We start from the raw sequence: 54093 nt of genomic DNA on the forward strand, positions 1-54093 counted from the left end.
ATATCTTGTCCGCGGAACTTGCCGTTGAGCATCGGTCCGCCGGAAACGGTGATGGTCGGCAGATTGCATGATGCAGCACCCATCAGCAGCGCAGGCGTGGTCTTGTCGCAGCCGACCAGCAGGATGACGCCGTCGATAGGATTGCCGCGGATGGATTCCTCGACATCCATGCTGACCAGATTGCGAAACAGCATGGCGGTGGGGCGCATGTTGCTCTCGCCCAATGACATGACCGGAAATTCCAGCGGCAGGCCGCCGGCTTCATAGACGCCACGTTTGACGTGGTCGGCCAGGGCGCGCAGATGCGCGTTGCATGGTGTCAGTTCCGACCAGGTGTTGCAGATGCCGATCACCGGGCGGCCGTCGAACGCGTCGGCGGGAATGCCCTGGTTCTTCATCCAGCTGCGGTGCATGAAGGCGTTCTTGCCTTCGCCGCCGAACCAGGCCTCGGACCGCAGCTTGCGTTTGGTCTCGGTCACGATGCCTGCTCCCGATTGGCGCGGCGCCTGTTGCGGTTCTCGACACTGCGGCGCACGTCTTCCTCGGCATCGTCGATGAGCACCAGCAGCGCCTTCTGCGCGCCGGCGGCATCGCGCGCGGCGATCTTCTCGGCCACTTCCCGGTGCAGCGGCAAAGAGTGGCGTTGGCCTTCGGGATTGTCGTTGGAGAGGCGGAAGCTCATCACCAGCGCGGTTTCGACCAGTGCAGCGAGCGAGCCGATCAGCTCGTTGCCCGTCATGCGCAGAATGGTCTGGTGGAAAAGCAGGTCAGGCTTGGCGAAGCGGTCGCCGTCGTCGACAACGGCTTCCATTTCGGCGAGCGCGGCGTTGATCTCGGCGATCTGCGCCGGCGTGGCGCGCTGCGCGGCGAGTGCGGCCGACATAGGCTCGATGGCCCGGCGCAGTTCGAACAGCGCCCGCACATCGTCGGCGCTGACACCTCTGGCGTAACGCCACGACAGGACGTCCGGGTCGAGGAAATTCCAGTCGGAGCGGGGACGCACCCTTGTGCCGGTCTTCGGCCGCGATTCGACAAGCCCCTTGCCGGCCAGCACCTTGATCGCCTCGCGCAGCACCGTGCGGCTGACCCCCAGCATCTCGCTGGAATCGTCCGCATTGGGCAGCGCTTCGCCGGGCAGGAAATCGCCCTGCACGATGCGCAGCCCGATCTGCTCGACAACCGTTGCATGCAGTGCCGTGGAGCCGCTGGAAACCGCGACGGCGACGCGCGAAGTCCGCGCCGTGCTAAAAGATTTCTTATTCTTCATACTATTCATATGATATGTCTTATAGCCGTGGCGATTGGAGTCAAGGGATGGGGACATGCCGGTGACAAAGAATTCAGCAGCCGTTGTGGAGCAGCACACAGAGCTGCTTTCGATCAGCGACGGCATTGCGACGGCCGAGATTGCTCCGGCCGCCGGGGGTGCGCTAGCGTCGTATCGCTGGCGGCAAGACGGCTCTGTCGTGGACTTGCTACGCCCCGCCGATCAGGCGGCGATCAGCCGCCGCGATGCCGGCGCCATGGCCTGTTTCCCACTGGTTCCCTATTCCAACCGCATAAGGGGTGGTCGCTTCGCCTTCGCTGGTCGTACTGTCACACTGCCGACAAGCCCCGATGACCCGCATCATGAGCACGGCCATGGCTGGCGTCGGCCTTGGACAGTCGAGCGGCACGAACCCAGCGCTGTCGTCTTGCGCTATCGCCACGCCGCCGATTCCTGGCCATGGAGCTACGAGGCCGAGCAAGTCATCTCGCTGGCCGATGGCAGTCTGGGCATCACCATCTCGCTGCGCAATCTCTCGGACACGCCGATGCCGGCCGGCTTCGGCCTGCATCCCTATTTCCCGTCGACGCCGTGGACGCATGTCCAGGCGCCGGTGTCCGGCATGTGGGAGACCGATGCGGACATCTTGCCAACCCGCCACGTCCTGCCGCCGGCCGGTGCCAACCCGACCACGGGCTTCGATGTGTCCGAGACGGACTTCGATACCGTTTTCACCGGATGGACGCGCCGGGCCCGGATTTGTTGGCCGGAGCATGGACGGCAACTGGAGATCGAGGCCGAGGTGCCGCTCGATTTCCTCGTTCTCTACACGCCGCCCGGCGAGCCGTTCTTTTGCGCCGAGCCGGTCACCAACATCACCGATGCCTTCAACCGCGACGCGGGCATCGACACCGGCCGCATCGTGCTGGCGCCCGGCCGGATGCGATCCGCCAGTGTTCGCTTCACGCCCTCACAGGCGGCCTGACCGATGTCGAACCGTCCAAAGGGGTCGGTTCAGAACGGATAATGCTGGCCCGGATCCTCGATCGTCACCCAGCGCAAATCGGTGAACTCGGCGATCGAGGCCTTGCCGCCGAAACGGCCATAGCCCGAGCCCTTGACGCCGCCGAACGGCATTTGTGCCTCGTCGCCGACGGTCGGGCCATTGATATGGCAGATGCCGGCTTCGATGCGCGCGGCAACCGCCATGGCACGCTTGATGTCGCGGCTGAACACGGCTGACGACAGGCCGTATTCGGTGTCGTTGGCGACACGCACGGCCTCGTCCTCGCCCTTGACCCGGATCACCGGCTTGACCGGCCCGAAGGATTCTTCGGCATAGACGCGCATGGCCGGCGTGACATGGTCGAGCAAGGTCGCTTCCACCACGGTTCCACTGCGCTTGCCGCCGGCCACCAGCCTGGCGCCCTTGGCGACGGCATCGGTGACGAGTTCCTCCATCTTGTCGGCCGCCTGGCTGCTGATCAGCGAGCCCAGCACGACATGGCCGCGTGGATCGCCCGCCGGCAGTTGCGACGCGCGCGCCGCGAGCTTGGAAACGAATTCATCGGCGACCTTTTCGTCGACGATCAGACGCTCGGTCGACATGCAGATCTGGCCCTGATGCATGAACGCGCCGAAGGTGGCGGCGTTGACGGCCGCGTCGATGTCGGCATCGTCCAGGACCAGCAACGGCGCCTTGCCGCCGAGTTCGAGCAGCGCCGGCTTCAGGTGCCGTCCAGCGAGTTCGGCGATGATCCTGCCGACCTTGGTCGAGCCAGTGAAGTTGACGCGCTTGACTGCAGGGTGCGCGACCAGCGCCTCGACAATGCCGGCGGCGTCCTTCGGGTCGTTGGTGACGACATTGATGACGCCCTTCGGCAGGCCGGCCTCGACCAGCACCTGGCCGATCAGCCGGTGCGTGCCGGGGCACATTTCGGAAGCTTTCAGCACCACCGTGTTGCCGCAGGCGATCGGCATGGCGATGGCGCGGGTGCCGAGAATGACCGGCGCATTCCACGGCGCGATGCCGAGGCACACACCGGCCGGCTGGCGGATCGCCATGGCCAGCGTGCCCGGCTTGTCGGATGGGATGATCTCGCCCGAAATCTGCGTCGTCATCGCCGCCGCCTCGCGCAGCATGTTGGCCGCCAGCATGACGTTGAAGCCGGCCCAAGGGGCGGTGGCGCCGGTCTCTTCCATCATCAGCTTGGTGAACTCGCCGACCTTCGAGGCCATGACGTCGGCCGCCTTGCCCAGCAAGGCGCGGCGCTCGCCAGGCCCGGTCTTCGACCAGGCCGGAAAGGCCGCCTGGGCAGCCTCCACCGCGGCATTGGCGTCGGCAATGCTGGCTGCGGCGGCGCGCGTCGCCAGCCTGCCGGTGAACGGGTCCATGCGCTCGTAGGACGCGGCACCCGAGGCAGCCCGTTCGTCGCCGTCGATCAGTAGTCCGATGTCCATGACTGTCTCCATCCCTCTATTCCTGCTTGACCATGATCTCTCCCGAAAACCGGTTCCCGCTTTTCGGGATCATGGTCTAGAATCCGAACATTTCGGCATTGATCGATGCTTCGAGGCCACCGTCGACCGGCACGTTGGCGCCGTTGATCCAGCGCGCGCCATCTGAGCACAGGAACAGCACCACCGGTGCGATATCGCACGCTGTCCCGGCGCGCCCGACCCTGGCAATGTCGCTGTCGACGCGGGCGTCGCCGAGCACGGTGCGGAACTGTTTGAGGATCGGTGTCTCGACCGGGCCAGGGCTTACCGCATTGACGCGGATGCCGCGGCGTTTGAACAGATCCTGGTGCGCCGCACGGAAGGTCCATAGCAGCAGCAGTTCCTTGGAGACGGGATAGCCTTCCTCGTTCCTGACCGCATGTTCGCAGACCACCTCGGCGACATCGGGAAAACCTTCGATGCCGACCATCGAGGCGGCGCGGTTGAGATGGGCGCGCCAGCCATAGCCGGCGATCGAGGCGACGTTGACGATGGCGCCGCCTTCGCGAAGTTTTGGCACAAGACCTTCCGAAAGCGCCCGCAGCCCGAAGAAATTGACGGCCAGCGTCGCCGCCGCACCGGTGTTGCCGGAGAGGCCGGCGACATTGCAGAGGGCGTCGATAGGATGCGGCAGACGCGCGATGAGATCGTCGACACCGGCCTTCGACGAGATGTCGGCCTTGACGAAACTGCCAACCGCTGCAGCCGGCTCACGCACATCGACGCCAATCACATCGGCGCCGAGCTGGCCAGCGAGTTCCGCGGTGCGCGCGCCGATGCCGGAAGCGACACCGGTGACAAGGATGGTCTTGCCGAAGAGCATGGTCATGCCTTTTCCTGATGCTTCGTGGTTTGTTGTGGCGTCGCGTCGTCATCTGCGGAGGCCGCCGCGAGCCTGACGCGATAACCGACCGGCAGCAGGCGAAGCCCAAAGCGCTCCTCGATCGTCCCCCACAGGCCGCGCGGCAGGAAAAGTGAGAACACCACAGCCGTTGCGCCAAGCCCGACCAGGTACCAAACGCCGGTACCGCCGAACCATGTCTCGATGAGGAAGAACACCAGCGCGCCGAGAATGGCGCCCTCGAAAGTGCCGATGCCGCCAACCAGCACCATGAAGATCATGTAGGCGGTCCACTGCACGTTGAAGTAGGTTTTCGGCTGGAAGGTGATGGAGGTCGCCAGCCACAGCGCGCCGGCAATGCCGATGCCGAAGGCAGCGAGCACGAACAGCAGCCGCTTGGTGCCGGTGACGCGCACGCCGACCGAGGCGGCGGCGTCCTCATTGTCCCGGATCGCCCGGATCGCGGCACCGGTGCTGCCGCGCAGCAGACCAAACAGGATGGCAAGCAGCGCGGTCATCGAGGCCAGCGCCAGCCAGTAGATCGTCGCTCGCCTAGTGCCCGCGTCGTAGACATTCAGCGAGATCAGCGAGGTGCCGGTTTCGCCCTGCACCAGCCGGTCGAGATTGACCAGCAGATGGGTCAATGCCGCGATCACCCACATTCCGATGGCGAACTCGCCATTTCTCAGCCGCAGCATGAACAGCGAGAGCGGGATAGACACCACGCCAACAACAAATCCCGAGGCGAACAGCGCCAGGAAGGGGTTGAGGCCCGCATCGGCCAGCCGGATGGCGAAATAGGCGCCGAGCCCGAAGAACACCTGCTGGCCGACCGAGACCAGGCCGCCGAAGCCGGCCAGCGCATTCCACATCGCCGCCAGGATCACATAGATGAACAGTGCGGTCATGCGGTCGACCGCACCGGCCGACAGGAACTGCGGCGCGATCGCCAGCAACGCGATGATGACGGCGACGGCCATCGCGGCGGTCCGCGACGTCGCCGTGCCGCGCTCGATGACAGGCATGGTGGCGGGAGCACTCATGACGTCTTCCCGAGGCGCAGCAGGCCGCGCGGGCCGAGACCGGACGCGGACAGCCGCACGAAAAGCACGACGAGAAAGACAGCGTGGCCGCCGATCAGAAACCCCTGCGGATGCACTTGCGCGCCGAGCGTCTGGGCAAGCGCCAGCACGATACCGCCGATCAGCGTTCCCCACAGCGAACCGGCGCCGCCGATCACCGCCGCCTCGAAGGCGAACAGCAATTGCGGCGCCCCGGCATAGGGATCGAAGGTTGCGCGCATGCCCAGGAACGCGCCGGCAAGACCGACCGTGACCATGGCGATGGCCGCGGCAATGGCGTTGGCGCGGCGGGCGTCGACACCGACCAGGCCGGCCGTATCGGGGTCTTCCGAGGTGGCGCGGATCGAGCGGCCAAGCCTGGTGTGCGTGAGGAACAATTGCAGCCCGCCGAGCAGGACAATTGCGGTGGCGAACATCACCACCGCGAGCTTGCCGACATAGATGCTGCCTGGCCATTCCCAGGAATCATAGGACAGGCTGCCGATATAGGGCGCCAGCGAACGCGTGTCGGCGCCGAACTGCTCGAACAGCAGATTGTCGATGACGATGGCCAGGCCGAACGTCGTCAGGATCGGCAGCAGGGCTCCACCGCGCGCGCTGCGTTCGAGCAGGAAGCGCTGCAGCGCCCAGCCGATCGCCGCCATCAATGGCAGGACAATGAGCAGGCCGACAAAGGGCGAGACATGGAACCGTGAAGCGAGCAACCACAGCGCATAGGCAGCGAGCACGGCAAGGCTGCCATGGGCGAGGTTAATGATGCGCATCACCGAAAACATAAACGACAGGCCACAGGCGATCAGCGCATAGTAGCCGCCGAGAAGGATGCCCTGGATGATCTGGTTGCTCATGCCGGAACGCTCCCGGTGCTTTTCCGGTGCAGACCGAAATAGGCCTTCGTCACCTCGTCGCGCGAAACCTCCTTGCTTGCTCCTTCGAGCGCGACACGCCCTTCGAGCATGCAGATGACCCTGCCGGATACAGCGAGCGCCCGGTTGAGATCCTGTTCGACCAGGATGATCGTCGTGCCCGAAGCGATCAGCCCTTGCAGCGCGGCATAGACACGGTCGACGATCAGCGGCGACAGGCCGAGCGAAACCTCGTCGAGCAGCAGCAGTTCCGGGTTGCTCATCAAGGCCCGGCCAATCGCCGTCGCCTGCTGCTCGCCGCCCGAGAGGTGGCCCGTCTTGGCATGGCGGCGCGGTTTCAGGTTTGGGAACATGTCCAGCACCTTGTCGACGCTCCAGTCGCCCGGCCGGCCGGCGGTCCTGCCGAGCAGAAGGTTCTCCTCGACCGTCATCTGCACGAACAGTCTGCGTCCCTCCGGCACCAGCGCCACACCCATGCCGACGCGCCTGTGGGACGGCACGCTCGTGAGGTCGGCGCCGTCGAGCAGCACGCGGCCGGCGGCCGGCTGATGCGCCCCTGCGATGGCCCGCAGCAGCGTCGTCTTGCCGGCGCCATTGGCACCGACCAGCGCCAGCGTCTCGCCGCGTTCGATCGTGAAGCTCACGCCGCGCACCGCCTGCAGCAGGCCGTGCCGGACAACCAGGTTCTCGACCGACAGCAGGCTCATTTCGGGCCTCCGCCGAGATAGGCGCGCACGACCTCCGGGTCGGCCATCACCGCTTGTGGCGCGCCGTCGGCGATGATCTTGCCGGCATCCATGCAGATCAGGCGCTCGGCCACCTGCAGCAGGATATGCACGATGTGCTCGATCCAGACGATGCCGATCTTGCGCCGGCGCAATTCCTTGATCGTGTCGACAAGTTCGCTGGCTTCGCCATCGGTCAGGCCGCCGCCGATCTCATCGAGCAGCAGCAGCGTCGGTCTTGCGGCAAGCGCCCTTGCCAGTTCCAGCCGCTTGCGGTCGAGCAGCCCGAGCGTTTCGGCGCGCCGGTTGGCAACGCCCAGCATGCCGCACAGTTTCAGCGAGCCGAGCGCCTCTTCATAGGCCTCGTCGCGGCCGAGACCGGCGCCGTGCGAGGCGGCGACGAAGACATTCTCGAAGGTGGTCATACCGCTGAACGGCTTTGGCACCTGGTGCGTGCGCACTAGGCCGAGCCGGCAGCGCTGCGTCGCCGGCAGTGCGGTCACATCGCCGCCCTTGAAGCTGACCGTGCCCGAGCTTGGTGGAAAAGCCCCGGCCAGCACGCTGAGCAGTGTCGTCTTGCCTGCACCATTCGGGCCGACGATGCCGACCGCCTCGTCGGCAGCCATGGTGAAGTCGACGGCATCCAGCACCACAAGTGCGCCGAAGCGCTTGTGGATAGCGGCGGCGGCGAGGATCGCCTGTTGTTGCGGATGGGTCACCAGGCGATCCTCGTCAGCGGTCCATCAGCCGTTGTAAGGCACAAGCTTGGCTTCGACGGGCACTTTCGGGTCCGTGGCATTCTCGGTCACGACATAGTCGAGCGGGAACTTGGCTCCTTCCTTGGCGGCCACCCATTGCGTGCCGATGATCGGGCCGGGCGAGACATTGGCCACCGGGCCGCTGGTGAAGTCGACCTTGCCGATCATCGTCTCGGTCTTGAGCTGGCTCAGCGCCTTGGCCACCGCGGCCTTGTCCTTGGCGTCGCTGCTTGCCTTCAGCGCTTCGAAGCCGGCGTCGAGCAGCGACATCGAGGCGCCAAGCTGCTGCGTCCACTGCTTGCCGCTCGCCGCCTCGTAGCCGTCGGCCAGCTCGGTTCCCGAAACGCCGGTCAGCGGCGACTTGTAGGGGAATGCCTTGTGCCAGTAGGCGGCACTCGAAATCTTCATGCCGAGATCGCCTAGCGCTTCGATATCCGAGGGGAACAACCCGGTCTTGGCGACCTGGCAGATCTTGATCTGCTTGATCAGCCCTTGCTGTGCCGCCTGTCGCCAGAACGCCGCGAAGTCCGGCGGGATCGGGAAGGAATTGAAGATCTCGACGCCTTCCTGTTTGAACAGCGCGATCTGCGAGGAATAGTCGGTGGTGCCTGTTTCATAGGCGCCGGGATCGACGATGGTGAACCCTTGCTTAGCCAGCAGCGGCGCCAGATTGGCACGGATGGCGTTGCCGTCGGCGTCGTTCGGATACATGACGCCGACCTTTTTGTTGGTCTCGATCAGGTTCCATTGCGAGATGTAGGTCTTGAAGAACTCGCCGACGCCGAAGCCGAAATGATAGGTCCATTTGAACGGCGAGGGTGCACCGGGCTTGGCGCCGCGGCCGAAATACCAGGCCTCCCAAGGCATGACTGTCGACAGGCACGGCACCCCTGCGGCTTCGCAGGCGTCGGCCACCGGGTTGATCACCTCGGGCGTCGACACGGCCAGCATCAGGTCGATGGCCTGGTTGTTGATCAGGTCCTTGGCCAACTGGCCGGCGCGCGATGGGTCGGACTGCGTGTCGTGGTCGAGGATCTCGACGTTGTACTTCTTGCCGCCCAGGTCGAGGCCGCCGGCCAGCGCCTTGCGGGCCAGATCGAGCACGTAGCCGTCTGTCTGGCCGAAACCGGCGAGCGGTCCGGTGCGCGGACTGACGAAGCCGACCTTGAGCGTGTCTCCAGCTTGAGCAAAAGCTTTGCCGCCAAGCGCGAGCGCCGTGCCGCCGGCAATCGATGTGGCGATGAACTGGCGTCGCGATAGGCCCGTAGTGGTGGATCTGCTGCCAATGCCGTGGGTCATATTTTCCTCCCTCTGTGGCTCCTCCATCGTCACATTGCACCACCGGTTTGGTTCGGTAAAATGATATTTTGCGGTGTTTCATTAACCCCTGGGTTAGGAAACTGCCCTGCCGAGACGACGTCCGGTTGGAATGTTCCGAGGCTTCAGCTGCCTTGCCTGGCCGCTTCGCGGATGGTCTGCAGTAGGATCGAGAAGGCCGGCGAGGGCGCCGTGTCGGTCCGCATCGTCAGGCCGACCGGGCCCTTGGTTTCCTCAGTGTTGACCGGCAAGGCGACGAAGGCACCGCTGCCCAGTTCATTGGCAACGACGCCGGCCGAAATGATCCAGACGGCATTGCTCTGCCGCAGGAAGGCACGACCGAACGAGTCCGAGACGGTTTCGATCTCGGTTGCCGGCGCGGTCATGCCGTTGGTGATGAACAGCCGGTCGACGAAGGGACGGATGACGGATTCCCGCGTCGGCATCAGCATCGGGAATTCGTCGAGGCGCGCGAACACGTCCTGCTCGGGATCAAGCAGCGGATGTCCCGCTCGCACCACGAACAGCACCTGTTCGGAGTAGAGGTGCTCGAAGAAGAAGCCGGTCATGTTCTCCGGCGCTGCCAGCCGCCCGACAACGAGATCGAGCGCGCCGGTGCGCAATTGTTCGAGCAGCACCGCGTTCTCGCCGGTGACGATCTTGATCGCCGCCCCGGTGCCCTCCTTGAGGAACAGGGTCATGGCAAGCGGCATCACCCGCGCCGACACCGTCGGCAGCGCGCCGATGCGGATCGGGTGCCGGTTGACCGCCCCATCCTGCCGAACGGAATCGACGCCTTGCCTGAGCGCCGTGATCGCCGTGCCGGCATGGCGAAGGAAGATCTCGCCGATGCGCGTCAGCCTGATGCCGCGGCCATCGCGTTCGACCACCGCGACGCCGAGCGCCTCTTCCAGTTCGCGCAACGTCTTGGTCACCGCCGGTGGGCTGACATGCAGCAAATCGGCCGCTCGCGCCACGCTTCCTTGCCGTGCAACTTCCAGGAATGCCTGGAGGTGACGGAACCGGATGCGGCTCTCGGACATGGATTTGATAACCCCTAAGTTAATGAAACGGCGCAAAATATCATTTTACCGAACCAAATGCCTTGTGCAATGTGGAGATGGAGGATCGAAATCGTGCCATTCGTCACCATCGGCGGCATCACGCTGCATCACCGTCACGTCAGGGCGAACGGCAGTGCGCGCCCGATCGTGTTCATCAATTCGCTCGGCACCGACTTCCGGATCTGGGACGAAATTGTATCGGCTCTTGATGGGGAAATGCCCTTGCTGGTCTATGACAAGCGCGGCCACGGCCTGTCCGACATCGGCGACATCAGGTCGATCGACGATCATGTCGACGATCTCTCGGCGCTCCTCGATCATTTCGGGTTGGAGAAGGTCGTACTGTGCGGCCTGTCGGTGGGCGGCATGGTCGCGCAAGGCCTCTATGCCCGGCGACCCGAGATCGTCCAGGCCATGATCCTATGCGACACGGCCCACAAGATCGGCACGACGGACAGCTGGAACACGCGCATCGCAACGGTCGAAAGCAAAGGGATCCAGGAGATTGCCGATGGTGTGCTCAAAGTGTGGTTCACCCCCAGCTTCCACGCAACGCGTTCAGCCGAGGTCGACGGCTACTGGAACATGCTGACCAGGCAGGCGCTCGCCGGCTATCTCGGGACATGCGCGGCCGTTCGCGACGCCGATTTCACCGAGGCCGCGCGCCGTATCTCCGTACCGACGCTTTGCATCGCCGGTGATCAGGACGGCTCGACGCCTCCCGATCTTGTCCGCTCGCTGGCCGCTCTCATTCCTGGCGCGCGCTTCGAGATCATCCGCGACGCCGGACATATTCCCTGTGTCGAACAGCCCGAAGCACTTGTCGCCCTGATCCGCCATTTTATCGCATCGCTTGCCCTTGGAGCCGAAACCCATGGATGAAGTCCCCGGCAACACCGCCAGATATCGCACGGGCCTTGGCGTACGGCGGTCCGTGCTCGGCGATCCGCATGTCGACCGGGCCGAGGTCGCCGCCACCGGTTTCGACCAGCCTTTCCAGGAGCTGATCACCGAGGCCGCCTGGGGGACGGTGTGGGCACGGCCGGGCTTCACCAAGCGCGAGCGCTCGATCGTCACGCTGGCGCTGCTGGCAGCACTCGGCCATGATGAGGAGGTCGCCATGCATGTGCGCGCCACCGCCAACACCGGTGCCTCGCGCGACGACATCTGCGAAGCGTTCCTGCATGTCGCCATCTATGCCGGCGTGCCGGCCGCCAACCGTGCCTTCAAGATCGCCAAGGACGTGTTTTCGGAAATGGACGGAGCCAAGAATGCCCGCTGAGTCCGGATCGAACCGGAAGCCCGAGACCGGCGCCTTTTTCCAGCGCGACCGGACCTGGCATCCGCCGGCGCTGACGCCGAACTACAAGACTTCCGTGTTGCGTTCGCCGCAGAAGGCACTGCTCGCCTTAGACAACACGCTGTCGGAGATTGCCGGCCCGGTCTTCGGTCACGCTATGCTCGGCGAACTCGATGGCGACCTGATCCACAATTTCGCCAGACCCGGCGAGAGCGCCATCGGCGAGCGCATCATCATCCATGGGCGGGTGCTCGATGAACGTGGCGTTGGCGTGCCCGGCGCACTGCTCGAATTCTGGCAGGCCAATGCCGGCGGCCGCTACCGCCACAAGAAGGACGGCTACCTGGCGCCGCTCGACCCGAACTTCGGCGGCTGCGGCCGCGCCATCACCAGTGAGGATGGCGGCTATGCCTTTCGCACCGTCAAGCCCGGTCCCTATCCCTGGCCGAACGGGCCGAACGACTGGCGGCCATCGCACATCCATTTTTCGGTCTTCGGCCATGGCTTCGCGCAACGGCTGATCACGCAGATGTATTTCGAGGGCGACCCGCTGATCTGGCACTGCCCCATCGCGCGCGGCATTCCCGACAAGGCAGCGATCGAAACGCTGATCGCTGCGCTCGACATGCAATCGACCATCCCCTTCGACGCGCGCGCCTACAAGTTCGACATCGTGCTGCGCGGGCGCCGCTCCTCGCTGTTCGAAAACAGGCTGGAGGGCAATTGATGGCCCAGTCGCTCGACCGGCTCAGGGAAAGCCCCTCGCAAACCGCGGGACCCTACGTCCATATCGGGCTGACGCCGAATTTCTGCGGCATCGGCGGTGTCTACCCAAGCGATCTTGGCGCCGCCATGGTCAACGACAAGACCAGGGGCGACCGCATCGGCCTGCGCATCCGCGTGCTCGACGGCACCGGCACGCCGCTCAAGGACGCGCTGATCGAAATATGGCAGGCGGATGCCGACGGGCTCTACAATTCGCCGGCGGAACTGCGCGGCACGGCCGATCCGAATTTCATCGGTTGGGGCCGTTGCCCGACAGACATGGACACCGGCCTGTGCACGTTCGACACCATCAAGCCGGGTCGCGTGCCTTTCGCCGATGGCCGCCTGATGGCGCCGCATATCACGCTCTGGATCGTCGCCCGTGGCATCAATCTCGGCCTGCACACACGGCTCTATTTTTCCGACGAGGAGAAGGCCAATGCGCAGGATCCGATCCTGGCGCGCATCGAGCACCGCATCCGCGTGCCGACGCTGATCGCCGAGCGCACCGGCGATATTTATGTCTTCGACGTCCATCTCCAGGGGGAGAAGGAAACGGTCTTCTTCGACAGCTAGGAGGCCCGCGCCATGACCGTTTCGCCCTTCGACCATCCATTGCTCTCCGCTCTTCTCGGCGACGAGGAAGCGAGCCGGCATTTTTCCGTCGAGGCGGAAATCGAGGCGATGCTGGCCTTCGAGCGCGCGCTGGCGGAAGTGGAGGCGGAAAACGGACTGATCACGGGAGAGGCGGCAGCAGCCATCGTGGCGGGGCTCGGCACATTCCGGCCCGACACCGCCTTGCTGCGCGCCGGTGTCGCCAGGGACGGCGTCATGGTGCCGGAACTGGTGCGCCAGATCAGGGCGGCGGTCGGCGAACCGCATGGTGCCTCCGTTCATTTCGGCGCGACCAGCCAGGATGTCGTCGACACAGGCCTGATGCTTCGGTTCAAATCCGTCGTCGAACATCTCAGCCTCCTGTTAACCGAAACCGGCATGCGCCTCGCCTCGCTCGAAGAGCGTTTTGGGGGCAGGGCGCTGACCGGGATCACCCGCATGCAGAACGCTATTCCCATCCGGGTATCGAATCGCGTGGCAGCATGGCGGGCGCCGCTACAACGACACCAGGAGAGGCTGGTGGAACAGTCGAGGCGCCTGTTGGTGGTGCAGTTCGGCGGCGCGGCCGGCACGCTGGAAAAGTTGGATGACAAGGGGCCGGCGGTGCGGGCGGCCCTCGCGGCAAAGCTTGGCCTTGCCGATGCGCCGCAATGGCATAGCCAGCGCGATTCGCTCGCCGATTTCGCCGGCTGGTTGTCGCTGGTGACGGGCAGCCTCGGCAAGTTTGGCCAGGACATTGCCTTGATGGCGCAAGGCGGCGCCGACATCGAACTCTCTGGCGGTGGCGGCTCGTCGGCCATGCCGCACAAGCAGAATCCGGTAAAGGCCGAGGCGCTGGTGGCGCTGGCCCGTTTCAACGCCACGCAGCTTTCCGGCATGCATCAGGCGCTGGTGCATGAGCAGGAGCGCTCCGGTGCTGCCTGGACGCTGGAATGGCTGCTGCTGCCGCAGATGGTGGTGGCGACAGCCGCGTCGCTGCGCCTTACCGCCGAACTGGCCGGGCAGGTCGAAAACCTGGGACGCTGATGCGCACACAGATCCTCATTATCGGGTCCGGACCGTCCGGCTTGCTCCTTGGCCAGCTTCTCGGCACGATCGGCATCGAGACGGTCATTCTGGAGCGCGCCAGCCGCGAGCATGTGCTCGGCCGCGTGCGCGCCGGTGTGCTCGAACAGGGTACCGTCGAACTGCTGGAGGAAGCGGGTGCCGCGGCACGGCTGCGCGCCGAAGGGCTGCCGCATTCCGGCATCTCGCTCGCCTTCGACGGACGTCTGCACCGCATCGACATCGAGGCGCTGACCAGCGGCAGGCATGTCACCGTCTACGGCCAGACCGAAGTGACGCATGATCTGATGGACAAGCGCGATGCGGCAGGATTGACCACGATCTACAAGGCGGCAAACGTCACGCTGCACGATTTCGACGGCAAGGCACCTTTTGCCACCTACGACAAGGACGGCGTCACCCATCGCATCGACTGCGATTTTATTGCAGGCTGTGACGGCTATCACGGCGTCAGCCGCAAATCGGTGCCTGATCGCGCGCTGAAAACCTTCGAGCGCCACTATCCGTTCGGTTGGCTCGGCGTGCTGGCCGAAGTGCCGCCGGCCGATCACGAACTGGTCTACGCAAATCACGAGCGGGGTTTTGCGCTGTGCTCGATGCGCTCGACGCATCGCAGCCGCTACTATGTCCAGTGCCCCGAGGGCGACCGCGTCGAGGCGTGGTCGGACGACCGCTTCTGGGACGAGTTGCGCCGCCGCCTGCCGGAGCAGACGGCGGCAAGCGTCGTCACCGGGCCATCCTTCGAGAAGTCGATCGCACCGCTGCGCTCCTTCGTTGCCGAGCCGATGCGTTTCGGCCGGCTGTTCTTGGTTGGGGACGCCGCCCACATTGTGCCGCCGACCGGCGCCAAGGGCCTCAACCTCGCCGCCAGCGATGTACGCTACTTGTTTGCCGGTTTGCGCGACTTCTACCGTGACAAATCGATGGCCGGCATCGATGCCTATTCAGGCAAGGCGCTGGCACGGGTCTGGAAGGCGGTACGCTTCTCCTGGTGGATGACGACGATGCTGCACCGCTTTCCCGACACCGGCGATTTCGGCCAGCGCATCCAGGAGGCCGAGCTCGACTACCTCGTACACTCGCGTGCCGCATCGACTGCGCTCGCAGAGAACTATGTCGGCCTGCCTTACTAGTTTTTCGTATAGTCAGGCCCAAACCGTGTCGGCAGGCCGTCGGCGAGTTTCAACCAAGGGAGCTTCTCCTCAAAAGCGACATGCAGCGTGGGTGCAAATTTTTCCGGCTCCTCCATCGCTGCGGCAAAAAAATGCATGACACCGGACATGTTCTTTGAGCGGAAGGACAACGGCGAGCCACATTCATCGCAGAATGTTCTTTCCACACCGGGAGAAGAGTTGAATACCTTCGGTGGCTTGCCCAGCCATCGCCATTGGCTGTCCAAGACGCCAATGTAGGTGGTCATCGGCGCAGAACATTGCCGCCGACAACTTTCGCAATGACAGCTCACGCATGCTTGTGCCGGGCCATCGACTTCAAAAGCAATAGCGCCACATAAGCAATGACCGCGCATGCAAATTCTCCTTGAGTCAACTGACCTGACCAATAATTTGTACCGGGAGCAGTAAGAGAGTCGCCATGAGATACGCCGAGCTGGCGCTCAATTGCGACATTCGGCGCTAGTGATTGTTCGCGAACGGGGAGTTGTTTTGGCCTTGGCGGCCATCAGATTGGCGCTTCGCCTTTATGAGTCCGCGGCCTGATGCAGGTCGGCCCAAAAGTGGTCCCGGTCTTGGGACAACGACATGCATAAAACATAGCCTCAAAGCGCGGCGCGCTAAAAGGGCCGCACCGCCGGCGATCATCGTTCAGCGTCTTTTTGCCTTGCAAAATCCGACAGCATCGGCCGCTGCCCCTTGAGGATCTTGACCTCGGCCTCGGGCAAGGTGAACCAGCCGGCCCTGTCGACTTCCGGGAATTCCTTCATTGATCCCGACCTTGGCGGCCATTCCATGGTGAAGGTGTTGCTCCTGATGGCTGCCACATCGATGTCGATACGCGCCTCGACGGACCACGCCATGACGATCTTTCCACCCGGCTGCCTGTAGTCGCCGAGCCGCGTGAAGGGACCATCGATCTTGATGCCGAGCTCTTCCTCGGTCTCGCGTCGCGCCGCCGACAACTCGTCCTCGTTTTCGTCAACGAGGCCCTTCGGTATCGACCACGCACCATCGTCCTTCTTCGCCCAGAACGGTCCGCCCGGATGAACCAGCAGCACCCTGAGATCGCCCTTGTTTCGACTGTGGATCAGCAACCCCGCACTACGTTTTGCCATTTTTTAATGTCCGTTTGTAAAGCTGATTACGAAGGCGGCGGTCCACCGATTCCCCTGGATCATGGGCGCCGACCTTGCGCCGAATGATTGCGACGCTATGTCAGGTGCGACTGCATTGCTCCTCACCCGCGAGTCCGGCAATCTGACCATCGCTTATTTGGCGGCTCGAAGGCTAGATGAGGCGTGACGATGCAACTCGGTCTTATTGGCTACTACAGCGACTTCGTGGTGTATCCGCTGGTGATCGCCGTGCTGGCAGTGGCCGGGTTGATCGAGGCCGGCGAAGACAATGCGCCGGGCTGGATAGTCACTGTCGTCGCCTGCCTCTTGCTCTGGACGCTGACCGAATACGTCCTGCACAGGTTCGTCCTGCACCACATCCCCTACATCAAGGACCTGCATGATCGTCATCATGTCGAGGAGCGCAGTTCGGTGGGCACGCCGACCTGGCTAAGTCTGGGAGTGCATGCGCTGGTCGCGTTTTTCCCGGTCTGGATGATTTCAGGTTTCGCCGCCGCAAGCGCTGTAAGTTGCGGACTGATGCTGGGCTACCTCTGGTACATCAGCGTCCATCACATGATCCATCATTGGCACCCCTCCCATCCGAGTTATCTCTACACACTCAAGCGCCGTCACGCCGTGCATCATCATGTCGACGAAACGGTCAATTTCGGTGTCACGTCCATATTCTGGGATCGTGTTTTCGGCACGGCGCGGCCCTGAAGCCAGGGGCACGTGCTTCGGTCGTTCAACGCCTTTTTCCGCGAGCGCCGGGGGATTTGGCTCCGCGAGGTCCGCTCTGAACCGGCGTGTTGCTCTGGTTTTCGTCGGACAGTTTCCGCCAGCGGGCAAGACGCTCCGGATCGAGCGTGCCTGCCTTCAAGGCGGCCTGCACCGCGCAGCCCGGTTCATGCACGTGGGTGCAGTCGCGGAACTTGCAGAGCGGCGCGAGCTCGGTGATTTCTGCAAACAGCGTGTCGATCCCATAGGCGACGTCGCTGACCTGCAGCGTCCGCATTCCCGGCGTATCGATCACCCAGCCGCCACCGGCAATGGCGTGCAGCGACCGCGACGTGGTGGTGTGGCGCCCCTTGGCGTCGTGTTCACGGATGTCTCCGGTCTGTTGCGGCAAGCGCTGGGCCGATCCGGCCAGCGTGTTGACCAGCGTCGATTTGCCGACGCCGGAGGAACCGACCAGCGCGACCGTCTCGCCGGCACCGCACCAGGCGACGAGCGCGGTCGCCGCATCCGATGTGCGCGGGTTCAGCGTCACCACCGCCAGGCCGCGCTGCAGCGCGGCAGCCTGCCGCTGATACGCCTCGGCATCGGCGGCGGTATCGGCCTTGGTCAACAGGATCACCGGCGTCGTTCCGGCTTCGTTGGCCAGCGCCAGATAGCGCTCGAGCCGGGCTGGATTGAAGTCGGCATTGCATGAGGTGACGATGAACAGCGTGTCGACATTGGCCGCTGCCAGCTGCGGCACCCTGCCGCCCTGGGTGCGGCGTTCCAGCACCGTCTTGCGGGTCAGGCGGCGCTGCACAAGCCACTCATGCGCGTCGACGAGCACCCAGTCGCCGACGGCGTAGTCACCGGTGTTCGCCTGCGCCGGCAGCGTCATCTCGATTGGCCCTGCCTGGGACAGGCCGGTCAGGCGGTCGCGATGGACCGTGGCAATCCGCGCAGGGACGAGATTGGCTTCGTCGGGCTCGAGCTGGTCGCCGAAAAAATCCGTCCAGCCCAGGCTGGCGAGAGATAGCGTGGAGGGATCCGTCACGGCTTTGCCCGGGGGTACGGCGTCGCAGACATCGGGCAGGATCCCTGGCAGGTGGGGCGTGAACGGGGCGGGGGCGATTGCCCAGCCGTGTATGGGCGGCATGGCGGCATTTGGCAAGCCGGACCCTCGCCGAGGGCCCGCGCGGCAAGCAAGGCATCGTCAAGGTCGAGGCGCCGACCCGCCACGACCTTGACGACGCTGCCGATGCGCACCGCGATCTGGACTCCCGAGCACGACGGGAGCCTTCGTTCCGCAGCCGAAGTTCTGATCGAGGAATGTCATTTTTCGTATCGTAAACAAATAAATTGACGCTCGTAATGTTTTCGCGCTGTACTGGAAACTGTGAAAATTGACTGAATAAGTTCGGCCAGGCATTGCCGCCCTCGGACAACGGCCGCATGACTGGTGACGGGCGGATCGTTCCGATCGGCGGGTGTGGGCAAGAGGGACCTGACGTTCGATGGCGGAGAAGACGCACCGCACGATGGATGATTTTGCCCGGGCATGTGGCGTGTCCCGGCCGACGCTGTCGAAATATTTTGACGATCCGGCGAGCGTGAAGCCGGCCACGCGGGCACGCATCGAAGCCGCGTTGCGTTCCTCGGACTATCAGCCGAACCTTTTCGCCCGCAATCTCAACCGCAAGCGCACCCGCAACATCGGCATCGTCGTACCGACGATCACCGATCCGTTCTATGCCGAGATGGTCAGCCGCATCGAATTTCGCTGCCGCGACGAGGGCTATTGGCCGATCGTCATTTCTTCGCATGGCTCGCAGAAGCTGGAGGCGGAATCGGTCAGGACGCTGCTGTCACTGAAGGTCGCCGGCGCGATCATCGCGCCGCTGGGCCTGGCCTCTGACCGTAACGTTTTCGACAAGCTCGGGCAGGACATTCCGATCGTCTATTTCGACACCTATATCGAGGGTGACACGCCCTTCGTCGGCAACGACAACCACCAGAGCACGTCGACCATGGTTGACTATCTCAACCGGTCCGGAGAACCGCCTGTCTATGTCGACATTCCGCATGTCAACCACAATTCCGGGGAGCGGCTGCAAAGCTACATCGCGACGATGAAAGTCGCCGGTTTGGAACCGGTCGTCATCGACGCGGCGCGCGACTATACCTGGGACTTCGAGCGCATCGGCCATGAATGGATGGAAAGGACACTCGATGTTGGCGGTCTGCCAGGCCGCACCATCCTGTGCGCCAATGATCGTCTGGCCTTCGGCGTGATGGCGGCCGCGTTCTCGCGCGGACTGAAGATCGGCCGCAGACCTGACTGCGATCTGCGCGTTGCCGCGCATGACGATCATCCGCTGAGCCGCTACACCTGTCCGGCACTGACCACCATGGCACAGGATTTCGCCGCCATGGCAGGCCGCAGCGTCGAGATCCTGCTGGCTCTGCTGGACGAGGCCGAACCGCCAAGGCAGGGCATGGCGCAAAGGGTCAAGCTCGGCGCGACGCTGGTGATGCGTCAGTCGGCCTGAGCGTCCAGCTTCAGCGATCCTTCTCGAACTGGCGCCAGGCCGCCACCGCTTCGGCCACCGCTTGCCGCGCGGCGGGGATATGGCGCCCCATCGAGACGAAGCCGTGGATCTTGCCCGGCCATTGCCGCAGGACCAGCGGCACGCCCGCGGCTTGCAGGCGTTCGGCATAGGCTTCGCCTTCGTCGGCAAGGATGTCGCAGCCGGCAAGTGCGACGAAAGCCGGCGCAACGCCGCCGAGATCGGGTGCCAGCAAGGGCGAGACGCGCCAGTCCACGATGTCGTCAGGCGTTCGCACATAGTGGTCGCGGAACCATGCCATGGTGGTTGCCGTCAGCCCGAAACCGTCGCCGAAACGCCGGTAGCTGTCGGCCGTCTGCCGCGCATCGGTGTTGGGATAGATCAGGATCTGTGCGGCGAGGGATGGCGCCAGCCCATCGCGAGAAAGCAGCGCCAGCACGGCGGCGAGATTGCCGCCGGCGCTGTCGCCGGCAACGCCGATGCGGGATGGGTCGATCCCGAGAGCGGCGGCGTTCTGCGTCATGAAGCGCAGTGTCGCCAGACAATCCTCCAGCCCGGCGGGAAACTTGTGGTCCGGTGCCAGGCGATACTCGGGACAGACAATGACGGCGCCTCCGAGATTGGCCAGCCAGCGGCAGATCTCGTCATGCGAATTGAGGTTGCCGACGACCCAGCCGCCGCCATGCAGGTAGAGCAGCGCCGGCGCCCCGCTTCGCGGTGCGCCGATGCCCCGATGGATGCGGACCGCGATGGGGCCGTTCGGCCCATCGATCCGCTGTTCCAAGGTCGCAGCGACCGGTTCGCGCTCGCCCTGCAGTGTCGGGAACGAGGCGTTGTAGGCGGCCCGCGCCGCCGCTACGTCCCCATTCTCGAACGGCTCTCCGCCGGCCGCGCGGCCGATTTCGAGGACGTGCAGCGCATCCGGATCGAGTGTTATCGCCATATCCTCAGGGCAAGCAGGTCGGTTGCTTCTTCCTCGGTCAGCAGCGCAGGTTGGGTGACTTCGCCCGCGACCATCACCGAGCCCTGGCCCTCGCCGGAACGCAGAATCGCCTCCATGATCTCAAGCACATGCAGCGCGAGGTTGCCGGAGGCGCGTGGCGTGTTGCCGGTTTGAAGCGAACGGGCCAGATCGGCGACGCCGAGCATGCGGTAATTGGCGCGGTCGGGCGCCGCATAGGGCCAGTTGCGGGCGCCGTAGAGATCGCCCTCGCTGGCAAAGTCCTTCCAGTCGGCGCCGCGCTCCGACAGCGACACCGTGCCGCCGAACGTGTCGGGATCGGGCAGGCGCAGCGAGCCTTCCGTGCCATGCAACTCGATCGGGTGGTTGGAGTGGCGAAAGACGTCCCACGAGGCGCCGAAGGTGACCGTCGCACCGGAGCGGAATTCAAGCAGCGATAGCACGTTGGTCGGCGTGCCGACCTTGAATGTGGTGTTCTTGAACGGTCCGGCGGCGGTGATCAGCCTTTCCTCCTGGCCGCGCGTCGCCATCGCCATGACGCGTTCGACCGGGCCAAGCAGGTTGACCAGCATGGTCAGATAATAGGGGCCCATGTCAAACACCGGGCCGCCGCCAGGCTGGTAGTAGAATTGCGGGTTGGGGTGCCAGTGCTCCATGCCGCGGCCCATCATGAAGGCGGTGCCGGTGACCGGACGGCCAATGGCGCCGGCGTCCATCAGCCGACGCGCGCGGCGTCCGGCAGCGCCGAGGAAGGTGTCGGGCGCCGAGCCAAGCAGCAGGCCGCGCGACTTCGCCTCGCTGACCAGTCGTTGTCCGTCGGCGGCTGAGGTGGCAAGCGGCTTTTCGGTGAAGACGTGCTTGCCGGCCGAAAGCGCCGACATGGTGACGTCGAAATGCACGGCGGGAATGGTGAGGTTGAGGACCAGGCCGATTTCGGGATCGGCAAGCAGGGCATCGACGCCCATCGCCCTGATGCCGTATTCGCGGGCCCGCAGGGCGGCCGCGTCCGCCGAGATGTCGGCGCAGGACTTCAACTCCACGCCTGCAAAAAGAGCTGCGTTGCGCATGTAGGTCATGGCGATGTTGCCGCAACCTATGACCCCTACACCAAGCTTTTCCATCATTCCTCCAGTCGGCGTCCGTCCGTCAGGATCGGCGATTCTTCGTTCACGTGGCCATCCTTCGCCCACGTCATAAGCATATTGATGCACCATTATGCAGTTTAAATCTTGACGCGCGACAATTTTTTATGAATCATGTGCGAAGTTGGACGGGCGGGAGTGGCTGCCGTCAACTCTGGGAGGACTACAAATGGACGAGTCAAGGAAGGGGCCGCGCAGCGGTTCCAAGTCGATTGGGCATGTCACCATCGCCGATCGCCGGCAATTTCTCATCGGTTCCGCCGGCCTTCTCGGCGCGGCGGCTTTCGGGGCAGGGACGTCGCTCGGCATTGGCCGGGCCCGTGCCCAGAGCCGGGCCGAGATCAGCTTCGCCAGCGCCGCCTTCTTCGGCAAGGAGACCTTTGGCGACCTGATCAAGGCCTTCAACGAATCGCAGGACCGCATCCTGGTCAAGAACATCGAACTGCCGCCCCCGAGCTCCTCGACCGAGGTCTACCAGGGCCTGGTGCAGCAGCTCGCCCGCCGCACCGGCACGCCCGACGTCTTCAGCCAGGACGTGATCTGGATCGCCGGCTTTGCCGCCGCCGGATGGGCGCTGCCGCTGGACGAGTATTTCCCGGCCGACAAGCGCAGCGCCTACTTCACCGGGACCCTAGATGCCTGTACCTATGGCGGCAAGCTCACCGCCCTTCCCTGGTTCATGGATTCGGGCATGTTCTATTACCGCAAGGACGTGCTGGAAAAGCATGGCGGCAAGGTGCCGGAAAGCTGGGCCGACATGGCGACCATTGCCGCCGCCGCGCAGAAGGCCGGCGACATCGATTACGGCTATCTCTGGCAAGGCAAGCAGGCCGAGGTGCTGGTCTGCGACGCGGTCGAGATCATCACCTCCAACAACGGCGCCATCCTGGCGCCCGACGGCAAGTCGTCGCTGATCAACCAGAAGGGCGCGGTGGAGGCGATCCAGTTCCTGCACGACACCCTCGCCACCAACAAGATCAGCCCGAAGGACGTGCTGTCCTGGGACGAGGAGCCGTCGCGCCAGCCCTTCACCTCGGGCAAGGCGATGTTCATGCGCAACTGGTCCTATGTCTATCCGATCGCCCAGGACGCCAAGGCTTCCCAGGTGGTCGACAAGGTCGGCGTCGCGCCGCTGCCGTCGTTCCCCGGCGGCAAGAGCTCGGCCTGCCTCGGCGGCTACCAGCTCGGCGTCAATGCCAACTCGAAGCAACGCGAAGCCGCGATCGAGCTCTTGACCTGGCTGTCGTCGACCGAGGTCCAGCACCGCATCGCGCTGAACTTCGGCCTCGCACCGACGCGGCCGGCGCTGTTCCAGGACGCACAGATCAAGAAGGAACAGCCGTTCATGGCCAGCCTCGAGAAAGTCTTCACCGGCGCCACGGCGCGGCCGATCACGCCTGAATACGCGAAAGTGACGCTTGCCTTGCAGTCCGGCATCTCCAAGGCGCTGGTCTCCGGCAATGTCCAGGCCGAGATGGACGCGACGGCGGCGCAAATCGACAAGATCGTAGGCTGAACCAATGTCCGCGGCGGCCACCATTCCCAGTGTCGGCCGGCCGCGGCGTCTCGGCAAGGCGCTCCCGGGCGCCTTGTGGGCCTTGCTCCTGCTGACGCCGGCCTTCGTGTCGCTGGCGTCGGTTTCCTTCTACCCGATCGTCAACGGGCTCTACCTCTCGCTCACCAACACCTCGCTGATCACGCAGGAACAGGATTTCACCGGCTTCTCCAACTATGTCGAGCTGTGGGGCGACCCGCAGTTCTGGAATGCGTGGTGGCACACGATCTGGTTCACCACCGCTTCGACCGTGCTGGAGACGGTGATCGGGCTCGGTATGGCGCTCATCCTGTGCGAAGCCTTCAAGGGGCGGGGGCTCGTCCGCGCGGCCATGCTGGTGCCGTGGGCGATGCCCACCGTCGTCACCTCCAAGATGTTCGGCTGGCTGTTCGATGGCCAGCACGGCATCATCAACTACCTCCTCCTGCATGCCGGGCTGATCGACCAGAACATCAACTGGTACGGCTCCACTGACACGGCGATGATCACCATCATCATCGCCGATGTCTGGAAGACGACGCCGTTCATGGCGCTGCTGCTTCTGACCGGGTTGCAGACCGTGCCCAATTCGCTGATCGAGGCGGCGCGCATGGATGGCGCCAAGGGCTGGATCACATTCTGGTACATCCGCCTGCCGCTGTTGATGCCGACCCTGCTGATCGCCGGCCTGTTCCGCGCGCTCGACGCCTTCCGCGTCTTCGACCTCGTCTATGTGCTGACCGGTGGCGGCCCGGCCGATTCGACCGAAACGCTGTCGACGCTGTCCTACAAGGTGCTCTTTTCGACGCTGCAGTTCGGCTACGGCTCGGCCGTCTCGACGGCGATGTTCGTCACCGAGGGCGTCATCGCGCTGGTGTTCTGCCTGTACCTCGTCCGCCAGATCAGGAGAGCGCAGTGAACGACACGCGCTCGCCGCTGCAGACCTTCGCCATCTATCTCGGCGCCTTGCTGATCCTCGTCTGGTCGGGCGGTCCGTTCATCTGGCAGTTCTCGACCTCGTTCCAGCTCGACAAGGCGCTGACCTCGGGCTCGCCGTCGCTGATCCCGCATCCCTTCACGCTGGAGCACTACTACAACGCCTTCGTCGAGAAGCAGCTTCACCGCTATGTCTGGAACTCGCTGGTGGTCTCGCTGGCGACGACGTTCCTGTGCCTGTTCGTCGGCTCGCTGGCCGCCTTCGCGCTGTCGCGGCTCAACATCAAGGGCCGCTTCGGCATTTTGATGGTCATCCTTTCGGTATCGATGTTCCCGCAGATCGCGCTGGTCGGCCCGCTCTATCTGGTCGCCACCAATCTCGGCCTGCTCGACACCTACACGGCGCTGATCATCACCTACCTGGCGCTCGGCCTGCCGCTGGTGACCTGGGTGTTGTTCGGCTATTTCGAGACGCTGCCGCGCGAGATCGACGAGGCGGCGCGCATGGACGGCGTCAGCGCGCCCGGCCTGCTCTGGCGCATCATCCTGCCGATGTCGCTGCCGAGCCTGGTGACCACCGGCCTGCTCGCCTTCATCACCGCGTGGAACGAATTCCTGTTCGCGCTCGCCTTCACCTCGAACATCGACCGGCAGACGATACCGGTCGGCATCGCCAACTTCACCAACCTCTATTACGTCCCCTGGGGTGACATCGCCGCGGCTTCCGCCGTGGTGACCGTGCCCTTGATCCTCCTGGTGCTGTTCTTCCAGCGCCACATCATCGAAGGACTGACCCAGGGCGGCGTCAAGGAATGAACGACATGACGAAGACGAAGCTCAAGGTCGGCTGCCAGACCTTCACCTGGGAAATGCTGGGCAAGGGCTGGACCGGCGGCCCCGACGATCTGTTGAAGGCGATAGGCGATGGCGGCTATGCCGGCATCGAGATCACCGACACCATGATCGGCCGCTATGCCGACAGGCCGGCTGAATTCGCTGCCGCGCTGGATGCCCGAGGCCTCTCTCTCGTCTCCTTTGCTTTTGGCTCGAAGAGCGGGTTCACATTGAAAGAGGCGCTGGAAAGCGACCTCGAAGCCGCCCGGCGGTGGACAGGCTTTGCCGCGAACTTTCCCGGCGCATTGGTGTCGATCGGTTCGGCGACGGTCGTCTCCGACGGTCCGCGCGAAGATAAGTTCGCCATATCGGCCGAATTCTACAATCGCGCCGCCGAGATCGGCCGCAAGGCCGGTGTGGATGTCGCAGTGCATCCGAGTTCGCACCACAACACGCTGCTCTTCGACCGCGCCGACTACGACACGATCTTTGCCTTGCTCGACCCCGGTCTGGTCGGCTGGGTGCCGGATACCGGCCATATCCTGCGCGGCCATAAGGACATGCTGGATACGCTGCGCACCCACCGCGACCGCATCCGTTACATCCACCTCAAGGACGTCGACGCCAAGGGCACCTGGGCCATGCTCGGTCAAGGCGTCTGCGACACCCCGGCGGTCATCGAGATCGCCGGCACCGCGCCGCGTTTCACCGGCTGGCTGGTGCTCGAAGAGGAATCCGACACCGCCGCCGCCGACCCCGCCGGCGCGGTCAAGACCAACCGCCAAACAATGCGCAGCTACGGCGCCTGAAGAACGAGACGATGATCAAGAAACAGGACAGACGCCTCAGGGTCGGCGTGCTCGGTTGCGGCCCCATCGCGCAGTTTGCGCATCTGCAATCCTGCGCCAAGGCCGGCAATGCCGATCTCTATGCGATCTGCGACGCCGCGCCCGACCTGCTCGCCCGCATGGGTGCCACCTACGAACCGCGGAAAATGTATGCCGATTATGACGCGATGCTCGCCGATCCCGAACTGGAGGCGGTGATCGTCGCCACCTCCGACGCCTATCACGTACCGATGTCGATCAAGGCGCTCGACGCCGGCAAGCATGTGCTGTGCGAAAAGCCGATAGGCACGTCAGTGGAGGAGGGCGAGGCGCTGGCCGAGGCGGTCAGACGTTCCGGCAAGGTCCTGCAGGTCGGCCACATGAAGCGCTTCGATCCCGCGCTGGAAGCGGCGCGCGATTTCGTCCGGGACGAGATCGGCGAGGTGCTGGCGCTGAAGGCCTGGTACTGCGATTCCACCCATCGCTACACCAACACCGATGCCATCCAGCCGCTGCCCGTCACCAGCAAACTGGCGAGGAAACCGAGCGGCAATCCGAAGGCTGATCTCAGGCAGTATTTCATGCTGGCGCACGGCTCGCATCTCGTCGACACGGCGCGCTTCCTGTGCGGCGATATCGTCGCCGTGCGCGCCCGCCTCAACGAGCGTTTTGGCGCCTATTGCTGGTTCGTCGAGACCGAATTCGCCAGCGGCGCGCTCGGCCATCTCGATCTCACCGTCGCCGTGCGGATGGACTGGCACGAAGGTTTCCAGCTCTATGGCGAGAACGGCTCTGTCGTCGCCAAGACCTTCAACCCCTGGTATTTCCGCGCCAGCGAGGTCGAGATCTTTCACGAGAAGTCGGCCACGGCCCACAAGCCGCTCGGTGCTGACGGCCATTTCTTCCGCCGCCAGCTGGAAGCTCTTGCCGAAACGGTGCTGGAAGGCGCGCCGATGCGCGGCGCCAATGTCGAGGACGGCGTCGCGTCGATCCGCGCCATGGTCGCCATCGCGCGCTCGGTGGTATCAGGCGAGCGGGTGGAGCTCGCCTCGGTTTCGGGGGCGGTGTGATGCGTCTCGGCATTTTCGCCAAGACCTTTCCAGGCGCCGAGCCAGCCGCCGTGCTGGCGGCCGTGCGGCATGCTGGCTATGAGACCACGCAGTTCAACCTCACCTGCGCCAGCCTGCCGTCAATGCCGGATGCCGTGCCGTCGGAAACCGTCGCGGCGATCCGCGCCGCCACGCAGTCGAGCGGTGTTTCGCTCGCAGCCCTTTCGGGCACCTACAACATGGCGCATCCCGACAAGGCCGTCCGCGACGATGGCCTCAGGCGCCTTGCCGTCGTCATCGAGGCTGCTTCTGCCCTGGGCATTCCCCTGGTCACGCTCTGCACCGGCTCGCGCAACGCCGCCGACCAATGGGCGTACCATCCCGACAATGCCGATCCGGCGGCCTGGTCCGACATGGCCACCGAGATGGCGAAGGCGCTGGCGCTGGCAGAAGCCGCCGGCGTCGATCTCGGCATCGAGCCCGAGCAGGCCAACATCGTCACCTCGGCGAAGGATGCCACCACGCTGATCGCCGAGATGGGATCGAAGCGCCTGAAGATCGTGCTTGATCCGGCAAACCTGTTCGAACATGCGACGCCCGGCGAGGCGCGCACCATTGTCGCCGCCGCGATCGGCGAGGCGGCCGGCCACATCGCCATGGCGCACGCCAAGGACCGTTTTGGTGACGGCCGCTTTGCCACTGCTGGCCAAGGCATCGTCGACTTCCCGGATTTCATCGCGCGGCTGAAGGCGGTGGGCTTCGACGGGGCGCTCGTCACCCATGGGCTATCCGCCAGCGAAGCCCCCGGCGTCGCCGCCTTCCTACGGAGGCTCCTCTGATGGACACCGCGCCGACGGTCATGCTTCGCGACGATGCGGCGCTTTGTGTCTTCGATACCGGGCAGGGGTTTCCGGTCATCTTCCAGCATGGTCTCGGCGGTGATGCGGCGCAGGTGGCGCAGAATTTTCCCGACAGCCTGTCATACCGCCGGCTGACCGTCGAATGCCGCGCACACGGCGGCTCTGGCGCCGGCTCGACGCGGCCCTTTTCGATCGCCATGTTTGCCGACGACGTGCTGGCCGCCGCCGACGCGGCCGGGCTCGACCGTTTCGTCGCCGGCGGCGTCTCGATGGGCGCGGCGATCGCGCTCAGGCTTGCAAGCCATCACGCGGACCGTGTCCTGGGTTTGGTGCTGGTGCGCCCGGCCTGGCGCTTCGATGCGGCGCCGCAGAACATGCAGCCCTTTTCGGAGGTGGCGAAGCTCATCCGCGATCGCCCGCTGGAGGACGCGCGCAACGCCTTTGCAACCTCGGTCACCGCCGCCCGCTTTCGTGGGGAAGCGCCTGACAATCTTGCTTCCCTGCTTGGTTTCTTCGAGCGCGAAAATGCGGCTGTCTTCGCCGAGGTGATGCGGGCGATCGCAAACGATGGGCCCGGCGTCACGCCGGCCGCTGCCCGCAACCTCGCTATCCCCACGCTGGTCATCGGCAGCGGCGTCGATCTCGTCCATCCGCTGGCAACCGCCCAAGAGCTTGCCGAAACCATCCCCGACGCAGTCTTCACTGAGGTGACGCCGAAGGCCACCGACAAGGATCGCCATTTCGCCGAGGTCCGTGCTGCTATCGCGGGCTTCCTCGGTGATCGTTTCAACAACCAGGACCAGTCATGATCTCGAAACCTCTCTCAGGCCAGGCCGCCATCGCCGCATTGCCGCGCGATCGCATGATCGCTGAATTCTCGCTTTGGTCCGCCGACCTCGTCAATTTCGAGCGCGATCTGAAGCGCATCGAGCCCTATGTCGACCTTCACCACATCGACGTGGCGGACGGTCATTTCGCCCCGTCCTTCCTGTTCTTTCCCGATCTCGTCGCCCGCATCGCTGGGCTGACGGCCAAACCCATCCATGTCCATCTGATGGTCGATGCGGCTGTAGTCGAGTCGCAGACGCGCCAATTCATCGAGGCCGGCGCCGACATGATCAGCGTCCATGCCGAGAACGGCGAGGCGGGACTGCGCGCCGTCCGGCTGGCGCGGGAACTCGGCGCCGAAGCCGGCGTCGTGCTCAGGCTGGAGACGCCGGTCGAGACGGTGACGCCTTTCGTCTCCGAGGTCGCCTTCGTCACGCTTCTCGGAACGGCAATTGGCGTCAAGGGGCAGAGCCTGTCGGACGAGGCCTGCGGCAGGCTGGCCGCTGCCCGCGCCATCCTGAGAGAGACCGGCCGCGAGGCGGCCGTGGTTCTTGCCGCCGATGGCGGTATCCGCCACGAGACCGTGCCCTTGCTGCGTGCCGCCGGCGCCGAAACCGTGGTTCTCGGCTCGCTGGCCTTTGGCGACAAGGATCTGGCCGGCCGCATCGGCTGGCTGCATGGCCTGAAGGTTGCGGCATGAGCAACGAAGCCGCCCTTGCGATCGATCTTGGTGGCACCGAGCTTCGTGCCGCCCTGGTCGACCGTGACGGCAAGATCCTGGCATTCGCGGCGGTGCCGACGCAGGCGCAGGCTGGCCCCGACGTGGTGATCGGCCAGATCGAGGCGCTGGCCGCGACCATCTACGCCGAGGCCCCGGCGCTCGCCATCGTCGGCGTCGGCGTCGGCGCGCCGGGACCGCTCGATCCGCTGGCCGGCATCGCCGTCGGACCGCCGACACTCGCCGGCTGGCTGGACGTGCCGCTTGCCGATATCCTCGAACGGCGGCTCGGCCTGCCGGTGCGGCTGGAGAACGACGCCAATGCCGCGGCACTCGGCGAATGGCGCTTCGGCGCCGGTCACGGCGCCCGCTCGCTGGTCTTCGTCACGGTTTCCACCGGCATCGGCGGCGGCGTCGTCGTCGACGGGCGCATCCTGCATGGCCGCCGAGGCCTCGCCGCCGAGATCGGCCACATGACCATCACCAATGAGGGCGAGCGCTGCATGTGCGGCGTCGTCGGCTGCTTCGAGGCCATTGCCTCGGGCACCGCGCTCGGTCGCCGTGCCAACGCCGCGACAGCACCCTTTGATGGCTCGGCGCTGCGGCGCCTCTCGGGCAACGGTGAGGTGACCGGCCGTCACGTGGTCGAGGCGGCACGACTGCTGGACGAGCTTGCCTTGGCCCTGCTCGAGGAGGAAGCCCGCTGGCTTGGCATCGGCTTCACCAATCTTTTGCATCTCTATTCGCCCGATGTGCTGGTCGTCGGCGGCGGCATTGCCAATGGCCTCGACCTCATGGCGCCTGCCATCGAGGCGACCATCAGGCAGCGGGCCATGCGTGCCTATCGCGACGTGCCGGTCGTTCAGGCCCAGCTTGGCCGCCACGCCGGGCTGGTTGGTGCTGCCAGCCTTGTCCTGTTCGATGACAGAGGTACGCTGGCGGCACGCATGCCTGTCGGTCCAAGCACATATCCGGATGCGAGGAGGGACTTCAATGGCTGAGCTCAAGCTGCGCGGCGTGCGCAAATCCTATGGCAATGCCGAGGTGATCAAGGGCGTCGACCTCGATGTCGGCGACCGCGAGTTCGTCGTCTTCGTCGGCCCGTCGGGCTGCGGGAAGTCGACGCTGCTGCGCATGATCGCCGGTCTCGAGAAGATCACCTCCGGCGAGCTGATGCTTGATGGCGCGCGCATCAATGAGGTCGATCCCTCCGAGCGCGGCCTCGCCATGGTGTTTCAGTCCTATGCGCTTTATCCGCATATGACGGTCGCCGAAAATATGGGTTTTGCGCTGAAGATCGCCGGGCTGCCGGTCGTCGAGCGTGACGCCAAGGTCAAGGCGGCGGCCGAGGTGCTGCAATTGTCGCATCTGCTCGAGCGGCGGCCGAAGGAGTTGTCCGGCGGCCAGCGCCAACGCGTCGCCATCGGCCGCGCGATCGTGCGCCAGCCGAAGGTCTTCCTGTTCGACGAACCGCTGTCGAACCTCGATGCAGCACTGCGCGTCAACATGCGGCTGGAGCTGATGCAACTGCACGAGCGGCTCGCCGCCACCATCGTCTATGTCACGCACGACCAGACCGAGGCGATGACCATGGCCGACAAGATCGGCGTCCTCAATGGCGGCACGATCGAACAGGTTGGCACGCCGCTCGACCTCTATGCCAGGCCAGCCAATGTCTTCGTCGCCGGCTTCATCGGCTCGCCGAAGATGAACATGCTGCCGGTCAGGGTTCTGTCCGCCAACGCGGATGGCGTTGCCGTTGCCCTGCCGGGCGGATCCAGCCTGGTCGTTCCGGTCGAGGCGGGCGCACTTGCACAAGACAGCGAGCTGCTGCTCGGCATCCGGCCGGAACATATCCGCATCGCGGATGCGGGCCAGTTCAAGGGCGAGGCGGTGCTGGCCGAACGGCTCGGCGGCCTGACCATCCTGCATGCCGAGATCGGCGAGAAGACGAGGCTCGTCGTTCAGACCGAGGGCATCGACACGACACCGCTGCACAGCCCCATCGCCATGCAGGCCGACCCCTCCCGCTGCCATCTCTTCGCCGCCGACGGCAAGGCGCTGGCACCGCTGCGCAAAACCGCCTGACATCGTTGTCACCTGTACGGCAGCGGCCGGAAGCCATGGGCTTCCGGCCGCTGATTGGTGTTGAAGCGCTCGGATTATTCTGCGGGAACGAGATCAGCCGGCAGGCTGTCGTCGGCCGTGCCCGCCAATGCCCTGGCGAGCTTGGCTTCGTCGAGTTCGCCTTCCCAGCGGGCCACGACCAGCGTGGCGACGGCATTGCCGACGAAGTTGGTCAGCGCCCGGCACTCCGACATGAAGCGGTCGACGCCAAGGATCAGCGCCATGCCGGCGACCGGTACCGCCGGAACGACCGACAGCGTGGCGGCCAGGGTGATGAATCCGGCTCCGGTGATGCCGGCGGCGCCCTTGGAGGAAAGCATCGCAACCAGCAGCAGCAGGATCTGGTCGCCGATCGACAAATGGATGTTGGTTGCCTGCGCGATGAACAGCGCCGCCAGCGTCATGTAGATGTTGGTGCCGTCGAGGTTGAAGGAATAGCCGGTCGGGATGACCAGGCCGACCACCGAGCGCTTGGCGCCGGCCTTCTCCATCTTTTCCATCAGCGACGGCAGGGCGGCTTCCGATGAGGACGTTCCCAGCACCAGCAGCAGCTCTTCCTTGATGTAGCGGATCAAGGACAGGATCGAGAACCCGTTATAGCGGCAGACAGCACCCAGCACGACGAACACGAACAGCAGCGACGTCACGTAGAAGGTGCCGACCAGCATGGCGAGGTTGATGACCGCGCCGATGCCGTATTTGCCGATGGTGAACGCCATGGCGCCGAAGGCACCGATCGGTGCGGCCTTCATCAGCACGCTGACCAGCTTGAAGATCGGCGTCGTTAGCGCCTGCAGGAAGTTGAGGACGGGCGTGCCCTTGTCGCCGACCAGCGCCAGCGAAATGCCGAACAGCACCGAGAAGAACAGCACCTGCAGGATGTCGCCGTCGGCGAAGGCGCCGACGATCGTCGTCGGGATGATGTTCATCAGGAAGCCGGTGACCGACTGGTCATGCGCCTTGGCGGCATAGGTGTTGACGGTCGAGGCGTCGAGGGTCGCCGGGTCGATGTTGAAGCCGGCGCCCGGCTGGACGACATTGGCCACGACAAGGCCGATGATCAGCGCCAGCGTCGAGAAGGTGAGGAAGTAGAGCATCGCCTTGCCAGCCACACGTCCGACCTTCTGCAGGTCGCTCATGCCGGCGATGCCGGTCGCTACGGTCAGGAAGATGACCGGGGCGATGATCATCTTGACCAGCTTGATGAAGGCGTCGCCGAGCGGCTTCATGCTCTCGCCGATCGACGGATAGAAGTGACCGAGCAGGATGCCGACGGTGATCGCGACGAGCACCTGCACGTAGAGTTGGGCATAGAAAGGCTTGCGCTGCGCGGAAGGTGCGCCTGATTGGTCTGCGATGTGCATCGAACTCTCCCTTGCCGGATAGGCGGAAATGCACCGCCCTGCGTGACTTCTCCCATCGCGGCGCTCCGGTCGCGCGCCGCTGCAAGGACTTTTGCAAGCGCTGTGCCAGATCGGTGAAAGACCGGAATCCCTGGATTTCGGCGGTTGTCAGCCGCTTTGCCGCGAATGCTTGTGCGGATTTCCGCACAGGTAGCGTTTGCCTGGGCGGAATTTCGCATTACACTGGGCCGCAAGGCTGCGGGGAAAAACGGGCTGCGAGGAAAAGGGAGAGGGCAGACGTCGCAAGCAAGCATCGATAGGGGATACGCGGCCGGCCGTGAATTGCTGCGCGAAGGGGTGGCCCGGCTGCGCGATGGCCGCTGGCGTGTCATGGTCGTCGCTCTTGCGGTTCTGGCAGGCGCGATCGCCATCGCCGGGCGCATCGCCACCGGCCAGGCGGCCGACAATTTGCGCGACGGAGCGCTTGCCGCCCTGCCGCTGGCGGCGGGAACCCTGACCGGCGAAATCGAAAAGCAGCGCCTGGTTCCATTGGTGCTGTCACGCGACGATGCCTTGCGCGGGGCGCTGCGCCGGGCCGGAAAGATGCAAGAAGCGGCCCTCAACGACAAGCTCAGGGCGATTGCCGGCGATGCATCGGCGTCCGCCATCTATGTCATCGACACAGCAGGCATCGCAATCGCCGCCAGCAATGCAGGCGAGCCGACGAGCTTTGTCGGCATCGACTATAATTTTCGGCATTATTTCCAGGAGGCGATGGCCAAGGGTGCCGCCAGCCAATATGGCCTCGGCACGATCAGCGGCCGGCCGGGCCTCTATCTTGCCAGCCGCGTCGACGATGGCGGCAAGCCGCTTGGTGTTGCGGTGCTGAAGGTCGAGCTCGACCGCGTCGAAGCCAATTGGCGCTCCAGCGGCTTTCTTGTTTTCGTCACCGACGAACGCGGCGTGGTGCTGGCCACCAGCCAGCCCGAGTGGCGGTTTCATGCCCTCGCGCCACTCTCGGCGCAGGATGCCGCCGCTGCCCGCGAGCAACTTCAGCTGGCCGATGCCGGCTTCGAACCGCTGCCGTTGCGACGCGGTGCCGGTGACGGCCTGGCGACAATCGACAACGCTGGAGAATCGCGCCAGTTCGTCGAAGTGGTGCAGGACCTGCCCGGTGCGGTGCCCGGCTGGCGTCTGTGGCTGCTGACGCCCGCCGACGCGGCTTTGTCGTCCGCCGCCAACACGGCGCGCCTGACCACGTTGCTTGGGTTGCTGCTCATGGGCCTGCTCGCCTTCGTGCTCACCCGGCGCCGGCGCGCCCGCCGGCTGCGGCAGGAGGCGCTGGCGCGCATGAATGCCGAACTGGAGAGCCGGGTGAGCACCCGGACGGCCGAGCTGACCCGATCCAACACGGCGCTTGCCGGAGAAATCGCCGAGCGTGAGAACGCCGAAGCCAAGGTCCGCCGGTTGCGTGACGATCTCGCCCAGGCCAACCGGCTTTCCATCCTCGGCCAGATCGCCGCCGGTGTGGCGCACGAGATCAACCAGCCGGTCGCCGCCATCCGCACCTATGCCGAGAACGCCGGCCGCTTTCTCGACACGGGCAAGACCGAGCCGGTCAGCGGCAATCTGACATCGATCGTTTCGATGACCGAGCGCATCGGCGCGATCACCAGCACCTTGCGCACCTTTGCCCGGCGGCCAGGCGTCGCCGCCTCGCCATTGCCAGTGCGCGAGGCGATCGACGGCGCACTGTCGCTTCTGTCCGGCCGCATCCGTGATTCCGGCGTGACCATCGTCAAGCCGCGCGGCAGCGCGTCGCCGGTGGTCATGGCCAGCCGCATCCGGCTCGAGCAGATCCTCGTCAACCTGTTGCAAAATGCGCTGGACGCGATGAAGGACCAGCCCGATCCCCGCATCGAGATCGACATCGCCGAGCGCGACGACAGGGTGCTGATCTCGGTGCGCGACAACGGCCCTGGCCTCGGTCCGGAGGCAGCCGGCAATCTGTTCATGCCGTTCCAGACCACCAAGGAGAAGGGGCTTGGCCTCGGATTGGTGATCTCGCAGGAGATCGCCCAGGAATTGGGCGGCACGCTGCGGCTCGATCCCGGCAGCGCGGGCGGCGCATCCTTCACCATCGACTTGAGGCGAATTGAATGACAGACGCATCAGGGCTGGTGGCGCTCGTCGAGGACGATGCGGACCTGCTTCACGCCACCACGCAATTGTTTGAGCTTGCCGGCTTCGAGGTGGTCGCGCTCGACGCGGCCGAGGCGGCGCTTGCCGTCGTCGACAGGAATTTCGAGGGCGTGGTCGTCAGCGACATCCGCATGCCGGGCATGAACGGGCTGCAGCTTTTCGATCGCGTCAAGGCGATCGACCCGGACATACCGGTGATCCTGGTCACCGGGCATGGCGACGTCGATCTTGCCGTGGCAGCGCTCAAGGATGGTGTCTACGATTTCATCCCGAAACCCTATGCGGGTGACCGCCTCGTCGAGGCACTCAGACGGGCATCGGAGAAGCGGCGGCTGGTGATGGAGAACCGGCGGCTGCGCGAAGCCGCGGCGCAGGCTGCCGACGGTCTGCCGCTGATCGGCGAAGCGCCCGCCATCCGGCGGCTGCGTGAGACCTTGCGGCAGATCGCCGACATGGATGTCGACGTGCTGGTGGAAGGGGAGACCGGAACCGGCAAGGAGGTGGTGGCCGACCTCCTGCACAGATGGGGCCGGCGGCGCGCGAAACCCTTCGTGGCGCTGAATTGCGGTGCTCTGCCGGAGACCGTCATAGAAAGCGAGCTGTTCGGCCACGAGGCGGGCGCGTTCACCGGCGCGCAGCGGCGACGGATCGGCCGCATCGAGCATTCCAGTGGCGGCACGTTGTTCCTTGACGAGATCGAATCCATGCCGCCGGCCCTCCAGGTCAAGCTGCTGCGTGTGCTCGAAACGCGTAGTGTTACCCCGCTTGGCTCGAACGAAACCCGGCGCGTCGACCTCCGGGTCGTCGCGGCGACCAAGGTGGATCTCGGACGGCAGGGCCAGCGCGGCGACTTTCGCGAGGATCTCTATTTCCGCCTCAACGTGGTGACGCTGCGCATTCCGCCGCTGCGCGAGCGTCGCGGCGACATCCCGATGCTGTTCGGCCATTTCCTAGGCAAGGCCGCGGAACGGTTCGGCCGGCCTGTCGCCGGGGTTAACGCGGCGGTCAGCGATCATCTCCAGTCGCATGCGTGGCCGGGCAATGTGCGCGAGCTTGCGCATTTTGCCGATCGCGTCGCGCTCGGCCTCGGTCCGGACGACGACACGAAAGCAATTCCAGTGCACTTGCCGGAGCCCGCGGCGACACTGCCCGAACGGGTCGGCCACTACGAGGCGCAACTCATCCGCGACGCGCTGCGCGATCACGGTGGCGATGTGCGCAGCGCCATCGACGCACTCGGCGTGCCGCGCAAGACCTTCTACGACAAGCTCAAGCGCTACGGCATTGCAGCGTCCGAGTTCCGCAATGGCGGCGATGCGGATGCGCACCCTGTTCGGGGTCAGATATAAACATTGCGCAAGCATCGTGCCCCTTGTTCGGAAAAGGCCATGAAGACGACACTTGAAACGACGGCAAACCCCTCGCCTGAAGAACTCACCTTTCTCGCCGAACGGCTGACGGCGTTCAACGACGGCGATGTTGGTGCTTCCGAAAGAAAGGCCCTGGCCGTGTTCGTACGCGACGAAGACGGCACGGTTGTCGCCGGCATCTCGGGCTACACCGCATGGGGCTGGCTTTACGTACAGTGGCTGTGGGTCGATGAAAGGCTGCGCGGCCAGCAGATGGCCGGCAACATGCTGGATGCGGCCGAGCAGGAAGCGGTGGCGCGCGGCTGTCGGAATGCCTGGATCGACACCTTCAATCCGCACGCCGCCAAGGTCTATCAGCGCCAGGGCTATCAGCCCTTCGGAACACTTGCCGATTTCCCTGTCGGCCGCAGCCGCATCTTCCTGCGGAAGACGCTGGTTTAACCGGCCAGCCGTCCGCCGCGCATCGGCTGCGGTGCGCCGGTCGTGCTGGGGAAGCTGATCGGCAGGCCCCTCAGCACGCGAACCGCGAGGAAGGCAAAGCACTCCGCCTCCACCGCGTCGCCGCTCCAGCCAAGGCTTTCGGCCTGCACCACCTCGACGCCGGCGCGGCTGGCGAGCATCGCCATCATTGTCGGGTTGTGGCGGCCGCCGCCGCTGACCACAAGTTTTTTCGGGCGGCGCGGCAACAGGTCGAGCGCCTTGCCGACGGCGGCAGCGGTGAAGGCGGTCAAAAGGGCTGCGCCATCCTCAGCGTTCAGGCCGTCCGCCATGGCGGCGCCGAAGTCGAAACGGTCCAGCGATTTCGGGTAGGGCTTGGTCAGATAAGGGTGCTGCAGCAGCTTGGCAAGCCGTGCCTCATCCACTGTTCCCGCGCGACCAAGCGCGCCGTCGCGGTCCATGTCGCCGAGCCCCTTCGACTTGATGAAATCGTTGAGCGGCGCGTTGGCGGGGCCGGTGTCGAAGGCAACGACATTGTCGGCGCCATCCCACCAGGTGATGTTGGCGACGCCGCCGAGATTGAGCACAGCCACCTCGCCACTGGCGCCGGCGCTGCGCATCAAAGCGGTGTGATAGGCAGCGGCCAACGGCGCGCCTTGCCCGCCGGCGCGCATGTCGGCCGAGCGGAAATCATAGGCGACCTTGGTGCCCAACAGGGCGTGCATCAATTCGCCGTCGCCGAGCTGCCGGGTCTGGCCGAGCCTGCCCACCTGCGGCGCGCGATGCAGCACGGTCTGGCCGTGAAAGCCGACGACACCGATATCGGCCATCTTCATGCCGTAGCTTTCCGCGAGTTCCTTGACCGCCGCCGACTGGGCTCGCGTCAGGGCTTCTTCCGCCTTGCGAAAGATCGCCGGCTCCGGCCCGGTGAAATTCCAGGCTCTTGCCTCGCTCAGCGTCTCTTCCAGCAGCGAGCGGATCGATTGCGGATAGGGCATCAGCCGATAGGTGCCGAAATCGTCGATCCGCTCACCATCGGTCTTGATCAGCGCGACGTCGATGTTGCCGTCAAGCACGGTGCCGGTCATCAGGCCGACGGCCCAGATTGGTTCCATGGTCACTTCCCTAACAATCCTCGTTAACAAGATCGCCGACCGCCTGCCGAAGCGCGGCGATGCCGCTGTCGAAATGACGTGTCGGATGGATCCGGTTGGTGAGCAAGGTCCAGGCCTTGCCTCTGTCGAAGTCGATCCACAGTCCGGTGCCGGTAAAGCCGGTGTGGCCGATGGTTCCCGGGCTGCATAACGCCCCGCCGGACCATCCCTCATAGGGGCGCTCCCAGCCATGCGTGCGGGTTGCGGACAAGGGCGTGCGCATCAGTGCGATCGAATGCTCGGACGCACCCGTGCCGTCCAATAGCCCCTGCGCAAAATCGAGGACGGACGCGGCTGTTCCGAACAGGCCGGCATGTCCGGCCCCTTGCAGCGCCGAGCAATTGTCGTCGTGCACCTCGCCGGACAAAACGCGATGGCGCCAGGTGCAGTCTTCGGTCGCGGCTGACGCATCCGGCTCGGCGGAAAAAGCGAAGCCCGGACCGGGATCCATGTTCCAGATTGTTTTTCCCGAGAGCCGCTCCAACGCAAAGCCGAGCAGGATGAAGTTGATGTCGGAATAGACCGGGTCGCGGGCGCGCCATTCGCGCTGTAGGATGAAGGCGCGCAGCAGCTCGGGATCTCGCCCATACGTATAGATCGGCTCGACCGCCGGAAAAGGCGTCTGGTGGCCAAGACACTGGAGGAACGTCACCTTCCGCTCCCAGGCCTCTGCATCATACTGGCGAAGGTCCGGCAGAGCGGAGATCAGCGGCGCATCGAGATCGATGGCGTCGTCTTCCGCCAGCGCCAGGATGCGCGGTGTCGTAAAGATCACCTTGGTCAAGGACGCCAGGTCGAACCATGTTTGGTCGTGCATTGGCCGCAACTTCGGTACGAGTTGCGCGGAGCCGACCGACCTGACGACGCGTTCGCCATTTCTGTCGACAATGCCGAGCACGCCGCCAGGGATGCGCCTGGCGACCACCGCCGCTGCCAGCGGTTGGAATGCGCGATCGAAGAGCTGGGCGAGGGTGCTCAATACCGGCCTCCATCTGAAAGGCGGCGTTCCGTCCCACCCCCCTCTGCCCTGCCGGGCATCTCCCCCGCAAGGGGGGAGATTGGCAGTTCGTGCGCGCCGTCAGCCTTCAGACTTTGGAGATTGGCGAAGGCCGATGCGACATCCAATCTCCCCCCTTGCGGGGGAGATGTCCGGCAGGACAGAGGGGGGTGCTGTCCCGCCGAGTCAGGAAGTGCCTGCAGGACAGTAATCACACCTCCGCCCTCGCCATATGATCAGCCCCAAACTGCTCCCATCTCGCCGGCGCCGGCTCGTACCCCTGCGGGCGCACCAGCGAGGGGACCTGGCGCGTGTCGAGTTCGAAATGTTCGTGGCGCCGGTCGATGGTCGGAACGGCGGCGATGAGCTTCTTCGTATAGGAATGTTGCGGCTTCGACAGCACCGAGGTCGCGTCGCCGATCTCGACGATCTGGCCGGCATAGATGACGGCGATCCGGTGGGCGATCCGCTCGACGACGGCCATGTCGTGCGAGATGAACAGATAGGCCAGCCCGAACTCGCGCTGCAGGTCGACCAGCAACTCCAGCACCTTGGCCTGCACCGAAACATCGAGCGCCGACACCGCTTCATCGAGAACGACCACGGAAGGGTTGAGCATCAACGCGCGGGCGATGCACAGCCTTTGCCGCTGGCCGCCGGAGAATTCGTGGGGGTAGCGTTCAAGGCTGTTCTTCGGCAGGCCGACGCGCTCCAGCAGGGTTGCCATCCTGGCCTGCGTCTCGGCATTCACCCGGCCGCCGGTGGCGATCACCGGCTCGGCCAGGATGCTCTCGATGCTGAGCCTTGGATTGAGCGAGGCATAGGGGTTCTGGAACACCATCTGCACGGGCAGGGCGCTCTGCTCGGCCGAAGCCTTTCGGACGCCGACCGAGAAGCTGCCGCGTGTCGACCGCACCAGCCCCAGGACGGCGCGCGCGGTGGTCGATTTGCCCGAACCGCTCTCGCCGACAATGGCCAGCGTCTCGCCGGGCATCAGGTCGAAATCGACGCCATCGACGGCATGCACCGCGCCTGTGGCGCGGCTGAAGAAGCTGCTCTTGAGGGGAAATCGTACAACCAGGTTATCCACCTTCAAGGCCGGTTCCTTGGCTGCACCCGTGTCGCGCTGCCCGTCGGCGCGCGTCGCGCTGCCATTGGCGAAATGCGGCACGTCCTGCAGCAGGTGCTGCGTGTAGGGTTGCTGCGCATTGTCGAGGATCTGGTTCAACTCGCCTTGCTCCACGGCCTGCCCGTTCTGCATCACCATCACCCTGTCGGCGATGCCGGCGACCAGGCCGATGTCGTGGGTGATGAAGATCATCGACATGCCGGTTTCCCGCTTCAACTCGGCCAGCAGCGCCATGATCTGCGCCTGCACCGTGACGTCGAGCGCCGTCGTCGGCTCGTCGGCGATGAGCAGGCGCGGATTGCAGGCCAGCGCAATGGCGATCATCACCCGCTGCAGCATTCCCCCGGACAGCTGGTTTGGCGTGTATTTCAGAAGGCGTTCGGCATCGGGAATGCGCACGCGGTCGAGCGCATCCTTGGCCGCCGCCGTGGCTTGCCTGCCGGTCAGCTCACGGTGCAGCCGAAACGATTCCTCGATCTGCCTGCCGATGGTCAGCACCGGATTGAGCGAGGTCATCGGCTCCTGGAAGATCATGCCGATCTCGGCGCCGCGAATGCCGGTCAGTTGCGGTTCGGTAGCAGTTATCAGGTCGAAGACGCTGCTATCGGCCCGCTTCAGCTTCATCGCACCGCCAGTGATGCGGCCGCCGCCGAAATCGATGAGACGGTTGATCGACAAGGCGGTGACGGATTTGCCCGAGCCGCTTTCGCCGACAATGGCCAGAGTCTCGCCGTCGGCAAGGTCGAAACTGACGCCGCGCACCACCTCATTGGCTTGCGGATTGCGGCCGAAGCCGACACGCAGGTCCGATACGGACAGCAGCGGGATCATGCCGGCGCCCTGCGCATCTTCGGGTCGAGGATGTCGCGCAAGGCGTCGCCAAGCAGGTTGAAGCCGAGGATGCTGATCATGATCGCCAACCCGGGGAAGATCATCAGCCACGGCGCGGTCTCCATCAGATTGCGGCTGTCGCTCAGCATCAGGCCGAGCGACGCGGCGGGCGGCTGCGTGCCGAGCCCCAGAAAACTCAGGCCGGCTTCCGTCAGCAGCGCCCAGGCCAGCGCCAGCGTCACCTGGACGGTCAATGGCGCCACCAGGTTGAGCAGCAGATGGCGGGTCACGATGTAGCTCGAACTGCTGCCGAAGGTGCGCGCGGCGTCGACGAATTCGCGCGCCTTGAGCGACAAAGCGGGGCCGCGCACCACGCGGGTGAAGATCGGCGTGTAGACGATGCCGATGGCAACGACGCTGGTCCATGTGCCCGGCCCGGCAACCGTGACGATCAGCAGCGCCAGAAGGATTGCCGGGAAGGCCAGCAGCACATCCATGATCCGCATCAGGACGCCGTCCCAGCGGCGGCCGAGCCAGGCGGCGGCCAGCCCCAGCACGGTGCCGGCAAGGGTCGCGAAGGCTACCGAGAAGAAGGCGACCGTGAACGACTGCCCGACGCCCGCCATCAGCCGGCTGGCGACGTCGCGGCCGAACAGGTCGGTGCCCATCCAGTAGGCGCCGTTGGGCGCATGCAGCCGATCGACCCGGTATTGCGTGATCGGATTGTGCGGCGTCAGCCCCAGCATGCCGAGGATGGCGACCAACAGATAGACGCTGACGATGATGCCGCCGATGCGACCGCTGCCGTGGCTGAAGATGGCGCGCAGGATGCGCATCACGGCTCTCCCAACCGGATGCGCGGATCGAGCGCGACATAGGCGAGGTCGACCAGGAGATTGACGATCATGAAGTTGAAGGCGATGAACAGCACGGCGCCTTGCACCAGCGCATAGTCGCGCTGCTGGATCGCGTCCAGCACCATGCGTCCAAGGCCGGGCAGCGCGTAGATCTGCTCGACGATGACGGCGCCGCCGAGGAGATAGCCGAACTCGATGCCGCTGAGGGTGACGACGGGGATCAGCGCATTGGGCAGCGCATGCCGCCAGATGACGCTGCGCGCCGAGGCGCCCTTGCTGCGCGCGGTTCGCACATAGTCGTCGCTCAGCACGTCGAGCATGGCCGAACGCGATATGCGGGTGACCGAGGCTGCGAAGGCGAAACCGAGCGTGATGGCAGGCAGGATCAGCTGGCTGAGATTGCGCAAGGGATCCTGCCAGAGCGGCGCGAATTCGCCCATCGCCGGCAGCACGCCGAAGCCGGCCGACAGCGTGTAGATGATCAGCAGGCCAAGCACGAAGCTCGGTGTCGACTGGCCGATCATGGCGACGATGCGCACCCCGAGATCGGACAGTTTCTCATTGTGCGTGGCGGCAAAGATCCCGGCAGGCATGCCAACCGCGAGCGCGATGATCATCGACAGGATGGCCAGTTCAAGCGTCAGCGGGAAGCGCTCGACAATGACGTCGAGCACCGGCCTGCCATAGGTGACCGAGATGCCGAGATTGCCGTGCAGGATGCCGCCTATCCACCGCCAGTACTGGACGAACCAGGGCTGGTCGATGCCGAAATAGGCGGCGAGCGAGTCACGCTGCGCCGGCGTCAGCAGGCCCGCCTCGGTGCCCAGCATCGCCGTGATCGAATCGCCCGGCACCATCCGGATCGCAACGAAGACCAGGATGGACACGCCAAGCAGGACGAGAGGAAACGTCGCCAGTCGTCGCATCAGATAATTCACGCGAAGAAGTCCTCTCGTCCAAGGCCGCCGGCTACTGCTGGATGGTTACCTTGCTCAGGCTGAACAGCGTGCCCGTCGGCGTCGGTACGAACCCGGCGATGTTCTTCTGCTGCGCCGTATAGCTGTACGAGGTGTAGAGCCAGATCCACGGCGACATCTCGGCGAGGTGCTTCTCGAACTCGGCGAAGATCGCCTTGCGCGCCGCCGGGTCGGTCTCAGCGCGGCCCTTCTGCATCTGGCTGTCGAGCGTGTCGTCGATGTAGTTGGCCACCTTCTGCAAATTGCCTGCCTTGGTCCAGTAGCGGTTGTACATGGTGTAGGGGTCGGCACGGCCGCCGTTGAGCGCGATCGCCATGTCGAAGTCGCCCTTCAGCCAGGCGTCGACATAGACGTTGAGCTCCATCATCTTGATGTCGAGCTTGACGCCGATCTCTGCCAGCTGCGACTGGATGACCTGGGCTTCCGCCGCCGCCGTCGGCGGCTCGCCGGTAGCGCCGATCACGGTCGCCGAAAAGCCGTCGGCATAGCCGGCTTCGGACATCAGCTTCTTGGCCTTTTCGACGTCGCGCTTGTAGCAGAACAGCTGGCTCGGATCGGTCGCCAGAGCCGGGATCGTCAGCGGGCCGGTGACCTTGCCTTCGCCGAGCGAAGCGGTGTCGAGCACCTCCTGCCGGTCGATGGCGCAGGAGATGGCCTGGCGCACCTTGAGCTCGGTCATCGGCTTGCGTGAGGGATTGAGCTGCAGCACGTGATAGGCGAGCACCGGCACGCGGTTCAGCTGCAGGCTGGCTTCCTTCGGCACCAGCGTGGCGACAAGCGGGTCGTTGAGCAACGCGAAATCGATCTGCTTGGTGCGCATGGCGGCCAGGATCGCGGCTTCATCGGGAAGCACGCTGATTTCGATGCCGTCGACTCCGGTCGCGCCGCCGGCCCAATCCTTGTTGGCGCTCAGCACTTCCTTGGCATTGGGATCCCATTTGTCGAGCTTGAACGGTCCCGAGCCGACCGCCTTGGTGCCGATCGAGCCGGCCTTGATCTCGCTTGCCGGAACGATGGCCGCGTTGACGTCGCTCATCGCCGTCAGGATCGGCACGTCGGGCTGCGACAGATGAAACACCACGGTCGTCGCATCGGGCGTGTCGATGCTGGCGATCGACAGGAAGTTGGCGCGGGCGGCCGCGCCCGTCTTCTCGTCGAGGATGCGCTCGAACGATGCCTTGACGTCGGCCGAGGTCACCCCTGTGCCGTCCTGGAATTTCGCCTTGGAATCGAGCTTGAAGGTCAGCTCCTTGCCGTCCTTGGAGAATTCCCAGGAGGTGGCGATGGCGGGGATGATCTGCAGGCTGGCGTCGACCCGCACCAGCGGCTCATAGATCAGCTCCAGCAGCCGCAGCGACGAAAAGGCCGTCTGCTTGTGCGGATCAAGCCCGGTGGCGTCCTGCGACCAGGCCATCTGCAGCGTCGCTGCATTCGCCTGCGTTGAAACCGCAGCCACGCCGAGCATCGCGGCCAGCGTGATGCCCGACAGCAGCTTTCTTGTGAGGTGAACCATTCTCGTCTCCCATTATGATTGAACTCGATGCCTTGCAGTTTCTGCGGACCGCTTCCAAGACACACATGCTTTGGAGTATCGGCCCAGTCTATGCGGCTTCACGCCGTCTTGTCTCATGCGGCTTCATGCCGTCGTGTCGCCGATTGCCTTTCGCAGGAAGCCCCCGGCCTTGCCGAGGGCCACGCGCGCCTCCTCGACGCCCATGCCGGTGATCGTCACCAGGATCGCCAGCTTCACATCGTTGCCGGTCTGGGCGAGCGCTTGCTTGGCTTGCTGCGCCGCGCAACCGGTCGTCTGCATGACGATCCTGGTTGCCCTGGCGACTAGCTTCTTGTTGGACGGGTTAAGGTCGACCATCAGGTTCTGGTAGATCTTGCCGATGCGGATCATGCTGGCGGTGGTTAGCATGTTGAGCACCAGCTTCTGCGCAGTTCCCGATTTCAGCCGGGTCGAGCCTGTCAGCACTTCCGGCCCGACAACCGGCGAGATGGCAATGTCGGCGATGTCGGCAATGGTCGAGGCTGGATTGCAGGACAAGGCGACCGTCGTCGCGCCAACTTGCTTCGCATAGCTCAATCCGCCGATGACATAGGGCGTGCGCCCGCTGACGGCGATACCGACCACCACGTCGTCTGATGTGAGCCCGATCTCCAGCAGCGCCTTCGCGCCCATTTTCGGATCGTCCTCGGCGCCTTCCGTCGACCGCACCAGGGCGTCGGGACCGCCGGCGATCAGGCCGACGACCATGCCTTCGGGGACACCGAAGGTCGGCGGGCATTCCGAAGCATCGAGAACGCCGAGCCGGCCGCTGGTGCCGGCGCCCATGTAGATCAGTCGTGCGCCTTTCTGGAAGGCAAGCACGATGCGGTCCACCGCAGCGGCGATTTCCGGCACGACCTTTTCGACAGCCGCCGGGACGGCCTCGTCCTCGTCATTGATCTTGCGCAGCACATCGATGGTCGGCAGCAGGTCGATGTCCATCGTCCTTGGGTTGCGGCCCTCGGAAATCAGCCGGTCCAGCTCGGACATCAACCCTTGTTCGGTCATTCCAGTGCTTTCAAATCGTGCTGCGTGGCCGGCGCTGAGCAGAGCTCCCGACCGGCGCCAGCGCACACGGACGCTGTGTCCGTTTGCTGCTACCCTGTTTTCGTTTGTTAACTTTTTAGAATTTGATATTCGCAACGTCAACAGAAATATGGAATATATTATTCCTAGCGGGGCCGGGCGCTATCGCCCGCCGCAGGACCGTTTGGCGAGGATGATCGCACCCGAGACCGCATCGCCATCAGCGGGCTTCAGGCGGCGCCGGACATCGGGGGAGAGCCAGGGCTCGAGCGCACTGGACAGGCCGCCCAGCAAGGTGACGCGCGGCACGCCTTGTTCGAACAGCACCCTCACCAGCGTGTCGATCTGCTCGGCCGCGCTTTGCACGATGCGCCGCCCGGCCGGATCGCCCTGGTCGGCATGGCGCATCACCATCGGCGCCAGCGCCGCATAGTCGGTGGCGCTGGCGCGGTCCATCCAGGCGACGGCTTCCATCGGGTCGCCTTCGAAGCGCTGCATCACCTCCGCCAGCAGCGCCGTCCGCTCGTGCCGTCCGTCATGGGCGCGCAATGCCAGCTGCACGGCTTTCAGTCCAAGATCGGCGCCGCTGCCTTCGTCGGAGATCGGAAAGCCGTAGCCGCCGACACGCAGGTCGCGGCCGTCGACAAAGCCGAGGCCGATCGAGCCGGTGCCGGCAATGACGATGGCGCCGTCCTGGCCGGAATGCGCGCCAAGGCAAGCGCCGACGCCATCGCTGACGAAATCGATGCTGGCAAACGGATGCGCAATCGCCCGCAACGCCTCCAGCGCACCCTTGCGGCCGATGCCGGCAAGGCCGATGCCGGCGCGAATTCTGGCTGTCTCGGCTGGTCCGAAGCCTGTCTCTTCGATCGCCGCGCCAAAGGCTTTCGCAATGGAGGCCCAGGCCGCGTCGATGCCGAGCCGCGTGGTCGCCGGGCCCGACAGGCCCTGTCCCAGCACGTTTCCCTGGGCGTCCTCGATGCGGGCGCGGCACCCGGTCCCGCCGCCATCGACGCCGAGAAAACAATCCGCACCGCTGCTCATGCGCTCAGCCGCTCGATGTCGGCGCCGCACAGCCGCAGCTTGCGGTCCAGTTGCTCATAGCCGCGGTCGAGGTGATAGACGCGGTTGATGGTCGTCTCGCCCTCGCACACCAGCGCCGCCAGTACCAGGGACACGGAAGCGCGCAGGTCGGTGGCCATCACCGGTGCGCCATGCAGCTTGGCGCCACCACGCACCAGCGCCGTGGTGCCCTGCAGCTTGATGTTGGCGCCGAGCCGCATCAGTTCGGGAACATGCATGAAGCGGTTCTCGAAGATGGTTTCACGCAGCAGCGATGCTCCCTCGGCGCAACACATCAGCGCCATGAACTGCGCCTGGAGATCGGTTGGAAACCCCGGATAAGGTTCCGTCGTGACGTCGACAGCCTTCAACGGCCGGTCGCGTGACACGATGAGCCCGCGGTCGCCCGGCCAGACGCTGACGCCGGTTGCTTCCAGCAATTGCACCACCGAGGCCATATGCTCAAGCCGGGCATGGGTCAGTTCCAGCTGGCCACCGGTGATGGCCGCGGCGATGGCATAGGTGCCGGCCTCGATCCGGTCCGGGATGATGTCGTGCCTCGCGGCATGCCAACTCGTGTCGCCCGCGATCAGGATGCGGTGCGTGCCGGCACCCTCGATGCGCGCGCCCATCGCGTTGAGGCACGCGGCGAGGTCCGCCACTTCGGGCTCGCGTGCCGCGTTGATGATCTCGGTTTCGCCCTTTGCCGTGGCCGCCGCCATCATCGCGGTTTCCGTTGCCCCGACCGACGGTGAACTCAAGACGATGCGCGTCCCGGTCAGCCCGTTCGGCGCCGATGCGACGATGGAACCATTCTCGATGGCTATCCTGGCGCCGAGGGCCGCGAGTGCGGCAACATGCATGTCGACCGGCCGCGCGCCGATCGCGCAGCCGCCCGGCAGCGAAACCCGTGCATGGCCGAACCGGGCCAGCAGCGGCGCCAGGACAAGCACGGTCGCCCGCATCTTTCGCACCGTGTCGTAGGACGTCTCCTTGGAAACGGCGGCACTGGTGGCGATCGTCGCGGTATGCGCCGACCTCGTCACTTCGGCGCCGTGCAGCCGCACCACGCCGAGCATGTTTTCGACGTCAGTCACATCAGGCAGGTTGGTCAGTTCGAGCGGGTAGGGGCTGAGCAGGGCTGCCGCGATCTGCGGCAGGGCGGCGTTCTTGGCGCCGGATATGGTGACCGCGCCTTCCAGTCTCTGTCCGCCGACGATCCGCAATCTGTCCATGCGCCGAAACCTTGTGTGATCACGTTCGAGAATTAATTGTGCGTTCTTGGCTGTCAATCAGAATTGGAATATTTTATTCCTATGGCACGCTGTGCGGCTTGCCAACCTGAAAAGCGTAAGGGAATCTCGTGTCCGTTCTGAATAGGATCAATGCGAAGCTCGACGGCATGGCGCCTGGCGATCGTGAGATCGGCCGGTACATCGTCGACAATCCCGACCAGATGCTGCGTCTGTCGACGGCCGCACTTGCGGCCGAGATCGGTCGCAGCCAGTCGAGCGTCGTCAAGTTCAGCCAGAAACTCGGCTATGCCAGCTATCAGGAGCTCAAGCTCGCCGTCAGCGAGGCCAAGGCGCAGGAATGGCAGGTGCCGGCCGGCGTCATCCATGGCTCGATCGAGGTCGGCGACAGTTACCAGGTCATCCTGAAGAAGCTGGTCGGCAGCAAGCTTCTGTCGATACAGCGGACCGTCGCCGCCAACACCGAGCGGATCATCTCCAGGACGCTGGAATTGCTGGATGGCGCGCGCCGCATCCATCTGGTCGGGGTCGGCGCTTCTTCGCTGGTGGCGCGCGATTTCTCCTACAAGCTGATGAAGCTCGGCCGCAATGTCCTGCATGACAGCGACAGCCACGTCCAGATGGCCAATGCCTCGACGCTCGGGCCAGGCGATGTGCTGTTCGCGCTTTCCTATTCCGGCGCCAGCATCGAAACCTTGCGCATCGCCGAGCTGGCCCGCAAGCGCGGCACGATGGTAATCGCCGTCACCGGCGTCCACGACAATCCGCTGAGCCGGGTCTCCGACATCTGCCTTTACACCATCGCCGACGAGGAGCGTGCGCGCTCGTCCTCCATCACCGCGCGCGACGCACAGCTGGCGCTGACCGACCTTCTGTTCATCCTGCTGGTGCAGAGGCAGCCGGACGCCAACGAGTATGTCCACAACAGCGAAGCGGCGGTCTCGGTGCTGAAGGCCGAGCTGTCCTCGTAGCTAGTTTGGCCACCTCGCAAACGCGATAGCTGTCGCCACGGCAGCGACGGCAAGAACAGCGACGATTGTGAGGAGACGGAGGCGTTGCGCTGACCTCTCGCGACGACGTGGGGATGCTGGTGCATAGGCACTGTAAATGCGCCGGCCATCTTCCTCGAAGCGGTCGCTATTTGGATAGACCTTCCTGGGTTTCGGTCGCGGTCGAAGTATCCCCATCGGCTGCATAATAGGGACTTGTTTGGCCGGGTCTAGCCTTTAGCGGCTTGGCCGCCCATCATGCAGGATCACGTCCCGGTTGCCGAACCTAGACGCTTTCCAGATAGGTCTCGATCTCGAAGTCGCTGACATTGAGTGCGAACGTATTCAACTCCTGGCGTTTGCAGGCGACAAAGGAGTCGCGCAGGATCGCCGGAAATATCTCGGCCACATGTGTTCCGCTCTCAAAACTGGCGATCGCCGATGCCCAGTCCGGCGGCAGCTTGGCCGGCACAAGCCCTTGCCCGTCGCTCCCGGTCGGATCGCCAGGCGACATCTGTCTTTCAATGCCGATCAGTGCGGCGCCCAATATGGCGGCAAGCACGAGATAGGGATTGGCATCCGCTCCCGAAACGCGATGCTCGATGCGACGCGCGCCGGTCGGGCCGCCGGGAATGCGGATCGCGACCATGCGGTTCTCGTAGCCCCAGGCCACGGCGGTCGGCGCATAGGATCTCGGACGCAGCCGGCGGTATGAATTGAAGTGCGGGGCGAACACAAGCGTGCTCTCGGCCATCGCGGCGAGCAGGCCGCCCACCGCATGGCGCATGATCTCCGAACCCTGATCCGTGCCGTCGTCGAAAACGTTGCGCCCTTCGGCGTCGGTCAGGCTGAAGTGGACGTGAAAGCCGTTGCCAGCTCGGTCGCCATAGGGCTTGGCCATGAAACAGGCGGCAAAGCCGTGCTTGCGGGCGATGCCCTTCACCGTGCGCTTGAACAATACCGCATCGTCAGCCGCCCGCAGGGCGTCGGCGACGTGGTTCAGATTGATCTCGAACTGGCCGACGCCATTTTCGGCAATGGCCGTGTCGACGGGAATGCCTTGCGTTCGGCAGGCTTCGTAGACGTCGTGGATGAAGGATTCGAAGTCATCGATCTCGTCGATCGACAGCGCCGCATCGGAATCGAGCCGGCGCCCGGTGACCGGCGAGACGGGCCCGACCGGCCGCTGCGACTGCGGATCGACCAGGTAGAATTCGAGTTCCGTCGCCGCGACCGGGGTCAATCCCAATTCCTTGTAGCGATCAAGAATGCGGGCCAGCGCCCGCCGTGGATCACCAAGATACGGCGCGCCGGTTTCGTCGGCGAGCCAGAGCGGGACAAGCGCCGTCGGATGCGCCGTCCAGGCCACGGGGAGAATGCCGCGTCCTGTCCATTGGCAAAGCCCGTCGGCGTCGCCTGTCGAGAAAACCAGCGTGTTGCCTTCGATGTCTTCGCCCCAGATGTCGAGGCCGATCAGGGAGTAAGGCATGCGCAGCTTGCCTTCGAGCGCCTTGCGCGCCTGCTCGACCGGGATGCGCTTGCCGCGCATGACGCCGTTGAGGTCGCACACAGCCGCCCTCAGGCTCTGGATGTCGTTCCTGCTTTCAAGCCAGTTCAAAACGTCCGCAATTGCATCGCTCAATTTGTAACCTCTGGTTTTTGAAGGTGCCGCAGCCTGATCGGCTACACTGTCCCTGGTAAAAATAGCTCGTGAGTTTTCGAAAACGAAACCTGACCATTGCCAGGCGTTTTTCTTATTTTTTCAAGTCACTAGCCGGGATGTCGGGAGGCATTTCAAAACCAATTGCGCGATCTGCGATCGCAACATAGAGGCAAGAAGACGGAAAGCCAAGGGGGCATTTGAACTGCCGCGGTTCACCGCCGACATAGCCGAATATGCTGCTGGAGCCTCTCGGTCAAAAGCGACCAGGCCGACAATTATGTGCTAGTCTCGAGCGCTTTTGAATGATGGCGGGTGGCGGTGATGTCAGAAACGGACAAGGTGTTCGCGGGCTCGATTCCGGAAAACTACGACCGCTATATGGTGCCGTTGATTTTCGAGCCGTTCGCCGCGGATCTTGCACGACGAGCCGCGTCCCTGTCGCCAAGTGCCGTCTTGGAGATCGCCGCGGGCACCGGGGTCGTCACCCGCGCATTGGCGCCAAAACTGTCCACGAGCGCAAGCTATGTCGTCACCGACCTCAACCAGCCGATGCTCGACTACGCCGCTTCGCAACAGGGTCCCGACAGTCGCATCGAATGGCGCCAGGCGGACGCTTTGGCGCTACCGTTCGAAGATGCGGCCTTCGACCTCGTTTGTTGTCAGTTCGGCGCGATGTTCTTTCCCGATCGCACGTCTGGCTACCGCGAAGCAAAGCGGGTCCTGAAGCCCGGAGGTCATTTTCTATTCAACGTATGGGATCGCCTCGAGGAGAATGTATTTGCCAATGATGTGACGAATGCTCTCGCAAGGATGTTTCCGAACGATCCGCCGCGCTTTATGGCACGCACGCCACACGGCTACCACGATACGGCCCTGATCCGTAGCGAACTGGAGGACGCGGGTTTCTCCCGTGTGGTGATCGAGACGAGAGCCGAACAAAGTCGTGCATCCTCGCCGCGCCTTGCGGCCGTCGCTTATTGCCAGGGAACTCCTCTTCGCAACGAAATCGAGGCCAGGGGCGCGGGAGAACTGGAAGCTGCAACCGACAGCGCCGCCTCCGCGATTGCGGACAGACATGGCCGCGGCGAGATTGCCGCCAAAATTCAGGCCCATGTGATCATGGCCGTGGTCTAGCGCCCTAGAGCAATTCCAGGAAGAGTGTGAAACGGTTTTCCCGGGAAAAGCGCGTAGCGCTTTCCCTAAGGGAATTGCGTCAAAATAAAGGGATAGAGCGGTTCGGCGTTTCCGTGAAACGGTGAACCGCTCTAGGCTCTCGGCTCCGGAAACCGTGCCTGCTGGAGAATATGCGTGGCGCCCTCGTCGATGTCGCGAACGATGGCCGTGCGCGCGCGCTCCCCGTCCTGGGCCTCGATCGCCGCGACGACCTCCTCGTGATAGTCGATGTCGAGAATGGAGGCGAGATCGTCCTCGAACCCCATGGCCAGGTTCCTCAGAAAAGGGCCGACCTGCATCCAGACGGTTTCGATCAGGAAGATCATCTGCTCGTTGCCGCAATGGCGATAGATCGAGAATTTGAAGTCGTAGTTCTTCCGCAGATAGTCATCGATATCGCCCTTGCGGGCCGCCAAGGTCAGGTCGGTGGAGTGGCGTCGGATCGTCCGCAGGTTGTTGCCGTTGATGAGCTTTGTCGCAAATTCGGTCGCAGAGCCTTCGAGGATCGTCCGCACGGCGGTCAACTGCGAAAATCGCTCTGCCGAAATGACTGGCACTTCCACGCTGCCGTTCGGCATCGGGCTCAGCGCCCGCAGCGCCTGCAGCCGCATGAAGGCACTGCGCACCGGCATGTCGCTGGTGCCGAGTTCCTTGGCGAGCTTGCGCGAGGTCAGCTTCTGGCCGGGCAAGAACTGGCCGGACATCAAGGCTCTGACCAGCTCCAGATAGACCTTCTCATGCAAGGGGACGGTGTCGACGGCGGTCAACCCGAATTGTGTTTTGTCGGCCATTGGCGGGGGGCGGTACTTCATTCGTTCTGAAATTGACCCTGACGACATCAGCCGCAGATAGTCTTGGTTGGCCGAACGCGGCGAGAACGCCGAAGTCAGCGACTTCTCGGCCGGCATGATAGACGCACCGATCGCAGCGCCGCAAGCCGTGTCGGCACCGGGTAGTGGGTCAGTCGTCTAATCGCAGACCAAAATGCAAGCCCAAATTTGTATTCAGGTGTCGTTTGCCGGGAGCACGGTCGTCTTCGCGGTCGACATGAAGCCGCCGCATGATGGGCTTCGCGAGGGATGGAGCCTTCCAAGGTTTGAAACGCAATCGCGAGCGTTGTGACGCCAACGATGCAACTGACACAGCGGAATGGCTCGGCCCACGTCCTGGCAGGGACGTCTCGTTACGCCTCGGGTAGGCGCATTCGAACTTCCTTATGGATCAGGCCATGGCGGCTTCTTCCCGATTGAACAACTCACCGGATTTCAGCATCGCATGCATGATGACAGCGAGCTTGCGGGCGACAGCGACAGCTGCCCGCTTGAAGCCGATCTTGTCACGCAGCTTCAGCCCCCATGTGCGCAGACTGCTGTCAGCCCGGCTGCGCGTCAGGATCACGACTGCGGCCTCATAGAGAAGCCCTCTCAGATGAGGATCCCCACGCCGCGAGATATGACCATCATAATCGACTTCGCCGGATTGATAGCGTCGGGTTGTCAAGCCCAGCCACGCGCCGACAGCGCGCGATGTCTTGAAATTCGATGGATCCTCGATGGCACCGATGAATGAAGTCGCAGTGATGGTGCCGACGCCGGGGATCGACATCAATAGCTGGCATGCGTCATTGTGCCGGGCGTTGGCGACGAGCTGCTGTCCGAGTTCAGCAGCGCGGGCGCGCATGCTGAGCCAAGCTTCGAGAAGTGGCAGGACAATCCGGCCAAGCTCTTCCTGATCGGCCAGCAGGCGCCGGACGTCGGCTTCGAACTTGCCGCCCTTGCTTCGCGGAATGATCAGCCCGAACGTCTTCATGAGCCCGCGGATCTGGTTGGAGAGCTCGGTCGTGATCTTAACCAGCCGGCTCCGCGCGGCCACCAGCGTGCGGCTCAGCATGCTGTCATAGCCCTTCACCCGCACCTCGCGGTAGAAGCCGACCTCGGCCAGATGCGCCAAGCCGTCGGCATCGTTGGCGTCCGTTTTGTTCGGTGCCATGTCCAGCGCGGCCTTAGCATGCCGGGCGTCGATGCAGATCGCCGGAAGTCCTTCGGCGCTCAAGGCATGATAGAACCACACCGACAAGGGTCCGGTCTCGAACACCACCCGCTTGGCCGCTGGCGCCCGCTTGCGGAGAACGTCCGCGACCAAGCTCGGATCAGAGGGACATTTGCCGCGCCAGATCCTTTTGCCGCCACGCCGCACAGAAATCGCCGTCTCTTTCAACGACACGTCGAGACCGATATATTCGCTCATGGTTGTTCTCCGTTCGATGCTTGGGCCCGGCGTCCAGTCGTGAGCCCGCACTTCCATCCTATCGGGGAACAACCACCCGCTCTGCAATCATGTGACCGCTTCCGGCCTTAGGGCGACTCGCTCCCGCGATTACCCCATGTTTGAAATTTGAAAGACCCGACTGGACCATCACACACGCAGGAACTATACCGTCGCAATGGCATATTGGGTGAAGCGTATTGCGCTAAAGGATGGCGAAGTAGTCACGGAGCGTGAACTTCGCGAAGACGAAAA

General features: G+C 64.4%; 52 protein-coding genes (1 of these 52 running past the window's edge). 24 read left to right on the top strand and 28 right to left on the bottom strand.

Translation table 11 applies throughout. The annotated features are described in order from the left end of the window. Positions 1–479, bottom strand: the start of a protein-coding gene (locus CGZ66_RS01940) for an IlvD/Edd family dehydratase (protein ID WP_095080920.1). 1249 nt of this gene lie to the left of the window's left edge; only the first 479 of its 1728 coding nucleotides appear in the window; it begins with the start codon at positions 477–479; its stop codon lies off the left edge, out of view. After that, positions 476–1276 carry a FadR/GntR family transcriptional regulator gene (locus CGZ66_RS01945; RefSeq protein WP_245330965.1) on the bottom strand — a complete coding sequence of 267 codons (801 nt, stop codon included), beginning with the start codon at positions 1274–1276 and terminating at the stop codon, positions 476–478. The genes CGZ66_RS01940 and CGZ66_RS01945 overlap by 4 nt, the downstream gene beginning before the upstream one ends. Positions 1277–1322: 46 nt before the next feature. On the opposite strand from CGZ66_RS01945, the gene CGZ66_RS01950 reads away from it, so the two are divergent. Beyond that, positions 1323–2252, top strand: a complete 930-nt coding sequence (locus tag CGZ66_RS01950) for an aldose 1-epimerase (RefSeq protein ID WP_245330966.1) — start codon at positions 1323–1325, stop codon at positions 2250–2252. A gap of 29 nt (positions 2253–2281) precedes the next feature. On the opposite strand, the gene CGZ66_RS01955 is transcribed toward CGZ66_RS01950, so the two are convergent. From CGZ66_RS01955 to pcaQ, 8 genes are all read right to left on the bottom strand, one after another. Further along, the gene (locus CGZ66_RS01955) at positions 2282–3727 is read right to left on the bottom strand and encodes an aldehyde dehydrogenase (protein ID WP_095081120.1); all 1446 of its coding nucleotides are present in this window, start codon (positions 3725–3727) and stop codon (positions 2282–2284) included. 76 nt (positions 3728–3803) lie between these two features. Beyond that, positions 3804–4589, bottom strand: coding sequence for a coniferyl-alcohol dehydrogenase (locus CGZ66_RS01960; RefSeq protein WP_095080922.1), 786 nt, complete (start codon positions 4587–4589; stop codon positions 3804–3806). 2 nt (positions 4590–4591) lie between these two features. Continuing rightward, complete coding sequence (locus tag CGZ66_RS01965; protein WP_095080924.1) at positions 4592–5650, bottom strand: branched-chain amino acid ABC transporter permease; 1059 nt, start codon at positions 5648–5650, stop codon at positions 4592–4594. Continuing rightward, positions 5647–6537 carry a branched-chain amino acid ABC transporter permease gene (locus CGZ66_RS01970; protein ID WP_095080928.1) on the bottom strand — a complete coding sequence of 297 codons (891 nt, stop codon included), beginning with the start codon at positions 6535–6537 and terminating at the stop codon, positions 5647–5649. Before CGZ66_RS01970 ends, CGZ66_RS01965 begins: the two co-directional genes overlap by 4 nt. Then, on the bottom strand, positions 6534–7262 hold the full coding sequence (locus CGZ66_RS01975; protein WP_095080929.1) for an ABC transporter ATP-binding protein: 729 nt from the start codon (positions 7260–7262) through the stop codon (positions 6534–6536). The genes CGZ66_RS01970 and CGZ66_RS01975 overlap by 4 nt, the downstream gene beginning before the upstream one ends. Next, positions 7259–8002, bottom strand: coding sequence for an ABC transporter ATP-binding protein (locus CGZ66_RS01980; protein ID WP_095080931.1), 744 nt, complete (start codon positions 8000–8002; stop codon positions 7259–7261). The genes CGZ66_RS01975 and CGZ66_RS01980 overlap by 4 nt, the downstream gene beginning before the upstream one ends. Before the next feature lie 21 nt (positions 8003–8023). Further along, on the bottom strand, positions 8024–9337 hold the full coding sequence (locus CGZ66_RS01985; RefSeq protein ID WP_095081122.1) for an ABC transporter substrate-binding protein: 1314 nt from the start codon (positions 9335–9337) through the stop codon (positions 8024–8026). Between the two features lie 143 nt (positions 9338–9480). Further along, entirely contained in the window at positions 9481–10398 is a 918-nt protein-coding gene (gene pcaQ, locus CGZ66_RS01990) for a pca operon transcription factor PcaQ (protein ID WP_095080933.1), read from the bottom strand. Between the two features lie 93 nt (positions 10399–10491). Between pcaQ and pcaD the strand changes: the two genes are divergently transcribed. Genes pcaD through pobA form a run of 6 tightly spaced genes read left to right on the top strand, consistent with a single transcriptional unit; the run spans position 10492 to position 15297 of the window. After that, entirely contained in the window at positions 10492–11301 is an 810-nt protein-coding gene (pcaD, locus tag CGZ66_RS01995; RefSeq protein WP_095081124.1) for a 3-oxoadipate enol-lactonase, read from the top strand. After that, positions 11294–11701: a 4-carboxymuconolactone decarboxylase gene (gene pcaC, locus CGZ66_RS02000; protein WP_095080935.1), complete on the top strand. Its 408-nt coding sequence runs from the start codon at positions 11294–11296 to the stop codon at positions 11699–11701. The genes pcaD and pcaC overlap by 8 nt, the downstream gene beginning before the upstream one ends. After that, a complete protein-coding gene (pcaH, locus tag CGZ66_RS02005) occupies positions 11691–12446 on the top strand; it encodes a protocatechuate 3,4-dioxygenase subunit beta (RefSeq protein WP_095080937.1) in 756 nt (251 codons plus the stop codon). The genes pcaC and pcaH overlap by 11 nt, the downstream gene beginning before the upstream one ends. Further along, a complete protein-coding gene (pcaG, locus tag CGZ66_RS02010) occupies positions 12446–13060 on the top strand; it encodes a protocatechuate 3,4-dioxygenase subunit alpha (RefSeq protein WP_095080939.1) in 615 nt (204 codons plus the stop codon). The genes pcaH and pcaG overlap by 1 nt, the downstream gene beginning before the upstream one ends. Before the next feature lie 12 nt (positions 13061–13072). Next, positions 13073–14125, top strand: coding sequence for a 3-carboxy-cis,cis-muconate cycloisomerase (locus CGZ66_RS02015; protein WP_095080941.1), 1053 nt, complete (start codon positions 13073–13075; stop codon positions 14123–14125). Further along, positions 14125–15297, top strand: coding sequence for a 4-hydroxybenzoate 3-monooxygenase (pobA, locus tag CGZ66_RS02020; RefSeq protein WP_095080942.1), 1173 nt, complete (start codon positions 14125–14127; stop codon positions 15295–15297). Before CGZ66_RS02015 ends, pobA begins: the two co-directional genes overlap by 1 nt. On the opposite strand, the gene CGZ66_RS02025 is transcribed toward pobA, so the two are convergent. Both CGZ66_RS02025 and CGZ66_RS02030 read right to left on the bottom strand, forming a co-directional pair. Next, complete coding sequence (locus CGZ66_RS02025) at positions 15294–15692, bottom strand: GFA family protein (RefSeq protein WP_095080944.1); 399 nt, start codon at positions 15690–15692, stop codon at positions 15294–15296. The genes pobA and CGZ66_RS02025 overlap by 4 nt on opposite strands. Positions 15693–15980: 288 nt before the next feature. Continuing rightward, positions 15981–16454 carry an NUDIX hydrolase gene (locus CGZ66_RS02030; protein ID WP_095080946.1) on the bottom strand — a complete coding sequence of 158 codons (474 nt, stop codon included), beginning with the start codon at positions 16452–16454 and terminating at the stop codon, positions 15981–15983. A gap of 189 nt (positions 16455–16643) precedes the next feature. Between CGZ66_RS02030 and CGZ66_RS02035 the strand changes: the two genes are divergently transcribed. Beyond that, the gene (locus CGZ66_RS02035) at positions 16644–17177 is read left to right on the top strand and encodes a sterol desaturase family protein (RefSeq protein ID WP_095080948.1); all 534 of its coding nucleotides are present in this window, start codon (positions 16644–16646) and stop codon (positions 17175–17177) included. 25 nt (positions 17178–17202) lie between these two features. Here CGZ66_RS02035 and rsgA read toward each other — a convergent pair whose 3' ends face one another. Next, complete coding sequence (gene rsgA, locus CGZ66_RS02040; RefSeq protein ID WP_167391948.1) at positions 17203–18228, bottom strand: ribosome small subunit-dependent GTPase A; 1026 nt, start codon at positions 18226–18228, stop codon at positions 17203–17205. A 460-nt stretch (positions 18229–18688) separates the two neighbouring features. Here rsgA and CGZ66_RS02045 point away from each other — a divergent pair, with 460 nt between their 5' ends. Next, positions 18689–19723, top strand: a complete 1035-nt coding sequence (locus CGZ66_RS02045) for a LacI family DNA-binding transcriptional regulator (protein WP_095080950.1) — start codon at positions 18689–18691, stop codon at positions 19721–19723. Positions 19724–19733: 10 nt separating this feature from the next. On the opposite strand, the gene CGZ66_RS02050 is transcribed toward CGZ66_RS02045, so the two are convergent. Next, complete coding sequence (locus CGZ66_RS02050) at positions 19734–20684, bottom strand: alpha/beta hydrolase (protein WP_167391949.1); 951 nt, start codon at positions 20682–20684, stop codon at positions 19734–19736. Then, complete coding sequence (locus CGZ66_RS02055) at positions 20675–21826, bottom strand: Gfo/Idh/MocA family protein (RefSeq protein WP_095080952.1); 1152 nt, start codon at positions 21824–21826, stop codon at positions 20675–20677. The genes CGZ66_RS02050 and CGZ66_RS02055 overlap by 10 nt, the downstream gene beginning before the upstream one ends. Before the next feature lie 187 nt (positions 21827–22013). On the opposite strand from CGZ66_RS02055, the gene CGZ66_RS02060 reads away from it, so the two are divergent. Genes CGZ66_RS02060 through CGZ66_RS02105 form a run of 10 tightly spaced genes read left to right on the top strand, consistent with a single transcriptional unit; the run spans position 22014 to position 31518 of the window. Continuing rightward, positions 22014–23360, top strand: a complete 1347-nt coding sequence (locus CGZ66_RS02060; RefSeq protein ID WP_095080954.1) for an ABC transporter substrate-binding protein — start codon at positions 22014–22016, stop codon at positions 23358–23360. A gap of 4 nt (positions 23361–23364) precedes the next feature. Then, the gene (locus CGZ66_RS02065; RefSeq protein WP_095080956.1) at positions 23365–24297 is read left to right on the top strand and encodes a carbohydrate ABC transporter permease; all 933 of its coding nucleotides are present in this window, start codon (positions 23365–23367) and stop codon (positions 24295–24297) included. After that, complete coding sequence (locus tag CGZ66_RS02070; RefSeq protein WP_095080958.1) at positions 24294–25130, top strand: carbohydrate ABC transporter permease; 837 nt, start codon at positions 24294–24296, stop codon at positions 25128–25130. Before CGZ66_RS02065 ends, CGZ66_RS02070 begins: the two co-directional genes overlap by 4 nt. A gap of 5 nt (positions 25131–25135) precedes the next feature. Then, positions 25136–25957, top strand: coding sequence for a sugar phosphate isomerase/epimerase family protein (locus tag CGZ66_RS02075; RefSeq protein ID WP_095081130.1), 822 nt, complete (start codon positions 25136–25138; stop codon positions 25955–25957). Positions 25958–25968: 11 nt separating this feature from the next. Continuing rightward, positions 25969–27045: a Gfo/Idh/MocA family protein gene (locus CGZ66_RS02080; RefSeq protein WP_095080960.1), complete on the top strand. Its 1077-nt coding sequence runs from the start codon at positions 25969–25971 to the stop codon at positions 27043–27045. Next, positions 27045–27863 carry a sugar phosphate isomerase/epimerase family protein gene (locus CGZ66_RS02085; RefSeq protein WP_095080961.1) on the top strand — a complete coding sequence of 273 codons (819 nt, stop codon included), beginning with the start codon at positions 27045–27047 and terminating at the stop codon, positions 27861–27863. The genes CGZ66_RS02080 and CGZ66_RS02085 overlap by 1 nt, the downstream gene beginning before the upstream one ends. Beyond that, on the top strand, positions 27863–28693 hold the full coding sequence (locus CGZ66_RS02090; protein ID WP_095080963.1) for an alpha/beta fold hydrolase: 831 nt from the start codon (positions 27863–27865) through the stop codon (positions 28691–28693). Before CGZ66_RS02085 ends, CGZ66_RS02090 begins: the two co-directional genes overlap by 1 nt. After that, entirely contained in the window at positions 28690–29412 is a 723-nt protein-coding gene (locus CGZ66_RS02095; protein ID WP_095080964.1) for a ribulose-phosphate 3-epimerase, read from the top strand. The genes CGZ66_RS02090 and CGZ66_RS02095 overlap by 4 nt, the downstream gene beginning before the upstream one ends. Next, on the top strand, positions 29409–30431 hold the full coding sequence (locus tag CGZ66_RS02100) for an ROK family protein (RefSeq protein WP_095080966.1): 1023 nt from the start codon (positions 29409–29411) through the stop codon (positions 30429–30431). Before CGZ66_RS02095 ends, CGZ66_RS02100 begins: the two co-directional genes overlap by 4 nt. Further along, a complete protein-coding gene (locus CGZ66_RS02105) occupies positions 30424–31518 on the top strand; it encodes an ABC transporter ATP-binding protein (protein WP_095080968.1) in 1095 nt (364 codons plus the stop codon). The genes CGZ66_RS02100 and CGZ66_RS02105 overlap by 8 nt, the downstream gene beginning before the upstream one ends. A gap of 74 nt (positions 31519–31592) precedes the next feature. Here the strand turns inward: CGZ66_RS02105 and CGZ66_RS02110 are convergent, their stop codons facing one another. After that, positions 31593–32921, bottom strand: coding sequence for a dicarboxylate/amino acid:cation symporter (locus CGZ66_RS02110; protein WP_095080972.1), 1329 nt, complete (start codon positions 32919–32921; stop codon positions 31593–31595). A gap of 369 nt (positions 32922–33290) precedes the next feature. Between CGZ66_RS02110 and CGZ66_RS02115 the strand changes: the two genes are divergently transcribed. Genes CGZ66_RS02115 through CGZ66_RS02125 form a run of 3 tightly spaced genes read left to right on the top strand, consistent with a single transcriptional unit; the run spans position 33291 to position 36913 of the window. Beyond that, on the top strand, positions 33291–35063 hold the full coding sequence (locus tag CGZ66_RS02115) for a sensor histidine kinase (protein ID WP_245330972.1): 1773 nt from the start codon (positions 33291–33293) through the stop codon (positions 35061–35063). Continuing rightward, a complete protein-coding gene (locus tag CGZ66_RS02120) occupies positions 35060–36451 on the top strand; it encodes a sigma-54-dependent transcriptional regulator (protein ID WP_095080977.1) in 1392 nt (463 codons plus the stop codon). Before CGZ66_RS02115 ends, CGZ66_RS02120 begins: the two co-directional genes overlap by 4 nt. Before the next feature lie 39 nt (positions 36452–36490). Beyond that, on the top strand, positions 36491–36913 hold the full coding sequence (locus CGZ66_RS02125) for a GNAT family N-acetyltransferase (protein ID WP_095080979.1): 423 nt from the start codon (positions 36491–36493) through the stop codon (positions 36911–36913). On the opposite strand, the gene CGZ66_RS02130 is transcribed toward CGZ66_RS02125, so the two are convergent. From CGZ66_RS02130 to murA, 9 genes are all read right to left on the bottom strand, one after another. Continuing rightward, positions 36910–38025 (bottom strand): anhydro-N-acetylmuramic acid kinase, encoded by a 1116-nt coding sequence (locus CGZ66_RS02130; RefSeq protein WP_095080982.1) that lies wholly within the window; start codon positions 38023–38025, stop codon positions 36910–36912. The genes CGZ66_RS02125 and CGZ66_RS02130 overlap by 4 nt on opposite strands. Before the next feature lie 10 nt (positions 38026–38035). After that, positions 38036–39043 (bottom strand): serine hydrolase domain-containing protein, encoded by a 1008-nt coding sequence (locus CGZ66_RS02135; RefSeq protein WP_095080985.1) that lies wholly within the window; start codon positions 39041–39043, stop codon positions 38036–38038. A 229-nt stretch (positions 39044–39272) separates the two neighbouring features. Beyond that, complete coding sequence (locus CGZ66_RS02145) at positions 39273–41021, bottom strand: ABC transporter ATP-binding protein (RefSeq protein WP_095080993.1); 1749 nt, start codon at positions 41019–41021, stop codon at positions 39273–39275. Continuing rightward, entirely contained in the window at positions 41018–41857 is an 840-nt protein-coding gene (locus tag CGZ66_RS02150) for an ABC transporter permease (RefSeq protein WP_095080996.1), read from the bottom strand. The genes CGZ66_RS02145 and CGZ66_RS02150 overlap by 4 nt, the downstream gene beginning before the upstream one ends. After that, the gene (locus tag CGZ66_RS02155) at positions 41857–42816 is read right to left on the bottom strand and encodes an ABC transporter permease (RefSeq protein WP_095080997.1); all 960 of its coding nucleotides are present in this window, start codon (positions 42814–42816) and stop codon (positions 41857–41859) included. Before CGZ66_RS02155 ends, CGZ66_RS02150 begins: the two co-directional genes overlap by 1 nt. Positions 42817–42847: 31 nt before the next feature. Further along, positions 42848–44368, bottom strand: coding sequence for an ABC transporter substrate-binding protein (locus tag CGZ66_RS02160; RefSeq protein WP_095080998.1), 1521 nt, complete (start codon positions 44366–44368; stop codon positions 42848–42850). A 123-nt stretch (positions 44369–44491) separates the two neighbouring features. Next, the gene (murQ, locus tag CGZ66_RS02165) at positions 44492–45415 is read right to left on the bottom strand and encodes an N-acetylmuramic acid 6-phosphate etherase (RefSeq protein ID WP_095081000.1); all 924 of its coding nucleotides are present in this window, start codon (positions 45413–45415) and stop codon (positions 44492–44494) included. 180 nt (positions 45416–45595) lie between these two features. Beyond that, positions 45596–46477: a glucosamine kinase nucleotide-binding domain-containing protein gene (locus tag CGZ66_RS02170; protein WP_095081001.1), complete on the bottom strand. Its 882-nt coding sequence runs from the start codon at positions 46475–46477 to the stop codon at positions 45596–45598. Then, positions 46474–47730 (bottom strand): UDP-N-acetylglucosamine 1-carboxyvinyltransferase, encoded by a 1257-nt coding sequence (gene murA, locus CGZ66_RS02175; RefSeq protein ID WP_095081002.1) that lies wholly within the window; start codon positions 47728–47730, stop codon positions 46474–46476. The genes CGZ66_RS02170 and murA overlap by 4 nt, the downstream gene beginning before the upstream one ends. Before the next feature lie 128 nt (positions 47731–47858). Between murA and CGZ66_RS02180 the strand changes: the two genes are divergently transcribed. Then, entirely contained in the window at positions 47859–48719 is an 861-nt protein-coding gene (locus CGZ66_RS02180; protein WP_095081008.1) for a MurR/RpiR family transcriptional regulator, read from the top strand. A gap of 304 nt (positions 48720–49023) precedes the next feature. On the opposite strand, the gene CGZ66_RS02185 is transcribed toward CGZ66_RS02180, so the two are convergent. Beyond that, positions 49024–50379: a glutamine synthetase family protein gene (locus CGZ66_RS02185; RefSeq protein ID WP_095081011.1), complete on the bottom strand. Its 1356-nt coding sequence runs from the start codon at positions 50377–50379 to the stop codon at positions 49024–49026. 342 nt (positions 50380–50721) lie between these two features. Between CGZ66_RS02185 and CGZ66_RS02190 the strand changes: the two genes are divergently transcribed. Next, the gene (locus tag CGZ66_RS02190; protein ID WP_095081012.1) at positions 50722–51534 is read left to right on the top strand and encodes a class I SAM-dependent methyltransferase; all 813 of its coding nucleotides are present in this window, start codon (positions 50722–50724) and stop codon (positions 51532–51534) included. Positions 51535–51665: 131 nt separating this feature from the next. Here CGZ66_RS02190 and CGZ66_RS02195 read toward each other — a convergent pair whose 3' ends face one another. Together CGZ66_RS02195 and CGZ66_RS02200 are read right to left on the bottom strand one after the other, a co-directional pair. Further along, positions 51666–52364 carry a GntR family transcriptional regulator gene (locus CGZ66_RS02195; protein ID WP_095081134.1) on the bottom strand — a complete coding sequence of 233 codons (699 nt, stop codon included), beginning with the start codon at positions 52362–52364 and terminating at the stop codon, positions 51666–51668. A gap of 430 nt (positions 52365–52794) precedes the next feature. Continuing rightward, complete coding sequence (locus CGZ66_RS02200) at positions 52795–53820, bottom strand: IS110 family RNA-guided transposase (RefSeq protein ID WP_095081136.1); 1026 nt, start codon at positions 53818–53820, stop codon at positions 52795–52797. Between the last annotated feature and the right edge of the window lie 273 nt (positions 53821–54093).

Source organism: Mesorhizobium sophorae, from assembly GCF_002270415.1.
Taxonomy (GTDB): domain Bacteria; phylum Pseudomonadota; class Alphaproteobacteria; order Rhizobiales; family Rhizobiaceae; genus Mesorhizobium; species Mesorhizobium sophorae.

Bases quoted from the DNA above. Each gene is read 5' to 3' on its own strand.
- CGZ66_RS02115 (WP_245330972.1), top strand. From the start codon at position 33,291: ATGGTCGTCGCTCTTGCGGTTCTGGCAGGCGCGATCGCCATCGCCGGG.
- CGZ66_RS02015 (WP_095080941.1), top strand. From the start codon at position 13,073: ATGACCGTTTCGCCCTTCGACCATCCATTGCTCTCCGCTCTTCTCGGC.
- CGZ66_RS01975 (WP_095080929.1), bottom strand. From the start codon at position 7,262: ATGAGCCTGCTGTCGGTCGAGAACCTGGTTGTCCGGCACGGCCTGCTG.
- CGZ66_RS02050 (WP_167391949.1), bottom strand. From the start codon at position 20,684: ATGGCGATAACACTCGATCCGGATGCGCTGCACGTCCTCGAAATCGGC.
- pcaQ (WP_095080933.1), bottom strand. From the start codon at position 10,398: ATGTCCGAGAGCCGCATCCGGTTCCGTCACCTCCAGGCATTCCTGGAA.
- CGZ66_RS02195 (WP_095081134.1), bottom strand. From the start codon at position 52,364: ATGGCCGACAAAACACAATTCGGGTTGACCGCCGTCGACACCGTCCCC.
- CGZ66_RS02105 (WP_095080968.1), top strand. From the start codon at position 30,424: ATGGCTGAGCTCAAGCTGCGCGGCGTGCGCAAATCCTATGGCAATGCC.
- CGZ66_RS02150 (WP_095080996.1), bottom strand. From the start codon at position 41,857: ATGCGCATCCTGCGCGCCATCTTCAGCCACGGCAGCGGTCGCATCGGC.
- CGZ66_RS02075 (WP_095081130.1), top strand. From the start codon at position 25,136: ATGACGAAGACGAAGCTCAAGGTCGGCTGCCAGACCTTCACCTGGGAA.
- pobA (WP_095080942.1), top strand. From the start codon at position 14,125: ATGCGCACACAGATCCTCATTATCGGGTCCGGACCGTCCGGCTTGCTC.
- CGZ66_RS02190 (WP_095081012.1), top strand. From the start codon at position 50,722: ATGTCAGAAACGGACAAGGTGTTCGCGGGCTCGATTCCGGAAAACTAC.
- CGZ66_RS01970 (WP_095080928.1), bottom strand. From the start codon at position 6,537: ATGAGCAACCAGATCATCCAGGGCATCCTTCTCGGCGGCTACTATGCG.
- CGZ66_RS01945 (WP_245330965.1), bottom strand. From the start codon at position 1,276: ATGAATAGTATGAAGAATAAGAAATCTTTTAGCACGGCGCGGACTTCG.
- CGZ66_RS02110 (WP_095080972.1), bottom strand. From the start codon at position 32,921: ATGCACATCGCAGACCAATCAGGCGCACCTTCCGCGCAGCGCAAGCCT.
- CGZ66_RS02200 (WP_095081136.1), bottom strand. From the start codon at position 53,820: ATGAGCGAATATATCGGTCTCGACGTGTCGTTGAAAGAGACGGCGATT.
- CGZ66_RS02025 (WP_095080944.1), bottom strand. From the start codon at position 15,692: ATGCGCGGTCATTGCTTATGTGGCGCTATTGCTTTTGAAGTCGATGGC.
- CGZ66_RS01950 (WP_245330966.1), top strand. From the start codon at position 1,323: ATGCCGGTGACAAAGAATTCAGCAGCCGTTGTGGAGCAGCACACAGAG.
- CGZ66_RS02170 (WP_095081001.1), bottom strand. From the start codon at position 46,477: ATGAGCAGCGGTGCGGATTGTTTTCTCGGCGTCGATGGCGGCGGGACC.
- CGZ66_RS02125 (WP_095080979.1), top strand. From the start codon at position 36,491: ATGAAGACGACACTTGAAACGACGGCAAACCCCTCGCCTGAAGAACTC.
- CGZ66_RS02160 (WP_095080998.1), bottom strand. From the start codon at position 44,368: ATGGTTCACCTCACAAGAAAGCTGCTGTCGGGCATCACGCTGGCCGCG.
- CGZ66_RS01965 (WP_095080924.1), bottom strand. From the start codon at position 5,650: ATGAGTGCTCCCGCCACCATGCCTGTCATCGAGCGCGGCACGGCGACG.
- CGZ66_RS02065 (WP_095080956.1), top strand. From the start codon at position 23,365: ATGTCCGCGGCGGCCACCATTCCCAGTGTCGGCCGGCCGCGGCGTCTC.
- CGZ66_RS01985 (WP_095081122.1), bottom strand. From the start codon at position 9,337: ATGACCCACGGCATTGGCAGCAGATCCACCACTACGGGCCTATCGCGA.
- CGZ66_RS02145 (WP_095080993.1), bottom strand. From the start codon at position 41,021: ATGATCCCGCTGCTGTCCGTATCGGACCTGCGTGTCGGCTTCGGCCGC.
- CGZ66_RS02120 (WP_095080977.1), top strand. From the start codon at position 35,060: ATGACAGACGCATCAGGGCTGGTGGCGCTCGTCGAGGACGATGCGGAC.
- CGZ66_RS02045 (WP_095080950.1), top strand. From the start codon at position 18,689: ATGGCGGAGAAGACGCACCGCACGATGGATGATTTTGCCCGGGCATGT.
- CGZ66_RS02035 (WP_095080948.1), top strand. From the start codon at position 16,644: ATGCAACTCGGTCTTATTGGCTACTACAGCGACTTCGTGGTGTATCCG.
- murA (WP_095081002.1), bottom strand. From the start codon at position 47,730: ATGGACAGATTGCGGATCGTCGGCGGACAGAGACTGGAAGGCGCGGTC.
- CGZ66_RS02095 (WP_095080964.1), top strand. From the start codon at position 28,690: ATGATCTCGAAACCTCTCTCAGGCCAGGCCGCCATCGCCGCATTGCCG.
- CGZ66_RS02080 (WP_095080960.1), top strand. From the start codon at position 25,969: ATGATCAAGAAACAGGACAGACGCCTCAGGGTCGGCGTGCTCGGTTGC.
- murQ (WP_095081000.1), bottom strand. From the start codon at position 45,415: ATGACCGAACAAGGGTTGATGTCCGAGCTGGACCGGCTGATTTCCGAG.
- pcaH (WP_095080937.1), top strand. From the start codon at position 11,691: ATGCCCGCTGAGTCCGGATCGAACCGGAAGCCCGAGACCGGCGCCTTT.
- pcaG (WP_095080939.1), top strand. From the start codon at position 12,446: ATGGCCCAGTCGCTCGACCGGCTCAGGGAAAGCCCCTCGCAAACCGCG.
- CGZ66_RS02060 (WP_095080954.1), top strand. From the start codon at position 22,014: ATGGACGAGTCAAGGAAGGGGCCGCGCAGCGGTTCCAAGTCGATTGGG.
- CGZ66_RS01955 (WP_095081120.1), bottom strand. From the start codon at position 3,727: ATGGACATCGGACTACTGATCGACGGCGACGAACGGGCTGCCTCGGGT.
- CGZ66_RS02085 (WP_095080961.1), top strand. From the start codon at position 27,045: ATGCGTCTCGGCATTTTCGCCAAGACCTTTCCAGGCGCCGAGCCAGCC.
- CGZ66_RS02030 (WP_095080946.1), bottom strand. From the start codon at position 16,454: ATGGCAAAACGTAGTGCGGGGTTGCTGATCCACAGTCGAAACAAGGGC.
- CGZ66_RS01960 (WP_095080922.1), bottom strand. From the start codon at position 4,589: ATGCTCTTCGGCAAGACCATCCTTGTCACCGGTGTCGCTTCCGGCATC.
- CGZ66_RS02055 (WP_095080952.1), bottom strand. From the start codon at position 21,826: ATGATGGAAAAGCTTGGTGTAGGGGTCATAGGTTGCGGCAACATCGCC.
- pcaC (WP_095080935.1), top strand. From the start codon at position 11,294: ATGGATGAAGTCCCCGGCAACACCGCCAGATATCGCACGGGCCTTGGC.
- CGZ66_RS02130 (WP_095080982.1), bottom strand. From the start codon at position 38,025: ATGGAACCAATCTGGGCCGTCGGCCTGATGACCGGCACCGTGCTTGAC.
- CGZ66_RS02100 (WP_095080966.1), top strand. From the start codon at position 29,409: ATGAGCAACGAAGCCGCCCTTGCGATCGATCTTGGTGGCACCGAGCTT.
- CGZ66_RS02090 (WP_095080963.1), top strand. From the start codon at position 27,863: ATGGACACCGCGCCGACGGTCATGCTTCGCGACGATGCGGCGCTTTGT.